Annotated in this window: 39 protein-coding genes, 1 tRNA gene and 4 pseudogenes (1 of these 44 running past the window's edge); 14 read left to right on the top strand and 30 right to left on the bottom strand. The window is 60.2% G+C overall.

Features of this window, described 5'->3' with window-relative positions; genetic code table 11:
* On the top strand, positions 1-486 hold a 486-nt coding region (locus tag AWB76_RS23625), incomplete at its 5' end, for a response regulator (RefSeq protein ID WP_244173429.1).
* Positions 487-569: 83 nt separating this feature from the next.
* Positions 570-743 (top strand): annotated as a pseudogene (locus tag AWB76_RS43080) (DUF2934 domain-containing protein); the annotation flags it as partial.
* Between the two features lie 150 nt (positions 744-893).
* Here the strand turns inward: AWB76_RS43080 and AWB76_RS23620 are convergent.
* From AWB76_RS23620 to AWB76_RS41675, 7 genes and pseudogenes are all read right to left on the bottom strand, one after another.
* Positions 894-2471 (bottom strand): sensor histidine kinase, encoded by a 1578-nt coding sequence (locus AWB76_RS23620; RefSeq protein ID WP_061162554.1) that lies wholly within the window; start codon positions 2469-2471, stop codon positions 894-896.
* 37 nt (positions 2472-2508) lie between these two features.
* The gene (locus AWB76_RS23615; RefSeq protein ID WP_061162553.1) at positions 2509-2889 is read right to left on the bottom strand and encodes a response regulator; all 381 of its coding nucleotides are present in this window, start codon (positions 2887-2889) and stop codon (positions 2509-2511) included.
* A 59-nt stretch (positions 2890-2948) separates the two neighbouring features.
* Positions 2949-3356: a response regulator gene (locus tag AWB76_RS23610; RefSeq protein WP_061162552.1), complete on the bottom strand. Its 408-nt coding sequence runs from the start codon at positions 3354-3356 to the stop codon at positions 2949-2951.
* Positions 3357-3369: 13 nt separating this feature from the next.
* Positions 3370-4809: an ATPase domain-containing protein gene (locus AWB76_RS23605; RefSeq protein ID WP_061162551.1), complete on the bottom strand. Its 1440-nt coding sequence runs from the start codon at positions 4807-4809 to the stop codon at positions 3370-3372.
* A 12-nt stretch (positions 4810-4821) separates the two neighbouring features.
* Entirely contained in the window at positions 4822-5217 is a 396-nt protein-coding gene (locus AWB76_RS23600) for a response regulator (protein WP_061162550.1), read from the bottom strand.
* Positions 5218-5661: 444 nt separating this feature from the next.
* Complete coding sequence (locus AWB76_RS23590; protein WP_061162548.1) at positions 5662-6459, bottom strand: EAL domain-containing protein; 798 nt, start codon at positions 6457-6459, stop codon at positions 5662-5664.
* Positions 6460-8923: 2464 nt separating this feature from the next.
* Positions 8924-9108 (bottom strand): annotated as a pseudogene (locus tag AWB76_RS41675) (cold shock domain-containing protein); the annotation flags it as partial.
* A gap of 384 nt (positions 9109-9492) precedes the next feature.
* Between AWB76_RS41675 and AWB76_RS41075 the strand changes: the two are divergent.
* The gene (locus AWB76_RS41075; protein WP_157696184.1) at positions 9493-9879 is read left to right on the top strand and encodes a hypothetical protein; all 387 of its coding nucleotides are present in this window, start codon (positions 9493-9495) and stop codon (positions 9877-9879) included.
* Between the two features lie 406 nt (positions 9880-10285).
* On the opposite strand, the gene AWB76_RS23580 is transcribed toward AWB76_RS41075, so the two are convergent.
* The 6 genes from AWB76_RS23580 to AWB76_RS23555 form a co-directional block, all read right to left on the bottom strand.
* On the bottom strand, positions 10286-11461 hold the full coding sequence (locus AWB76_RS23580; RefSeq protein ID WP_061162546.1) for a hypothetical protein: 1176 nt from the start codon (positions 11459-11461) through the stop codon (positions 10286-10288).
* A 316-nt stretch (positions 11462-11777) separates the two neighbouring features.
* Positions 11778-12749: a ParB/RepB/Spo0J family partition protein gene (locus AWB76_RS23575; protein ID WP_061162545.1), complete on the bottom strand. Its 972-nt coding sequence runs from the start codon at positions 12747-12749 to the stop codon at positions 11778-11780.
* Positions 12750-12751: 2 nt separating this feature from the next.
* Positions 12752-13939, bottom strand: coding sequence for a ParA family protein (locus AWB76_RS23570; protein ID WP_061162544.1), 1188 nt, complete (start codon positions 13937-13939; stop codon positions 12752-12754).
* Between the two features lie 768 nt (positions 13940-14707).
* Positions 14708-14941, bottom strand: coding sequence for a hypothetical protein (locus AWB76_RS23565; protein ID WP_061162543.1), 234 nt, complete (start codon positions 14939-14941; stop codon positions 14708-14710).
* A 791-nt stretch (positions 14942-15732) separates the two neighbouring features.
* Positions 15733-17400, bottom strand: coding sequence for an ATP-binding protein (locus AWB76_RS23560; RefSeq protein WP_061162542.1), 1668 nt, complete (start codon positions 17398-17400; stop codon positions 15733-15735).
* Entirely contained in the window at positions 17387-18877 is a 1491-nt protein-coding gene (locus tag AWB76_RS23555) for an ATPase domain-containing protein (protein WP_061162541.1), read from the bottom strand. The genes AWB76_RS23560 and AWB76_RS23555 overlap by 14 nt, the downstream gene beginning before the upstream one ends.
* Positions 18878-19460: 583 nt before the next feature.
* On the opposite strand from AWB76_RS23555, the gene AWB76_RS23550 reads away from it, so the two are divergent.
* Together AWB76_RS23550 and AWB76_RS42255 are read left to right on the top strand one after the other, a co-directional pair.
* Positions 19461-21821 (top strand): PAS domain S-box protein, encoded by a 2361-nt coding sequence (locus tag AWB76_RS23550; protein ID WP_061162540.1) that lies wholly within the window; start codon positions 19461-19463, stop codon positions 21819-21821.
* 733 nt (positions 21822-22554) lie between these two features.
* A pseudogene (locus AWB76_RS42255) lies at positions 22555-22733 on the top strand (Hsp70 family protein); the annotation flags it as partial.
* A gap of 31 nt (positions 22734-22764) precedes the next feature.
* Here the strand turns inward: AWB76_RS42255 and AWB76_RS23545 are convergent.
* On the bottom strand, positions 22765-23148 hold the full coding sequence (locus AWB76_RS23545) for a hypothetical protein (RefSeq protein WP_061162539.1): 384 nt from the start codon (positions 23146-23148) through the stop codon (positions 22765-22767).
* A 244-nt stretch (positions 23149-23392) separates the two neighbouring features.
* Between AWB76_RS23545 and AWB76_RS23540 the strand changes: the two genes are divergently transcribed.
* From AWB76_RS23540 to AWB76_RS23525, 4 genes are all read left to right on the top strand, one after another.
* Positions 23393-23836, top strand: coding sequence for an Hsp20/alpha crystallin family protein (locus tag AWB76_RS23540; protein ID WP_061162571.1), 444 nt, complete (start codon positions 23393-23395; stop codon positions 23834-23836).
* Positions 23837-23861: 25 nt separating this feature from the next.
* Positions 23862-24275 (top strand): Hsp20/alpha crystallin family protein, encoded by a 414-nt coding sequence (locus tag AWB76_RS23535; RefSeq protein WP_061162538.1) that lies wholly within the window; start codon positions 23862-23864, stop codon positions 24273-24275.
* A 99-nt stretch (positions 24276-24374) separates the two neighbouring features.
* On the top strand, positions 24375-24938 hold the full coding sequence (locus AWB76_RS23530) for an Hsp20/alpha crystallin family protein (protein WP_061162537.1): 564 nt from the start codon (positions 24375-24377) through the stop codon (positions 24936-24938).
* 45 nt (positions 24939-24983) lie between these two features.
* Positions 24984-25054 (top strand) — tRNA-Lys (locus AWB76_RS23525).
* A gap of 99 nt (positions 25055-25153) precedes the next feature.
* On the opposite strand, the gene AWB76_RS23520 is transcribed toward AWB76_RS23525, so the two are convergent.
* The 8 genes and pseudogenes from AWB76_RS23520 to AWB76_RS43075 all read right to left on the bottom strand — a co-directional run bounded on the left by AWB76_RS23520 (position 25154) and on the right by AWB76_RS43075 (position 31386).
* Positions 25154-25498, bottom strand: coding sequence for a hypothetical protein (locus AWB76_RS23520; protein WP_061162536.1), 345 nt, complete (start codon positions 25496-25498; stop codon positions 25154-25156).
* Between the two features lie 136 nt (positions 25499-25634).
* Complete coding sequence (locus AWB76_RS23515; RefSeq protein WP_061162535.1) at positions 25635-26201, bottom strand: hypothetical protein; 567 nt, start codon at positions 26199-26201, stop codon at positions 25635-25637.
* Positions 26202-26217: 16 nt separating this feature from the next.
* Positions 26218-26472, bottom strand: coding sequence for a hypothetical protein (locus AWB76_RS23510; protein ID WP_061162534.1), 255 nt, complete (start codon positions 26470-26472; stop codon positions 26218-26220).
* Between the two features lie 13 nt (positions 26473-26485).
* A pseudogene (locus tag AWB76_RS39310) lies at positions 26486-26801 on the bottom strand (TCP-1/cpn60 chaperonin family protein); the annotation flags it as partial.
* 107 nt (positions 26802-26908) lie between these two features.
* Positions 26909-27211 carry a co-chaperone GroES gene (locus AWB76_RS23505; protein ID WP_061162570.1) on the bottom strand — a complete coding sequence of 101 codons (303 nt, stop codon included), beginning with the start codon at positions 27209-27211 and terminating at the stop codon, positions 26909-26911.
* A gap of 501 nt (positions 27212-27712) precedes the next feature.
* Positions 27713-30400 (bottom strand): excinuclease ABC subunit UvrA, encoded by a 2688-nt coding sequence (locus AWB76_RS23500; RefSeq protein ID WP_061162533.1) that lies wholly within the window; start codon positions 30398-30400, stop codon positions 27713-27715.
* Positions 30401-30612: 212 nt separating this feature from the next.
* Complete coding sequence (locus tag AWB76_RS23495) at positions 30613-31017, bottom strand: hypothetical protein (RefSeq protein ID WP_061162532.1); 405 nt, start codon at positions 31015-31017, stop codon at positions 30613-30615.
* A 45-nt stretch (positions 31018-31062) separates the two neighbouring features.
* Entirely contained in the window at positions 31063-31386 is a 324-nt protein-coding gene (locus AWB76_RS43075) for a DUF3331 domain-containing protein (protein WP_374729946.1), read from the bottom strand.
* A gap of 830 nt (positions 31387-32216) precedes the next feature.
* Between AWB76_RS43075 and AWB76_RS41670 the strand changes: the two genes are divergently transcribed.
* Entirely contained in the window at positions 32217-32378 is a 162-nt protein-coding gene (locus AWB76_RS41670) for a hypothetical protein (protein ID WP_167357779.1), read from the top strand.
* A gap of 158 nt (positions 32379-32536) precedes the next feature.
* Here AWB76_RS41670 and AWB76_RS23490 read toward each other — a convergent pair whose 3' ends face one another.
* On the bottom strand, positions 32537-33172 hold the full coding sequence (locus tag AWB76_RS23490; protein ID WP_061162531.1) for an SDR family oxidoreductase: 636 nt from the start codon (positions 33170-33172) through the stop codon (positions 32537-32539).
* 846 nt (positions 33173-34018) lie between these two features.
* Here AWB76_RS23490 and AWB76_RS23485 point away from each other — a divergent pair.
* Positions 34019-35089, top strand: a complete 1071-nt coding sequence (locus tag AWB76_RS23485; protein WP_244173428.1) for an LLM class oxidoreductase — start codon at positions 34019-34021, stop codon at positions 35087-35089.
* Between the two features lie 294 nt (positions 35090-35383).
* Here AWB76_RS23485 and AWB76_RS23480 read toward each other — a convergent pair whose 3' ends face one another.
* From AWB76_RS23480 to AWB76_RS23470, 3 genes are all read right to left on the bottom strand, one after another.
* The gene (locus tag AWB76_RS23480) at positions 35384-35686 is read right to left on the bottom strand and encodes a putative quinol monooxygenase (protein WP_061162529.1); all 303 of its coding nucleotides are present in this window, start codon (positions 35684-35686) and stop codon (positions 35384-35386) included.
* Between the two features lie 500 nt (positions 35687-36186).
* On the bottom strand, positions 36187-36648 hold the full coding sequence (locus AWB76_RS39295; protein ID WP_341845305.1) for a host attachment protein: 462 nt from the start codon (positions 36646-36648) through the stop codon (positions 36187-36189).
* Complete coding sequence (locus AWB76_RS23470) at positions 36632-37846, bottom strand: alkene reductase (RefSeq protein ID WP_061162527.1); 1215 nt, start codon at positions 37844-37846, stop codon at positions 36632-36634. Before AWB76_RS23470 ends, AWB76_RS39295 begins: the two co-directional genes overlap by 17 nt.
* 396 nt (positions 37847-38242) lie before the next feature.
* On the opposite strand from AWB76_RS23470, the gene AWB76_RS23465 reads away from it, so the two are divergent.
* The 3 genes from AWB76_RS23465 (at position 38243) to AWB76_RS39290 (ending at position 40292) form a co-directional block, all read left to right on the top strand.
* Entirely contained in the window at positions 38243-38485 is a 243-nt protein-coding gene (locus AWB76_RS23465; protein WP_061162526.1) for a hypothetical protein, read from the top strand.
* Between the two features lie 219 nt (positions 38486-38704).
* On the top strand, positions 38705-39964 hold the full coding sequence (locus AWB76_RS23460; RefSeq protein ID WP_061162525.1) for an NAD(P)/FAD-dependent oxidoreductase: 1260 nt from the start codon (positions 38705-38707) through the stop codon (positions 39962-39964).
* Between the two features lie 55 nt (positions 39965-40019).
* Entirely contained in the window at positions 40020-40292 is a 273-nt protein-coding gene (locus AWB76_RS39290) for a UBP-type zinc finger domain-containing protein (RefSeq protein WP_074171391.1), read from the top strand.
* A 47-nt stretch (positions 40293-40339) separates the two neighbouring features.
* Here AWB76_RS39290 and AWB76_RS23455 read toward each other — a convergent pair whose 3' ends face one another.
* From AWB76_RS23455 to AWB76_RS23440, 4 genes are all read right to left on the bottom strand, one after another.
* Positions 40340-43174, bottom strand: a complete 2835-nt coding sequence (locus AWB76_RS23455) for an ATP-dependent Clp protease ATP-binding subunit (protein ID WP_061162524.1) — start codon at positions 43172-43174, stop codon at positions 40340-40342.
* 138 nt (positions 43175-43312) lie between these two features.
* Complete coding sequence (locus AWB76_RS23450; protein ID WP_061162523.1) at positions 43313-43912, bottom strand: Hsp20/alpha crystallin family protein; 600 nt, start codon at positions 43910-43912, stop codon at positions 43313-43315.
* An 80-nt stretch (positions 43913-43992) separates the two neighbouring features.
* On the bottom strand, positions 43993-44415 hold the full coding sequence (locus tag AWB76_RS23445; RefSeq protein WP_061162522.1) for a PRC-barrel domain-containing protein: 423 nt from the start codon (positions 44413-44415) through the stop codon (positions 43993-43995).
* A 53-nt stretch (positions 44416-44468) separates the two neighbouring features.
* On the bottom strand, positions 44469-44506 hold the final stretch of the coding sequence (locus AWB76_RS23440) for an HdeD family acid-resistance protein (RefSeq protein WP_061162521.1). The gene runs 538 nt beyond the window's last position; 38 of the gene's 576 nt are visible here — the last part of the coding sequence; the start codon falls outside the window, past its right edge; its stop codon occupies positions 44469-44471.

Raw genomic sequence — 44506 nt, 5'->3', positions numbered from 1 at the left:
GCAGCGCCGCTCGAGCCGTTATCGATGCGCGAACCGATCATGAGTGCCGTGAGCGAATACCTGGTACCTAAGTGCGCAATCTGGACGCGTAGAACGAAAGCCGCGCCCGGCACGCCCCGGGTGCTCGTCGTCGACGACTATGTGGATACGGCCGACGCCATCAGCATGGTTCTGGCCGTGTGCGGATTCGATACCGATGCCGTCTACGGCGGCCTCGGCGCAATCGACGCGACCACGCGATGCAAGCCCGAAGTTGTCCTGCTGGATATCTGGATGCCCGACATGTCCGGACTGGAAGTCGCCGCCCGCCTTCGCGCGGACGCGAGTACGTCCGGGACCATCCTTATCGCCCATTCGGCGGCAGCAGGCGAGGCCGATCTGCAACGCGCGAAGCAAGCGGGATTCGACGCGTTTTGCGCGAAGCCGACCGACGCGATGACCTTCGCGCCATTGCTTCGCTACTTCGTACACGGACCCGTTGCCTGAAGAGACGCGCGGCACGCTCGATGCGCGATGCGCAGAACATCGACATCACTGACGAACGGAGGAAAACATGAGCCTACCGCCTTTGGGAAGAAGCCGGTAGTCCGGAAGGTCGCTCAGCCGAATTTTGGATTCAGGCGCAAGAACAGTTGGCAGACGAACCGGGCATGAGCGCTTCCGAGGTCAAGTCGGCTAAAACAGACTCGGGAAGCGCCGCCAAATTTCAAGCAGTCTTGCATCACTGCGCAGCCATCCGATAAAGAGGATGCCTGTTGGCGCCTCTCTCTTTAGCAACGCGCTTAGCCGCGGCTGAACAGATTGGAATGCATCCGGAAAGCGACAGGTAGCGCAGATCGGCGGTCAGGGATTGGGCGCACGCCGCCACACATGTGGATCGAACCCTGCGCCTCTCATCGGAAGGTCGAGTCGAGCGGCAGACGCACGGTAAAAGTTGCGCCCTGTCCGCTTCCTGGACTCGCAACGCCGACCGTCCCGCCGAGCAGGCTCACGATGTTCTTGACGAGCCACAGTCCGAGCCCCAGACCGCCGACGCGGCCGCTCGACTGCGGCGCAATCTGCTGGAAGCGGTCGAATACGTCCGGCAGCGCATCGCGCGCAATGCCGCGCCCCGTGTCGTGAACGGTCAGCACCGCCTGTCCATCGCATGTACTCACCGAAATGGACACGCTGCCCGCGTCCGTGAATTTCACCGCGTTCGTCAGCAGGTTCCAGACGACTTGTTCAAGGCGACTTTCGTCCGCCATGACGATGCACGGCTCAATGTGCGGCGTCTGCAATCGAAGACCCTTGTGCTCCGCGTTCTTGCGGATGTCTTCCACGACGTTGAGCGCGAGCGCACCGATATCCACCGGCTGCAGATGAACTGAGAGCTTGCCGGTAACGACCGCACCGCTATCGAGCAGATCGTCGACCATATGCGACAGCTGGCGGCCGTTGCGGCGGATCGCTTCGCCTGCCCGCGCGACGTGAGACGGATCGGCGACGACCTGTAGCAGTTCGGCCCAGGAGACGATGGCGTTTAGAGGCGAGCGCAACTCGTGGCTGACGGCCGCGATGAAATGATCCATCGTCTTGGCGAGCGCTTCGCTGCGCTCGCGTCCCGAACGTTCCTCTCCGGCCGTCGCGGACAGTTCGAGCTCATGCTCCTTGCGCGACGTGATGTCGAGCGTAAAGCCCATGACCGATTGCATGGTGCCGTCATCCGCGAACTGTCCCGTGCCGCGAATCAGGACCCATCGATGTCCGTGCGTTGTGTCGATGCGTCGTTCGCATTCGAAGCTTCTTTTCTCTTGCAGCGCCTGCCAGTGCTCGGCAATCGGATCGGGCTGTTCGATGAACAGCTTTTCCCGATCCAGTCCGATATTGTCCTGCAAACCGAGATCTACGACGCATTGTTCGCTGCAATGCACCGCGCCCGTTCCGACGTCGATCTCCCACGCGCCGACGCCAGCGAAAGCCAACGCACGTTCGAACCGCACGCGATGATTGTGCAGGCGCTGCTCGGCTTCTCTCGCAAGAATCTGCCGGAGGCGGGCGTGCGAGCGCAGTCGCGCTTTCTCTTGCCGTTCCGTCCGCGTCGCCAGCGTGTGCATCGTGACGTCATCGAAGCGCAGCAGGATGAGCGGCGATTCATCATCGGTCGCGGGAAGATGCGAGACGTGAATCTGCCAGTATCGCGATGGCTGGTCGCACGTCGCGTCGACGCGATCCGCAGTGTCCAGGCTGAAAGCCGGTGAGCGGCGGCGCTGACCCGGGTGAAGATTCGTGACAAGCGCGTGGATCAGATGATCGCATTGGCCCAACGCCGTTTCGGTCTCGCCGAACGTCGCGAGCCATGCACGGTTCGCGAACACGACGCTCAAATACTGATCGAGCATGAGATACGGCTCGATCATGCGGTCGAAGATCGCCCGGTCGGCCGTACCGACAGCGTTTGCTTCCGATGGACGGGAAGTCGAGCCTGTCATCGTAACAGCCGTGATGATGTTGCCGGAGGACGCTTCATCACGAGTGATCCTCTCCTTGTGCGGAGCCCTGCGTGAGTTCAGCGACGGTCTTCAGAAACTGGGCCATCGAAGCGGGCTTTCTGAGCAAGGCATTCCAGAGAACGATGCCCGCAGGTCGAGCCACATGGGCGGACGTGTGCAACACGATAGGGACCGCCGCCCATTCCGGCCGTTCGCGAACGTTCCGGCACAATGCCTCTCCGTCCATGCCGGGCATCATCAGATCGGTGATGAGCAGGTCGGGCACTGAGCGTTGCATCGCGGCAATGGCCTCTCTTCCATCGCGAGCGCGCTCCACCTCGTAGCCGGAATATTCGAGCGCGAAGCTCCACGCTTCGAGTAGATCAGGTTCGTCATCAACGAGAAGGACACGCGTCATGGACAGCTCACAGCCATACAAAAACGGTTGGAATTCCGGCGCGGGACTGACGCACGTGCTCAGAATCCTGCTTGTTCGTCACTTCGGCCGGCCCCGCCACCCGACGGCGCCTCTTTCACCTGCAATGCCACGAGTTCGGTCAGACGAAACGGCGGATAAGGCTTTTGCAGTATCGCCACGAACAACGCCCGATCGGCCGGTTCGACCGCATGCGGAGCCGCGCTGCACAAGACGATCGGAATCTGCCGGAAGTCATCGTCGCTGCTGAGCGCTCGCGCAAGGTCTACGCCTGAACTAACGGGCATCATGAAATCCGTCACGACGAGCGACGGTCTGATGCGCTGAATCGTCTGCAACCCCTCCGCACCGTTCGAAGCAACATGCACGACGTGCCCTGCGTCTTCGAGCAGGAATTTCAGGAAATCGGTAACGAGAGATTCGTCGTCCACGACGACAAGATTAGCCATGCGCGCAGCCTGGCTATCGTCCGCTCGCGTCGTCGCCCAATGCGCCTCGCGCCGTGGACACCGTTCCCGTTACGTGCAGTCCATCGCCGAGTCCGGAAATCCGCACTTCCGCCGTCGAGGTATCGAAGAGGCTGTCGCGAACCTTGAGCACCGAAATGCTCCGTCGCAAAGCGCCGTCTGCCGCCTGATGACGCATCTCGATCACGTTGTCGATCTGGGACAGGATTTCCGGTGATGGATTGGTGCGCCACGGCCCCGACAGCTCTTTCGTCTCCCAGGTACACACCGTCGTCACGCCGATGGCTCGCAGCTCGTTGCTCAACGCCGCGAAAAATTCGACCATGCGATGCGGATCGACGGTTGCGCGTTCGAAACCGGCGAGGCCATCGATGAACAGACGTTGTGCGCGCGTCGTGCGAACCGCGTCGAGCAGTTCGTATGCGAGCTTGTCGAGAAGATTTTCGGTGAGCGGGCGCCACAACATGCACAGCGCCTTCTTTTCGACGAGCATTTGCAGATCGAGACCCAGTGCCTTCGCTTTCGCATAGAGCCGCTCGGGCGTTTCATAGAAACCGAAATGCACGGCCGGCCGCTCGACCGTGGCGCGGTTGAGATAGCCGATTCCGAAGGTCGTCTTGCCGCTGCCGGCGGGTCCCACTACGACGGACATCGAGGCGGCAGGCAAACCGCCGCCGAGCCGTTCGTCGAGCCCGCCCGTACCCGTGGCGACCTTTGTCAACGGAACGGTCTCCTGCGTGGACGGTCGAGCCAGAGTTGCTTCAAGGCGGGGAAACACGGCGATGCCGCGTTCCGAAATCTCATAGAGGTGCAAGCCGCTGAGCGCACGACTGCCGCGGGATTTCGCAACGCGAATGTGACGTACCGTGCGCGAGCCGAACAGGTTTTCCTCGAGATGCAGCACGCCATCGACCATTGTGTGCTCAGGACTGGATTCGTCGATCCGGGCACTGGTCAGAAACAGAACCGTGCAACCGGTAAACGCGGCATGACCTTGCAATTCCGCAACGAAGGTCTTGATGTCCAGATTGGTCTCGCTGCTTTCGCGGGCATTGAGCAATCCGTCGAGCACCAGCATGCTGGCCTGCGTGCGCGCAAGCTCGGAGCGCAGCAACGCGACCAGTGCATCCAGTCCCTTCTCGCGAAGCGTGCGAAAAAGACTGAGGTAGGTCAGATCCTTGCCGAGCCGGCTCGCATCGAAGAAACTCAGCGCCGATAGCGACTGGAACAGCCTGTCGTGCGATTCCGCAAGCAGCGTGATGTAAAGAACCTTGTGTCCCTGACGGGCTTGCGCAAAGGCAATCTGATTGGCAAAGATGGTTTTTCCCGCTCCCGGCCGCCCCTGCACGATATAGGACGAGCCCGCTATCAGTCCGCCGTCGCAGATATCGTCAAGTCCCGGAACTTCGCTGCGTAGCCGCGCGAGTTTGTCCATTGCGTCGATCCATTATGTTGGGTGGCAAGCCGGGGCATCGCTACCCTTTTGCCGCCGCCGTTCCGTACCTGTCGGTTCCCATTCCGCCACTTCAGGTCGGCAGTGTACTCGAAATGACCCCGCGACACGACGCTGCGGCCTTGCGTTCCGCGAGGCTCGACGTCGAGCACATGCGTCTTCCGCGTCGATCATGGCCTTGATTCTCAGCACGATTTCTTCGATCGAAAACGGCTTCGTCAGAAGCTGCACGCCCTCCTCTACCTTGCCGTTGCCGAAAACCAATTTCTCCGCATATCCCGTCATGATGAGCTCTGGCAAGAGAGGCCGGCTCGACCACGCCCGGTCGACCGCCTCTTTCCCGTTCATGTCCGGCATGCCGATAACGCTGAACAGGATATCGATCTCCACGCTCGAATTTGAGGATATTGAGCCCCGGACGAACCGTCGCTCGCTTCGATGAAGTCGAATTGGGCGTCCGTCAGCACTTCGGTGCGGCCCAGGTGAATGTCGGCTTCGTCGTCGACGATGAGTACCGTCGCTCAAGCCAGTCAGCCGCGCAGGCGTCCTTGAAGGGAAACATTGCCGGTGGATCGTAGCGCGCTGCTCGCGAGCTTCGTGCCGCATGTGTTGATCTTCAGGTTGTGCACGGCGCTCCCCCGTGAGACCGGGACGCTCAACGTCGTGTGCAGGGTCTCCTCGAGCTCGGCATTTACTTCGACGGCGGCCCCAAGGTGCGCCATGTCAGATTGAGCATGCCATTGATCAGGCGGTTCGGCGAGATCGCCATCGGATCGAGCGTTTGCCTGCGTGCGAAGGCGAGCCGCCGACGCGTGGGCGCTCCGGCTCGTTGCGTCACATCGTGTGCACGACTCTCCAGTCCTCGGTTGGCGCAGGCAGCGAGCGGAACCCGGGCCTCGCGAAGAGATAGCCTTGCATCAGCGTTACATCGTGCGCGAAGAAGAAATCCCGCTCGCCGCGGGTTTCGATGCCTTCGGCGATCACGCTGATGCCCAGGTCGCGACACATGGACAGCACGCCTCGCACGATGCTCTGCCGCACCGAATCCGTATCGATTCCGCGCACCAGTTCCATGTCGAGCTTGATGAGATCGGGCTGGAATTCAGCGAGCAGCGTGAGGCCTGAGTAGCCCGCGCCGAAATCATCGATGGCGGTCTGAAAGCCAAAGCGTCGATAGGCACGGAATATCTCGACCAGATGCGAACGGCTAATGATGCTCTCGCCTTCGACGGTCTCGAAGATGATGCGATCGCTCGCAAACTGAAACTTTTCGGCTGCCTCGAACGTGCTGCGGATACATGCCTCCGGCTGATAAACCGCGTTCGGCATGAAATTGATCGACAGGTATCCGCTCATGTCGAGCGTTGCGGCCTGTTCGATCGCAACGGTGCGGCAGCGTTGATCGAAATGGTAGCGATTGGCTTCGTCGACCTGTGCAAGCACCGATCCGGCCGATTCGCCGCCGGGGCCGCGCACAAGCGCCTCATGCGCGTACGCGGTGCCCGTCCGCGTATCGACGATCGGTTGGAACGCAAACGCCAGATCGAAGATCTCGTCGGCAGGGATGCGGCAACCTGTGCACTGCCGCGACGAATCGTCGTGCGCGAGTCGGATGGCTGTTTTATCGTTCATGGAGTTTTCGGATCGCGCACTCGGCGCTTTTTTGACTAGTGTTTATCGACTGTAATCGAGACCGGCTTTATATCCGCACGGTATCGCATCTGCGTACGAAAAGCACCGTGCGCATTCACGACATTGACGTCGATAACAAACGGGGCGTCGTTACCAAACAGAGATGTGCAATACAACGTTTGCTCGTCCGCGTTCAGGTTTCGTTCATCCGTTTCCAGTTCGTTCTGATGCCCGAAACAAGCTGACGCGGCGCGGATGTGCCGCCCGAGGTACGCGCGCGAGTCGCGGAGATCAATTGGGTGGAGTCGCTGTATGGGCCAGTCGGGCTCAATACGTCGACTTCGCGCTCAAGGGCAAGCACGATGTGGCTATCGCCCACATGAACGAGACTGCCGGCCGCTCCTTGCCGCGATCGTTCACGCGGCGCAGGTCAAGGCACGCGCGCGAAGCACCTTGAGGCGGTCTGGATGAAAGTTGGTAAAAATGTCGCCGCGCTGTGTATCGCGCGGGTGAACAGCGCATTCACGAGAAGCTAACGCACCACGATCTCGTCGTAAGCCGGGACATACTGTCGGTAGAGCCCATCTGGAACCTCATATCGCTCTCGGAAGTCCGGAATTTCCTCCCGGACCGCCTCGACCAATTCCATCGGACTGGGAAGATGTGCGCTTGCAGCGTTGGGAATCCTCGCGCGTGAGCCAATCGCCCTGGCTCTCTGTTCGCGGGGTGGGCAACAGCGGCGCGCTCAGGCATGACCTCCCTCCCCGTTCTCGTCATCTTCCCACGGGCCTCGTCCTCCTTGCAGGAGGGGTCGTTGTTGAAGGTATTCGAAGACGGCGTGGGATCCGCCTCGGGGAACGCACGCGCGCCGATCCCGGCGCGCAACGCGTGCGTCCGGGCGAGAAACACCTCGTGCCAAGTTGCACATAGGAACTCGAAGGCGAGACGGACCTCGGACAGCGCGTCGGCGAGCAGTGTTTTTTTACGCAACGGCGGAGACATCGAAGCCGGTTTCGGACCGGCACCGTACGTTATCGGCGATGAAGTCGAGCACGAAGACATGCGCGCTTCCTTATAGAGCGCAGCGCCGAAGGTCTCCACTAGCGCGATGACGACGGCCAGTTCCATGCGCGTTGGCTTGGCCGGCGAGGAAGGAATCGCGTTGCCGCGACTGCAAACTCTGGCGACACGCTAACGCAATACTTTAGACTATAAACCATCGGTTTCTCATAGTTGTATTGCATTAGTCTGGGCACCGAGGCGCATGGGTTCGGTCGATAGCACCGTCGACGTAGAACGCACCCACGGACGCGCCTGCGCCCTGCCCGCTTCCGCCCGCATTTCACGATTCACTGCGGGAGGGATAGCTGTGCGCATCGAGCACCTGCTGCACGGTGGAAGCCTTCCGCGAGACGCTCAACTCTGCATCATCGCGGCGTCAGAAGTCCGCATGACGCGGAGCTCTCCTCGATGTTTTTTGCCGCTTGCCTTCGCGCTGCGCACATACTCGACCTTCCCGTACGTCCTTGCATAGCCCCTCAAGAAGGCCATGCTGTTAACGATGCCAGAGAAGGCAGCGCAAGAAATCTCCTTGGTGAGCCATCTGACATTCGCCGGATGCCGAAGTGGCTCCGATTCTGCCTAATTGGTCAACGAATTGATCCGGATGATCTATCTCGCCCACTATCTTCAGGATAGGGCCTTTTGGCGACGCAGACTTGATCATTTCCCCGCGCGCCGAGGCGACGATAGAACGCGTTCTGCAGCACGCCGGAAACTCTCGGGCGTGGACACTCGCCGCCAACGACATACCGTTTTTCGAGGTAGTGCGGCGCCAATCGGATCGTCACCTCGCAAACGCGCCAAGGCATGTTCTTCTAGGCGCGCGTTAGCAACTCGACCGTTTCGTGCCGAGCGATCGAGCGTCACCGCTGCGTGCCGCGGCACCCGGGCAGTGGGCCGACCCAGTGGACGCGCCTACTACGCCAGAAACCGGTTTTTGCCTAACGTATCAATTAGCACGGAATTCGTTCTATTGATACAAATAAGCGTCCGACAGGCATTTTGGGTCCGTTCGGGCCGCAGAACGGTGGCGTGAGATGCGCCCCGGCGCCTGTCTGCGTGAAACAAAGTTCGATTAGGCCTAGAATTTACCAAAGAATGTCTTTTAAAACAGAAGCTTAGATTGACGCGCCATTCCCGCAGCAATGTTTCACACCTAGGCAGCCTTCAAGAGGGCATGAAGTCGCGATACGTGTAGGATTCCAGATGATTTATCCGCGATCATCGTAGTTCCTGTGTTGAAGCGTCCGGTCGAACTAGGCGCGCTGTCTCGCCCCGCTGCTCGGCCGGTGAAGTACGTACGCGTACGAGAGAGCGATTGGCGGGCACGGAGACGGTGCGATGGGCGGAATTCGTCGGGGCCTGGCTTACGATGACTGCTGTTTCCCGCCAGCGCGTACGCCGGCTTGATGTTCGCTGCCTGGTTGCCCTTTGGACTCATATTCTCGCCGAATGTCGCCTTCTGCCGTTCCTTCAGCGCTTTTAACCTCGGTGCGGATCTCCGAGAAATGGGCGAACAAACCGTCCCCGTCATCGGGCGTCATACGGCCCACCCCTTTTGTCCTTAAACCACCCGACCTTACCAGTTGCCGTATTTCCTTATCTCAAAAGTTGACGACGGCGCCACCCTCAGTAGCTCCGGACGCTATCTTGACCCGCTGGCGGGCACCAGGCGGTCGAGAAGATCAAGACGCGACCGCTTCCGGAGTATCAGTCTCAATGCCATTGCATACCCCTAGGCAAACTCGCTCCGCCCTCCCGCGCTTGGCCCCACCGCGCGAGAACGGTATGAACGGCTCCCGTGCGCGGCCTTTGATCAGCCTAGTCGAAGTGCGACTCGTTCGATGGTTGGACCCGCCGCGACGCGCTGGCGACGCCCCTCCACCAGCGGTCGGCGCGAATGGACCAAACCCGGAGCGCGCGGTTGCACATTTGATGAAGTCGCCCGACGGCCGTCTGTCGGTCCGTTGAATGACTGCCAATGACTGGGTCGCGAAGACATGTTCGGCGTCTTGGCGCCACCGGCGGCTCTCGGCCTCTTCGCTGGATGCAGCGTCCGCCGCGAATCCGGTGCCCGACGTAACCACCCTTTTCTCTCGACACGCGCTGTCGGCGCGCTCTGAAAGTCACGATCGGTCCGACGTCTCCGCTGCAGAAGAAGCACTGCTCGCGCAATTCGATCAGTCACTGGCCACACCGTCGAAACTGGCCGCTCTCGCCAGCTCGCGAGACCTGCACCGGGCTGCAAATATCCGCGGGCGGACCCGCCGTACATTCCACGAGTCCATTTTCGCGATCGCCAGTTCCAGCCGACAAGGCTTCCGGAACACCACACCGGCGCGCCCGCGCTTTGTCTGAAAACGCGAATCCCCGGACACGCAGCGGCCATCTTGCACGCCGAGATCGCCGCACTGGTTCCCGCAGCGTGACTTCTTGCACGGCGCTTTGGATCGCCGTTGGTCGCCTGGGACCGCTGCAGAGGTCGTCTGTGTGTCGGAGCCCTAAGAGCGAAGTAGCCTTGGGTCTCGCTCAGGTCGTTCCATCGTGCCGCCGCGATCGCCATCTTAAGCGCTGGTTTGCGAGCGCCCATCGCATGCGCGCGAACCGGCAATGGGTCGATTTTTGGTCGGAGCGATCGGTAGTTGCATTTCTATCGGGGCTATCGCATTGCCTCGCCGCCACGGTCGTTGCAACGTAATCGTCGGTGAAGTGCGCGCCATGGGCGTCATGAGAACGCGCAGGCGGCGGGCGGATGCGACCAACGTCATGCGCACGCTCCTCGCTCTTTCAGGAGTTGACGGAGACCGGCGATGTGCTCCCGTACCGCGCGCGTCACCGGAGGCTTCGTGTGCGTCGGCAGGATCGCACGAGCCTGTGTTTTGCCGAGCGCCTGGCGTTGCGCGTGGGCGAAGCGCTCGAGATCGAGCGCGGTAGCTGGGCGAAGTTTCCCGGAAGCAAGCGCCGTCGCAAACGACGGCATCCATCCGGCGGCCTGGCGACCAATGCGCTCCGTGACGCTGAAGATCGTCAGGGAGTCACCGCTGGCCCCGATCACGAACTGGCGCGCGTCGTTGGCATCGATAAACGTGCAGCCGGCATGTTGGCGGGCAACGGCTTGGGCGTCCACGAGCTGCTGCGCGCGCGCCTGCTCGGCATGGTATTCGGCGTTCCGACGGCGGACCAAGAGGGCGAAATCGACCGGGTTGCGGAGCAGGGCGCGCAAGTAGCTGATCGGTGCCTTCGCGAGCTTAAGGTGGTCCCAGGTGGCTTCCACGACATCAGAGAGGCGCTTGCCGCGCTCACGCGCCTCGCGCATCAGTTTGAAAATCAAGAAATCAAAAAAACCCAGGGTTCGCAGGCGCTGAAGGTCCGCAGGCAATTGGCCCGGTTGTCTCTTTTGAAAAGGAGAAGGGTTTAGATCCTTATATATTCCACCGTCTGCCACATTGGCAGACGGTACAGACAAAGAAGGCTGGGCCGATGCGGGCGCAGTTGTCCGGACGGCTTCGCTCTTGTGCGCGGGGGAGTGCTCAGTGAGCCCGAGGAGAGCTGCGGCATGTTCAGTGAGATGAAGGTAGGCGCGACCAAACAAGCCGGCATCGGCATAGCGGGCCTGGGGACGTCGCTCGATGAGTCCGGCGACCTCGAGATCGTCGAGACTGCGATAGAACGTCCGCATGGATTGCAGCGCGCGGCCGGTGAGGAGCTCACGGCGCGCAAAGATGGCACCGAACGGCTTGGCTGCGTCGACGGTCCGCGCGAGGGCGGAAAGGACGGCACGGGCGCGGGGAGGGATCTGTTCGATGTGCGCGGCGCGAAACGCCGCCCGGAAGATGATCCAAGGGAGGTTGGTCGAGTCACAGCGGAAAGCGGTGAGGGCGGCCGAATCTTCGGGATGTGCTTCACCCTCGCCAGCAACGAAGCGTTGCGCGATAGACATGTCGAGCGATCCATTACGGTAAATGGATGGGTTTCGCTTGACTGTCGATCCTGTTGCGCTACACTCCGGGTTGAGCGTTGTACCCTTTCCGGTTTCCAGCCGGGGAGTGTGGTGCTAGGATTTCCAGCCAAGCCCACGTACGCAAAGGCCCTCAGTTTCCAGCTGGGGGCCTTTGTCTTTCAGGCTTTAACTTTGCATCGGTCTTGGTTTCGTCACGAAAGATCAATAAAAACAGCGGCTTAGAAAGTCGGCTGCATCTGAGGTGTTTTGGTCAAAAGCCTAAGTATCTGATTGCGCACGAGTTTCGTGCCGAAAGTCATTGCTTCAATTTCGACTCGATCAGGGCTTGAATTTCTTTGGCCCATTCGTTCGCACGCTCTGCTTCCACCTTAAGTCGCACACCAATTACGCCGCCACGCGTGGTGATCTCGCAGTAGTTTCTCTTGCCATGCTTTACCACTAGTGTCTCCGCGGGAGGGGGCTTCGTCGCAGGCTTCGCCTGCACGCTCGAAACCGCCTCCTTCTGCGTGTAACGCTCTTCCTTGACCAAGCGCTCGACAGCGTTGATGACTTCCCTCGTTCGCCCTTCTGAGTGCGCGCGGGAAAGCTGAGCGGCGGCGTCGGCGCCCAGTCTGTCAGGGCGCTCTTCGAGGGCGACTTTTGCCTCGGCGGGTAACCCGTCAAACGCGAAGATCTTGCTGACGTGGGATTCCGATAATCCAACCGCCGCGGCTAACTCCTGTTGGGTAAGGGCGTCCGCAGTTTCTTGAAGGCGCTGAAAGTGCCAGTATTTCTCATAGTCGGAGAGGGAGGGCGCGAAGAGATTCGAAAAGAAGGCGAGCCGTTCGGCCTGATCCGGCTCCATCTCCGAAACGATCGAATCGATCTCCTCGATGCCCAGGTCTCGATAGATCGCGACGCGGTTGTTGCCGGCGTTGATGTTCCATTCGCCGTCTTCGCGTGCCTCCAGGATTACGGGGTGCACCAGCGGATACTTGGCCAGGTTTGCTTTTAGTTCGGCGTATTGCTCGGCAGTAAGCTTACGACGGCGCCCAGGAACCTCGTGGAGCTTTGAGATAGGGCGCTTAGCTCGCGCACCCCTGTCCAGCTGCACCTTGAGATCGGCGATCTCTTTGCGTTGCCGTTCCGCGGTTGCTTGCAACTGCATCAATTGACCCGGTGCTGTGCGAGGGGGTACGGGTTGGGCGTCCAAGGCTTTTTCCTTGTCCTCAGCCGTCACCTGAATGTTCTTCGCCCGCGCAGCCTGTTCCTTCATCCATGAAGCCATTGTTACTCCTCTTGTGCCCAGATGGCGCACACCTTGTCATCTACGCGATCGACCAACTGATCTACCGGAGTGCGAATGCGGCGAAGCGTCTCGGCTCCGACATCGCTGGGCCCGAGATCGTAGAAAGTCGAGAAGCGCATATTGGTGTTGCGCGCCAGGTCCGATTCGGGAATCTCGATAGGCACGACGCGCGAACCATAGATCTGCGTAATCCAGCCCTGCAGAATTTGCGCGGCGGGCTTTGACGTCATGCGGGTTACGAGGACGTCGACGAAGTCAAACTCCTTGGCCCGACCATCGTCGAACGCTTGCATCCCGTTGATCAAATCACCGAACAGGTGCCAGAACTGCACCATCGACGCAAAACTCAGCATGTCTGGCACGACCGGCACAATAACTCCGTCGGCCGCAAAAATCGCATTGATTGTGAGGTAGCTCAGGGTCGGCGCGGTATCGACGATGATGTAGTCGTAGGTATCCTTCAGTTGCGCCAATCCGTCATGCAACACCTGTTCAAAGCGAACCTCCCCGTCACTGGCTGCCCGTGCGGGCAACATGAATTCCGCATTGAACAGCTCGGTAGAGGACGGGATGATGTCTACGTTGGGCCAGTAAGTCGGGACGGGGAGGGTGGTCATATCGAACGGCTGGCCCTCGAGATAAGCCTCGATCAAGGGCATGACGGTTTGAGATGAATCAACCTCGGCGTGAGGATTGATGCCATACAACGTGCTTGCGCTTCCCTGTGGGTCAAGATCGATGTGCAAGACGCGGCGACCTCGGCGCATCGAAAGACCTTGGGCGAGAAGGGTGGAGGTCGTGGTTTTTGTCACCCCGCCCTTGAAATTCGCCACAACGATAACCTTCGCCGGACCGTTGCGGGGGAGGGGATTGCGTTCTGAGCGGATCCATGCAATCGTCTCTTCGACCGTGAACTGGCGTGGGGAGCCCGCCTTGGCTTGCGTGCCTGCGGGGAGCTCACCTTTCTTGAGAACGTAGCCCATGCGCTGCTTGTCGATACCACACATCTCCTGCAGTCGAGAAGACGAGATAATGGGCGGCACTTTTCGAGGAAAGGGCTCGAGCATCTCATCGCGGATTTTCTGCAGCATGCCGTCCGACAGTTTCGCCAGGTGCATGAGATCAGCGCCCGTCGTTTTCCCTGCCTTTAGCTTTTTGATGGTGTCCATCGTTCTACCCGTAGCGTCCAGTGGACCGATTCAGAATATTTCGACCCATCCGGTCGAATTGGTCGAAGCTTAGTCGTTGCGAAAAGTAAACGCAAGTTAACTTTTCGGTTTACGACTCGTCGCAGCGTCCGGCCGGCGGGGCTTCCGCGCGAATATCTAGAAAAAAGGTGAAGTCGTGACTCGGCTTCCGTGAGTGTTCTTGAGGTGTCCACAGAGAGCGCGCCCGCCGAAATTCGCGCAATCATGCAGATGTCTGCCAGCTTGCTGCGTTTGAGCGCGCATACGATCGCAACCTGTGCAACTAACCGTCTAGCGCCGATCGCAGTGCAGATCGCCCGCCGCGCGAAGACGGGCGACTCCGCGGGTCGCGGACCGGCTCTCTTCGCTTCGCTCTCCGGGTCTGTAGGCCCGGCCCTTCGACAACGATCCCCTGGCGCGCTACGACGGAACGGCTTCGCCCTGGCTGCGCGGTATTCGCAAAAATTCTTCGTAAAGGCGCGGGAAAAATTCGGGTGATCCTCCTTTTCTCTCCCAGATCTTGCAGCTTGCCTCTGCGGTCATCGCCCGAGGATCGTTGGGTGCATGGGCGCGATCCATCGACCCCGAGACCTGAAGGAAAGGCGATGAAAGCGAAAACAACATCCCTCTGTGCGACATCTACAGCCGAGTGACCGACAAAATCCATCGCTGACCTCGAACGAGGCGTCAGGCCCGAGTCAAGCGTTGGACAGCAACAAACGTCGGTGACCGCATCACGCTCCCCGTGCGTCATAACGGCGTCCTGAGCAGCTCGACGAAGGCTCTCTGACCAATGGCGAGAACACGTCCAAGCAAGCAAGAGCGCTTGGCGCCAACGTACATAAGAACGAGCACGGAGCCTTTACGCATGCAAGCAAACTGACTAAGAGCGACTTCAATGTCGGGCAGATCGAGAACCTGCCTGCGGAATACGGCGCCAAACCTGAGCGTGTCGAAACGGAGCCATTCAAACTCTTCGAGCATGCAGAAGTGTTCATTACCCACACTCGCGCTGTGATTCGTGAGCAGAAAAGCCGCGGTGAATCGGGCAGTTATTTTGCATGCAGATGGACGCTTCGTGTGTCGAGCTGCCCGCATGCTCACGCCAGGCATGGCTACCCCGGTTCAAGGCCAGGTGCCGAAGCTCACGGCCGCAAACAGTCGTTCTTCTCGCAGCGAATGATCGAGGAGGAGATCGACGCGATCGGAGAAATCTGGCCTTCGCGCGCAAGGCTGTCCGAGATTCGAACTAGCGGGCTCGAACAGGGTGCGACTTCGAATCTGTCTGACCTAAAGGCTATCATTACCGAATCAATCTGATTGCGGGCAGTTTTCGCGAATTACGTCGACACTTGGGATTCCTTATAGAGTCAGGCCATAAGCAAGCAGAAATGGGCCGACGCAGTGTTCGGCGCATGGTCCGCAGCATTGCTTTGGCGATCGTGACGGGCAGCGCAGCCCCGTGACACTGACTGCTGCCGGCTGTTCATTTGCTTGTTCGGCACGGAAGGCGCGCTGGAGCCAGACCCGTACCGGACCATTCGTGGCGTCCATTGCATCCATTTTATTCGTGGCACGAAAAGCAACTTGAATCGGCCGATTGCCCATGACGATGATCTGCCGTCTCCCGATGGAGCAAAGGCGTCCCGAAGATGTTGGTAATCACAAGTAGGTCGAAAGAGTTCAGAACCCCTTTTACTATGTCATTGACCATAACCGACCTTTCGCGGCGCACCACCGTCACGACTTATGTGTAATGGCGTGGTTTTCCCAGCTCAGACGGTTCCGTTCACTATTTGCCCGACGCGGAGTGCCAGCTCGCGGATGGGAAAAGGCTTGTTCAACAAATGGCTACCGGGATCGACATTGCCGCTTGGGAATGCCGTCTTCTCCGCGAACCCTGTTATGAATAGAACTTTCAGATCTGGACGCGCTAGCCGGGCGCGATCAGCGAGTTGCTTTCCGTTCATCCCTGGCATGCCAATGTCAGTCACAAGCATGTCGATCGCTAGGTTCGACCCCAGTAGGCTGAGCGCGGTTATGCCTTCAGCCGCTTCCAGGACGTTGTAGCCGGCTTCACGGAGGACTTCGGCCGATACGGTCCGCACCTCGGGCTCGTCGTCGACGACAAGAACGGTCTTTCGCTTCACTGCGGACGGGATCGACTCAGCCAGCGGCGCCTCTTCAACCTGCGGCTGCTCTGCGATCAGTCTTGGCAGGTAGATGCTGACAACTGTCCCGGCTCCAACCTCGGACTCAATTGTCGCCTTCCCGCCCGACTGCCGGGTGAAGCCGTATATCATCGAGAGCCCGAGGCCGGTCCCTTGTCCTAAAGGCTTGGTCGTGAAGAAAGGATCGAACGCCTTGGAGGCGACCTCGACCGTCATACCACAGCCAGTGTCTGCTACAGACAGTATGACGTAGTCGCCGGCCGGGAGATCGTGCAGCAAAGCCGCCCTGCCCACAAGCGTTGTATTCTCGGTTCGTATCCGCAGTGCGCCGCCATCAGGCATTGCGTCACGTGCGTTTATGCAGAGGTTCAAGACGGCGTTTTCGAGCTGAGGCGGATCACACATGGTCCAGTACACATCAGTACCAAGGTCAGCGTGAATCGAGACCGACGGCCCGATCGTTCGCTCGATCAAGCTGAGCATGCCTAAAACGAGGCGGTTGAGACTGACAGGTTTTGGATCCAGCGTCTGTCTTCGCGAGAACGCAAGCAGGCGGTGGGTCAGGGCAGCGGCCCGTTGCGTAGCTTCGTGAGCGCTGCGCATTTGACGTTCGATGTCGGCCGCGCGCCCTTGACGGATACGAAGCTGGACCAGTTCCATGTTTGAGTTGACGACCTGCAGCAAGTTGTTGAAATCATGCGCGAGACCGCCGGTCAGTTGCCCTATCGCCTCCATTTTTTGCGCTTGCCGCAGTGTTTCTTGCGCCGCCATCAGCTCTTCTGTGCGTTGTTCGACCCGGCGCTCCAACGTCTGAGCCGCGCCATTGAGCTCGTCAAGGTGGTGCTTGGTCTGAAGTTGTCGAGCCCGGGCTCGCAGTAGGCCGCGTGCAGCGCTCACGAGAGATTCGGCTGGCAGACGGCGAGCGAGCAGAGTCACGTTCCCCAGCGACTCGAAGAAACGCCAGCGCGCCCGCGGGCTCTCCGGCCCTCCCGAAACCGTGAGCAAGCAGATTGGCAAGTCGGACCATGCAGGTTGGTTGGAGAGGCACTTAGTGAAGGCCGCTGTGGCGCCACCCAACGCTTCTTCAGCGACGATCATCCCGCCGACGGCGACCCCCTCGTCACGGTGGAGTAGATGGCACGCTTCATCGAACGACGCGACAGCGCATCCTGCTATTCCGCGCTCGTGGAGTGTCTGCCGGATGACGTCGGCATCTCTGCCAGTAGGCGCGTAGATGAGTATGACGCCTGCCGTCGGTTCAACGGTTTCCATTGTCGCTCTCATCGTCTATCAGTGCTTCGTTTGCACCTGTATAAGTCGGGACCCCGGTGAATATTCCGTGCAACTCGCGCAGCGGCGCGCCGACTTCGATGCCTTTTGCGGACAACCGGAACTCATGGATCAGGGGATCGTGATTGCCCGTTCGACGCTTTACTACCGCGAGCGCGCGTCTTAGTCCCCCCATCGCCTCGAAGAACCTCAACAACAGCACGTTGTCGCTCAGGAAGCTAAGGTCAATCGGGTTTTGCACATCACCAACGACACCCTGTTGCGCGAGAATCAGTATGGTGACGACGCCGCGCCGGTTCAGATATGTCAGCAACTCGTGCAGGTGCACGATGAGCGAGCGTTCCTCCGGCATCGTGCTCAGATACGAATTAATACTGTCGATAACGACGATCCTGGCGTTACTATCTTCGACCTCGCGCCGCACCGCCCATACGAACTCGCCGGGTGACAGGCGGGACGGGTGCATCCGTCGCCACGAGAGGCGCCCCGTCTGCAGAGCGGGCTCAGGATCCAGGCCGATCCCCTTGCCTTGTCGGAGAAAGGTTTCGTATGCCTCGTCGAAAGAGAAATACGCCGCGTGCGCGCCATCCGCAACCGCCGCTAATGCGTAACAAAGCGCGGTCGAAGACTTGCCTGCGCCGGATGGTCCGATAATCATCGTTGTCGTACCGCGATCAAGTCCACCAAGGACCCCATCGAGGCCTGTTCGACTCCGCAACGGCTCGCCCGTGATATCGATTGAATGCTCCTCGGCGATCAAGCTGGGAAACACAAGCACCTCCCCAGTGGTGAGCGCAAAATCATGCCAGCCGCTCTGAAAATCAGTTCCGCGCATCTTGACGATCCGCATCCGGCGCCTGACCGCGCCGTAGTCACGCTCAAACGTAGAAAGCGACAGGACGCCGTGAACAAGGCTATGTAGATCGCCCTGGTCCCCAAAGCGCAGGTCGTCAAGCATTATTGTGGTCACTTTGCGCCCCTGTAGAAAGCGCTTGAGCGACGACAACTGGCGTCGATAGCCGAGCGCGTCTTGAGCGAGAAGTCTTAGCTCGGACACGCTGTCGATCACGATCCGATCCGGATTTGTCGCCTCGATTCGTTCAATGATGCGGTCTATCGTTTGGGTGAACTCCATCTCCGCGGGGTAGAGAATGGTCTGTTGACGGTGAGCTTCGGCTTCTTCCGGAACCAGTTCAAAAAAATCGATCCCCTCAACATTCCAGCCATGCGTACGCGCCGCGCTGACGAGTTCAGCAGTACTCTCGGAGAAGGTTACATATAAACAGCGCTGAGAATTGCGTACGCCGTCAATGAGGAACCTTAACGCAATGGTGGTTTTGCCGGTCCCGGGGGGTCCCTCAATGAGATGAATGCGATCCTTCGGCAGGCCGCCACGAAGAATGACGTCGAGCTCAGGAATGCCGGTAACGATAAGCGGCAGAGGCGTGGGATCAGACATTTTTACGACCTCGTCTTGGTTTATTGGTCATCGGCGCAAAGCCTCATTCATGCGCCAATAGCAAAGATTGCGCCGCGCCGTGCCGGCGCAAGGCACCCGCAAGTCGCAAATCGTCGCCAACGCCTGTGAACTTCCTTTGAGTCGTGGAGCAGGGGCGGAAGGGCTGCGCCTGTGTGCCTGGATCGGCGTGCTCGCGTCTGCGCGAGCCTGGCTTTGTGAGGTGTACTGCGATCGCGCCGGCCTCGATGCGCATCTGCGGACCATCGATCAAAAGATTCGCTTCGGCCCGGCCGGAACCGGTCAGCTCGCGAGATTGTCAACCAGATGATGGTCGCGGGTACGATGGCGACCGCCGATGAGCCTGTGCTAATGGCAGCGCAAGGAGACGTCGACCCAGCTCAGGTTCGAGCAGAGCTGCTCATCGGCTTCGCTGACTTGACGATCCCCCGCCAGCATCGCGCGCGGCACCGCTGATTGCGCACGGGTTGTGACTTATTAAGTAAAATTCAAGCAGTTCATCGTTCAGTCCATGTCGCTTTCGTCGGATAAGGCCGGCAAGTTCGTGCGTGGACGTACCTAGATCATGAGCAACAAGGAAAATCAGCTCGACGGCGACTCCCCTCTCGACTGGGAACGGATGTGGGTGCGGTCGACGCCGGACCTCGCTGTGTTCCTACTGATGCCGCACGGTCACGTGTCGACTTGGAATCCCGGTGGCACGGTGATTTACGGGTTCACCGAAGACGAAGTAATCGGCCGCCATTACAGTGTCTTTTTTCCGGAAGAAGCGCGTGAAAGCGGCGTATTCGAGCGCGAACTCCAGGAAGCGGCTGAACGCGGCAGCATTCAGACCGAGGGGTGGCGCCAGCGAAAGGACGGCTCAGTGTTCTGGGCGAGCGTTGTGACAACAGCGCTCGTTGGGTCCTATGGGGAGATATTGGGATTCGCAAAAGTGGTACGCGACGAAACCGAGAAACGACGTGCACACGACGCGGTGATAGAGAGCGAGCGACGCTTTCGAATGCTTGTTGAAGGCGTCACTGATTACTCGATTTTCATGCTTTCTCCAGAAGGTATCGTCACCAACTGGAACAGCGGCGCCCGAAGAATCAAGGGTTATACGGCCGAGGAAATTGTCGGTTGCCATTTCTCGCGTTTTTACACGCCTGAGGACGCGGCGACCCGCGCACCGCAGCGTGCACTGGACACCGCCGCCCGCGAGGGCCGGTTCGAAGCGGAAGGATGGCGCGTGCGTCGCGACGGGACACGTTTTTGGGCTCACGTAATCGTCGATGCAATTCGTGACGAGTCCGGCAAGTTGGTCGGCTTTGCGAAAATCACGCGGGATGTGACCGAAAAGCGGGAAGCCGATCAGCTCCTGGAACAGACGCAAGCCGCACTTTTTCAGTCGCAGAAGATGGAGGCGATCGGGCGGCTCACGGGCGGCGTCGCTCATGACTTCAACAACGTTTTACAAGTCTTGCGCGGCAATCTCGAGCTTCTGCAGATCCGCTGCGCGCGTGATGATTGGACCTTGGGCCGACTCTCGAACGCTATAAGCGCGGTCGAGCGCGGCGCAAAGCTTGCCTCACAGTTGCTGGCATTCGGCCGCCGACAAGCTCTTCGGCCCGCTTCCGTCAATCTCGCCGCGATGGTTCGGAGCATGGACGAGCTCCTGCGCCGCGCGCTCGGCGAGACCATTGAAGTTGAAACCAGCGTAGCCGTGGATCTCTGGAACGCTTTCGTGGACTCGCATCAGCTCGAGAACGTCGTGCTGAATCTGGCGATCAACGCGCGTGATGCGATGCCCGACGGCGGTCGGCTCACGCTGGAGCTGGCCAACTCGACGTTGGACGAACGCTATGTGCGTTCGCTTCCTGACGTGCAGGCCGGGCAGTACGTGGTGCTCAGCGTCACTGACACCGGTGCCGGTATGCCGCCCGACGTGTTGGAGCACGCGTTTGACCCCTTCTTCACGACCAAGTCCGAAGGCGAGGGCACCGGACTCGGTCTCAGTATGGCTTATGGCTTTGTCAAGCAAAGCGGAGGTCATATCCGGATTTACAGCGAAGTCGGGCACGGGACTACGGTGCGTGTCTATTTGCCAAGATCGTCGGCTGAGGCATTTACTCCGGCAGCACGGACGAATGCGCCCATGCTCGGAGGTTCCGAAACAGTGCTGGTCGTCGAGGACGATCTGAAAGTGCAAGAGACGGTCGTCGAGATGCTGATCGAACTTGGATATAACGTGCTGAAGGCTGACGACAGCGAACAAGCGCTCGTCATATTGGACAACGGCACGCACATCGACTTGCTATTTACCGACGTGGTGATGCCAGGTCCACTTAAGAGCCCAGAGATGGTTCGACGCGCGGTGCTGCGGCAGCCCCACTTGCGCGTTTTGTACACGTCAGGGTATACCCGAAATGCAATCGTCCACGGAGGTCGGCTCGACGCGGGTGTAGAACTTCTTAGCAAACCCTACAGCAGGGAAGATCTGGCGGTAAAAATTCGCCAACTTCTCGACACCCGAGGGGCGGCGAATGCTGAATCGTCGCGACCCTCGGCGGAGCCTACGCCGACGACATCAGCAAGGCGAGTGCTCGTGGTGGAGGACGACAAGTCTTCACGAGACGCGGTTCTCGAACTGCTGTGTATGCTGGACTATCATCCGACCGGCGTTGAAAACGCGAGCGACGCAATCGAGACAATGAACGCTGCCGCTTTCGATGTCTTGCTCACCGACGTGCGCCTGCCCGATATGTCCGGCGTCAATCTGGCGCGAATCGCGGTCGCCCGCCATCCGGCGATTCGCGTGCTCTTCGCCTCGGGTGAGATTCCCTTTGCGGAAGATGCCACAGACTTCCAATGGAAGGCGCTGCGCAAACCGTACTCACTGTTGGAACTCGAGGGAGCACTACGGGAGGCCGCGCGCGCGCAATAGCGTTGTTTTCGCCTCCAGATCACTTGAGCGAGTCTGATATTTGGCCGTCTGCGTACGACCTCCGCGGCCCTTGGTTTCCAGCGTCGCCTCTTGAATTTGCCCGCGAGTTTTACTACGTTATTTTTAGCTCAAGGCAGTGTGCCCGCCGCCCGATCGGTCGCACGCTGCGTGTTTCGATTTGTTTGCTGGCAGCACGGCAGGCGAACTGGAGCGCGCAAGCCCGTTCTCTTCCTTGCTGCGTCGAAGGAGAAGATGATGAGCCACGTCCATCTGCGCCCGGCCTGCATCGATGGCACCGAGTGTCGCTATCAAACTTCACCGCCGTGTTCTGCATGTCATTGCTCGCGCAACGCCACCGGGGCTCGTCTCGGGCGTTCCATCACGCCATCGATTCACCAGCCCCCGTCTGGCAGCCATGCGCGATAAGGCGACGCCGATCGTTGGCGCCAGCATGAATGCCCTGTGCCTACGCCACGGCGCCTGAAACCGAGCGATGGGCGGGTTGCGGGTGGTCTCTAAAATTCGCGCCGTCGGACGACATGGAGCAGTCGGAGTGCCGCATCTTCGCTCCGGCGAGCGGAGGCGGTTTTTCATTCAGTAGCGGATGAGAAAACTTCTGCGGTTTGCGCGTCGTGAATTTCCAATGAGCGACACCGCTGATTTGTGGAAAGACCGTATGACTTGCGGCGACGGGCGATACGTGGCGTGAAGTGTTTCGGTGCGGTGAGGGGTAATTGATAACGCAGATGGCGCCCGCACGACGCCATCAGTTGTCGCGTATCACGACGGTCATGGGCTGCCGGTGGGCGTGTCTGCGAAGCGCAGTCGGTCGCCAACCCGAAAAACACGTTGTCTGGGGTCAAGTGCCTGATCGGCCGCCGGTTCGAGGAAAAGGAGGTGCCGCGCCCCCTGGATTGCCGAGCTCATCTGTCCAAACGACGCGCTACTGAAGTGGCGGCACGACGCCTAGCTTTTCAGCCAGCATCCTCTCGTAGACACCGAAATGCAGATCGACCTCTTCTTGCGTCACCACCGTTACGAGGATATTGATCTGTGCGGGTTGCAGGCCGAGGATGGTCGCGATGGCCGCGTCGAGTTGAGGCGCGCATAGGCGGTCATCGGCGAACGTGGTGCCAACGGCGATTTCGTAAGTAGATTCCTTTCGGGCCACGACTTCGACCACGCGCGCACGCGCGCTCATGTTGTTGTCGATCGCAAGCCGAATAACCTCGACAGCGGTACGCATTGTTTCAGTTGGAAAGCCCTTCTTCGAGCGCAGCCGGATTCGGTGCCGGCCAAGGGTCAGCCAATCATATTCGAATTCCATCGTGTCCTCGCACGGGCCGTTAGAAACGTCGAGAAAATAGGGTGTACCCGCCTGATTTCAAGAGCAGAAAAGTCGAAGTACCCCCTTGAAATTTCCATGTGGGATCCTATCTTCTATTCGCTCAGGCAGTCGCCCAAGTAGTTCGGCGCGCTGCGTGTTTCGATTTGTTTGCCCGCGGCACGGCAGACGGGCTGGAGCGCGTAGGCCGGTTCGTCTTCCTGCTGGATCCAAGGAGGAAATGACCATGAGCGATCTCTATTCCGGGACCGACCTCTTCAGCGAGTTCGATCGCCTGCAACGGCAGATAGCCAGCATGTTCGGCGGTTTCCCTTCCAGCATCCGTTCGGGGCGCTTCGGTGCCTTCCCGCAAATCAACATCGGCTCGACCGACGACTCGATCGAGGTCGTTGCGTTTGCGCCCGGGGTCGAACCGAAGAGTCTCGACGTGTCAATCGACAAAGGTCTATTGAGTATCAGCGGAGAACGCGCGGCCGCGCAGCCACCGACAGCCGGTGACGAGATGCGTACCTACGCGCAGGAACGATTCGTGGGTTCTTTTCGGCGCGTCATCGAGTTGCCGGAGCATGCGGACCCTGACAAGGTCACCGCGCGATACACCAATGGCTGCCTGACGGTAAGCATTGGCAAGCGGGAGGCATCCAGGCCACGAGCTATTTCCGTTCAATGAAACGTCACCGTCGAAGGAGAACATCGTGAACGCGACAACAGAGCTTGCCAGTAAAGGCGAAAACGCGGTAGCCGGCAGAGACAAGGGGTCGTCGGAGCGGCGAATCACCCTAACGCCGCCGGTGGACATCTTTGAGAATAGCCAGGGCGTCGTCTTGTGGGCGGATTTGCCTGGCGTAACGAAGGACCGGCTCGACGTGAAGGTCCACGACGGAAATCTGTTCATCGAGGCAGAGGCCGTGGTGCCGACTCCGTCCGGGCTGCGGCTGCAGCACGCCGAGATCCGCCAGCCCCACTTCGCGCGAGCGTTCTCTCTCGGGTCCGACCTGGATGCATCGAAGATCGATGCCAATCTGAAGGACGGCGTGCTGCAACTGACGATACCGCGTCGGGACGAAGCCCGCCCCCGCCGGATTGAAGTGCGTACGGGAGCTGAGTAGGCAAGCGGGGAAAGCAGCAGGGGACCTCGAGGTGGCGGTTCAAGAGACCGCCACCCGGTCATTCGGTCGTTCTGCTGATGAAATCCGCAGGAGTAAACCATGAACACCGATCCAAAAAAATGGAACCCGTTCAAATTCCTCCGTGGGTCGACGCGCAAGTCCGATGCGGACAACGTGGAGCGCCCGCCCGGCAGCGAACAATGGCGCTCGGCGTGGCCTGACATGCCTCGATTCTTCTCGCGCGACCCATGGCGTGCAGTCGAAGGGTTTTTCCACGACCCCTTTGCCGGACGCGGGGCGCTGGAAAGATGGTTTGGTGACTTCAGTTCATCACGCTTCCAGCCGCGTATTGACGTCGTCGACGAAGGAAAGGTGCTGCGCGTGACCGCTGAGTTGCCCGGAATGGAACGCGAGGATGTGAGCGTAAGCGTCGAGGATGGCGCGCTCGTCTTGCGCGGCGAGAAGAAACAGGACGTTCGCAGCGAAGAGGACGGCTGCTACCGGCTGGAGCGAGCCTATGGGCGCTTTACGCGGACCATTCCGATGCCGGAGAACGCCGAGCCGGATCGCGCCCTGGCCAAGTTCGACCGCGGCATACTCACGTTGACCGTGCCGAAGTCGGAGTCGGCGCGTTCCGCGAGCCGCACGATCGATATTGGCTAGGATGACCGCATAGTGCGATGCCCGCAGCATGTCGATCGGCAAGTGGGGCCGTTAGCTTAGCTGGTAGAGCAGCGGATTTTTAATCCGTTGGTCACTGGTTCGAACGCAGTGGCCCATGAGATATCCCGACGTCAATGCTGCCGCCGCAGGTGTCGCACTTTCGGATCTCTTGGTAGTCAGCGGGACGACCGATCGGCTGAGTCGAGGGGAGACGATCAGCTCGTCGCGCAAACGCGCGCGTTATGGCGCGTACGGCCGGCGCTCGCAGTCCTTGACGCATAGTGGACAGCATCGTTGTGTGTGCCGGATTGGATGTCGCACCAGAATTCCTGATGGCAGGCGCCGAGAACGCGGGCGGCCTGATAGCGGTGGGCGTGACTCGCCATCCAGAACCGGCAACCATCGAAGAATACTTTCATGGCGGGTCGCGCGGCGCGCATCGTACCTGAGCGAATGGAAGCCAACGCGCCTTCCACGGCTGGGCTGTCGATCGCTTCTCGCACGAGGAATTCGTCGCTCACCGACAATTGCGAAAACTTGAGGTAGTCCAGGCCGAGCACGCCGGACGGGAGCCTGGGCGACGGCGCGCCTGGCGCTCGTGAATCTCTGGGCATATCAGTCAGACCAGGCGGACACCGGGCAAAGCACCATGTTGTAGAACATGCCCAATTCCAAGGGCTCCTTGCATCTCCACGGTTATCGCGCAGCGTTGGCCCCGTCGTCCGTGGGGCGAATCGATCTCGTTTGCCGCGTCTTCATGCGTCTCGTGACCGCCGAAAAGCCGAGCCGGCGCAGGGCGGTGTTCGCTTGTGCCATAAAGGCTTCGGGCCAAGTGCCGCAGAGAAACTCGAAAGCGGGTCGAGCCTCTTCTAGCAGCGAGGAGAGCGCATCATTGCATGCAGTTCCCGATGGGATGGAATTCATCGAGTCGCCGAAGAGAACTTGCTGGACAAGGGCGACGCCGCCGCGCTCCGCCACAAAAGAAATCACGGGGTAAAAGCACGGATCTTCGACGATGGCTTGGCCGTACGTCTCGGCCAAGGCAATCAAAATCGCCATGTCCATGCGGGACGGCGCTGCGGGAATATGGATGTGACTTGACGAACAACCGCGTTGCATCGTGGTTTGACGCATAAGCGTCACGATATTCTCAAGTTTGGAGACAATACGCGCGACGGCGCCATCGGGCATCGCCTCGCTAGCGCGAGCGCCCGAGCTCGCGTGGTTCGTCGAGTCGTTCGGCTTGTAGGTCCCTTTCATCATGTCATGCTCCAGGGCGTCATTGACTAGTCATGAGATGTCGAATGATCAAGGCCGGGTCGGCGATGTCGAGGATCAGACGACGGAGAATGCGCCTTCGCATGTGCTCCTCGTCAAGTACCCAAGGCGCACCTTTTTCGCTCAGATAGCGAGCCAGGGCGTCTTCGCGATTCGCGTCATCGGGTAGATCGAGCCGGAGCGCCAGGAGCGCCGCAATGACATCGTCGAGTTCGACTTCGAGCGGCGTGGAATCAATACGAAGTTCGAGTTTCATGTCAGCTCGCTAGCTTCATGCCTTCCTGAACGATCGCTTGGGCGAGAGCGGTAGCGGTTGTGGTGCCATCGCCGGCCCCGTCCGCCGTCTTCGAAGCGACCTGTTTAACGATCTGCGCGTCCATCTTCTCGAACCGGTTCTTAACCTCGATCGTCCTTGACGATTGACGCCCCATCCTTCGTAATGACCGGCGCGCCGAAGCCGCGTTCGGTCAGTACATTTCGCCCTTTGGGCCCAAGGGTAACCTTCACGGAATCGGCCAGAACACTGACGCCCTTGACGATGCGAGCACGGGCGGTGTCGTGGAATTTGACCTCTTTTGCGCTCATTTTATTGCTCCGGAGTTTGTCGTTGACCAGCGGGTCGCGATTTACCGATGCATTGACTGGTCGCACTACCGGCGTCACCCGTCGAGTGTCGGGGATCCGATTTAAGTTCACGCGGCCATGCGCGCTGAACCGGCGTCCGTCTCGAGAACGCCCCTGACGTCCTTCTCGCCCATGACGCGTAACTCCTCGCCATCGACCTTGGCGGTCTGGCCTCCGTATTTGCCGAATAGAACCAGGTCACCGACCTGTAGCTGGAGCAGGCGCAGCAGCCGGCCGCTGCCGACTGCGACGACTTCGCCGTGTTCTGGTTTTTCTGCTGCTGAATCGGAAATTACGATGCCCGAAGCCGTCGTCCGTTGTGTTTCGATTCGCTTGACGATAACCCCGTCGTAGAGGGGACGAATCTGCATCTCCATCTCCTGAGCGATTAAAGGATCACCAATAAAGGAATCCGCTGCACGAGTGCGATACGCTAAATTCCACGGTGCAGCCGAGCCAAGCCTGGCGAAAAGCGAAATAAGGGTAGGCGTTTTTTGATTCAAGGGGTGGCGAACGCTCCTGTTGTAACTGTTTGTAACAGCGCAGCAGCAGAATGCGATGTACTCGGCCGAACCGATAAGCCGTGCGCCCCCGGTGTTCTCGCCGGCGAGATATAGCCGCTGCAGGGCACGGGGGCCGGCGCGCCATCAGCCCACATGTGTCGTGGTCAAGTGTCGTCGTCATGGTTCCGTCCGCAGATGTAGATTGCGGACGCAAGCAAGCGTGACGTCTCACTCCGTTGCGCTTCGTGCCGAGAAATTCGCGCTTACGACAACAGCAGACCTGCTGCACGACGCCGCCAATATCGCGCAGCGCTCGTTGACTGCTGACCCTGAACTCAATTTGGCGTCAAGCGCACACGCTTCCTTGTCTCATGCTACGACGTACTGCCGCAGATACCCGGCGGTGCGGCTTTCCTTCGCACGCACGATTTCACCTGGCGTGCCACTCGCTACGATCTTGCCGCCGGCATCGCCCGCGCCCGGACCGACGTCGACGACCCAGTCGCTTTGCGCGGCGACCCGCATATCGTGCTCGACCACCACAACGGTATTGCCGGCATCGACGAGTCCCTGGAGTTGCACCATCAGCCGGTCGACGTCGGCGGGATGCAGGCCGGTGGTCGGTTCGTCGAGGATGTACAGCGTGTCGCCGCGTTGTGCGCGTTGCAGTTCCGTGGCGAGCTTGATGCGCTGGGTTTCGCCGCCGGACAATTCGGTGGCCGGCTGACCGAGCCGGAGATAGCCAAGGCCGATGTCGCGCAGCACTTTCAACGCGCGCATCACGCGGGCTTCGTCGCCGAAGAAATCGCAGGCGGCGTCGACAGTCAGGCCGAGCACTTCGGCGATGTTCTTATCGCGCCAAGTGACTTCCAGCGTCTGCGGGTTGTAGCGCGTGCCGTGACAGGTCGAGCAGGGCGCATAGACGCTCGGCAGGAACATTAACTCGACGCTGACGAAGCCTTCGCCTTCGCACGTCGGGCAACGGCCTTGCGCCACGTTGAACGAGAAGCGGCCCGTGCTGTAGCGGCGCTTACGGGCGAGCGGCGCGTCGGCGAACAGCTTGCGCACGTGATCGAATAAGCCCGTGTAGGTGGCGAGGTTGGAACGCGGCGTGCGCCCGATCGGTTTTTGATCGACGCGCACGAGCCGCCGCAGCGCGTCCATGCCTTCGGAGATGTGGCCGCCGGTCGGCGCGCTCGCGGCGGCGAGCAACGGGTCCTGCTCGTCGTCGTCCGGGTTTTCAAAGACGCGTCCGAGTTGGCTGGCGACCAGTTCCGGCAGCGCCTGGCTCACGAGGCTCGATTTGCCCGAGCCTGACACGCCTGTGACGGCAGTCAGACAGCCAAGCGGAAACGCGGCGTCCAGCCCATAGAGATTGTTTCGCGTGATGCCGGTGAGCTGCAGCCAGCCCGCCGGTTCGCGCGTCGTGCGTGCGACGGGCGCGGGCGGCGCGAACAGATGCCGGCGCGTAAGCGAAGCCTCCACTTCGGCGAGTCCGGCGGGCGGCCCGCTATAAACCACATGGCCGCCTGCTTCGCCGGCTGCCGGACCGACATCGACGAGCCAGTCGGCGCGTCGCATCATCTGCAAATCGTGCTCGACCACGAACAGCGAATTGCCGGCGACCTTCAGGCTCTGCAACGCGCTGAAAAGCGCTTCGCCATCCGCGGGATGCAGGCCGGCCGATGGCTCGTCGAGCACATACACAACGCCGAACAACTGCGATGACAGCTGCGTGGCGAGCCGCAAGCGCTGAAGTTCGCCGGAAGACAGCGTGGGCGTGCTGCGCTCCAGTGCGAGATAACCGAGACCCAGATCGACCAGAGTCGTCAGGCGTTCGAGCAACTCGGATGCAATGCGTTGCGCGGCGACGCGTTTTTCTCCGGACAGGTTGGGTGTGCGCCGGACATCGGGCGCAGCTTTATGCGCTGATCCGCCAGCGGCGACCCGTTGATCGACGGCATCGCGCATGGCGTCCTTGCTGAGCACACTGCCTTTGCCTGCGTCTTTGCCCAGATGTGCGACATCCGGTTCGGGCCACTCGCCACGTGCGATCGGTTCGAGCAGCCCCGCAAGTGTGGCTAGCGGCAACTGAGCAAACTCGCCTATATCGAGCCCGGCGAATTTGACCGACAGCGCTTCCTTCTTGAGCCGCTTTCCGTGACAAGTTGGACAGACGCTGCCGATCATGAATTGCGAGACGCGCTTTTTCATCAGCGCGCTTTGCGTGTTCGCGAACGTGTGAAGCACATAGCGGCGCGCACCCGTGAATGTCCCTTGATAGCTCGGTTCGTCCTTGCGCTTGAGCGCGGCGCGGGTTTCTTTGGGCGTGAGGCCGGCGTACACGGGCGCGGTCGGCTGTTCGTCGGTGAAGAGAATCCAGTCGCGGTCTTTCTTCGGCAAATCGCGCCACGGTTTATCGACGTCGTAACCGAGCGTCACAAGAATGTCGCGCAGATTTTGTCCGTGCCAAGCGGGCGGCCATGCGGCGATTGCGCGCTCGCGTATCGTCAGCGAGTCGTCCGGCACCATGGATTTTTCCGTGACCTCGTACACGCGGCCGAGTCCGTGGCAAGTCGGACAGGCGCCTTGCACCGTGTTCGGCGAGAAATCCTCGGCGAACAACATCGGTTGCTTTGGCGGATAGTCGCCGGTGCGCGAATAGAGCATGCGCACGAGACTCGACAGCGTGGTCACGCTGCCAACCGACGAGCGCGCGCTCGGCGTGCCGCGCTGCTGCTGCAACGCCACCGCGGGCGGCAGGCCTTCGATCGAGTCCACTTTGGGCACGCCGACCTGCTGGATCAGGCGCCGGGCATAGGGCGCGACCGATTCGAGATAGCGCCGCTGCGCTTCGGCGTACAACGTGCCGAATGCCAGCGACGACTTTCCCGATCCCGACACGCCGGTGAAGACGACCAGCGCATCACGCGGAATCTGCACGTCGATGTTTTTCAGATTGTGTTCGCGAGCGCCGCGCACGCGCATGAAGCCGGTGAAAGCGGGTGCGTTGGATGGCGGCGGCGTCGAGCTAGCTTTCTTGCGGATGGCGTCCATATCGATGAGCAGCGGATAAGCATGGCCCGGCGCATCGGGCGAACACTAATGAAGGCGCACGGAGCATTTTCTATACATGTTTGTGATATTAGTTGGCGCAGTTAAGACGGCTATCGCGTGAATCTGAAAGCAGTCGGCGAGGCTCTTGTGGCTCCACTGTTGTTGACGACGAGGGCCGGGCTGGCCACCGTGCCCGGCGCTGTAGGGCTCGCTCACCGCTTTGATCGGGCCTGAATCGCCAGCATGACAGCGGCACATTTGCCCAGACAGTCCAGGCTGTAAAGGGCCATCCCTAAAGGTTCATATGTGATGTGCGAGACCAGCATGAGGATGCTCGCAACGACTCCCGCACTTAAGAGAACGTAGAATCGGAGCAGAGTGCTGCTGATAAAAACCTCTGCGCCGCATGTGAGGATGGCCCACACTGCGGTCGCAGCAACGAGGGCCACTACTTCGTTCAGGCTTTCACGGCGAAGCAGTTCGACCGCGAGTTCGAATAGCGAGAATGCGATCGTGAGCACCAGTGTCACATCGAACAGGGCCGCATAGTCGGGCACCTCGTCGACGGAAGACTGAAGGGGCACGCAATGCAATTCTTCCGAGAGATTCCTGTCCATAAAAATCGCCTTGTGCTTGACCCGCGACCGATCAGAGTAGAACTGTCAGATCGCTCCCTCCACACAGACAGTTTCCAGCACTGCAGCCAGAATCATTGCTTCGGCGTTTCGTGGGGTATGTTGAACCCGTCTGGGTCGATATACGGCGTCGCCTCTCGCAATGGTCTGGCCGCTCAGGGAGCAGACCCCGGCCTTCTTCGCGTTGCAGCGCCGCCATAGCTGTGCGCCGTAGAAGCAGGAGGTCGAGTCGCTCCACGCAACAGTCGCCGAAGTGGAACCATCACGTTCGAGGAGGCGGATAATACAATTTCCAAAGTAGGTATCACCGCGCAGCGGACGGACATGACTTGTAACAATGGGCACACGCATTTCGCCTTCGCCCGGTAGGAGGGCCATTGTTGATTGCGTCGTTCTGCGTTCTCCAGAGTGAGCTTGCATGATGCGGTTCCTCGATTCTCATTACACAGACACGGAGATCAGTCAGCTGACACGGATAGCAACAGAACGCCCCAAGACGTAATCAAACGAGCTCCGTTCGCGTCCCGTCAGGCAGCGACGCCGCGTGCGAAAACCAGACAACGTTACCGCGCCATCCTTGGTCGCTACCCCGATATCTGATGGAGCGATGTTCGGATCCCACTTCGGTTCGTCCTCTACATCTCGTTCGATATCGTCAACGGTCCTCATCGCTGTTCCTCGTCGGTTATGTATGGACCAACGCGCGCGCAGGCTACGCCCTTCATTGCACGGATTCGTCCGCGTTAGGGCCACGGTAGGGCGCGCGTGGCAGACTTTCTTCCCAGCGCCAATCCAGTTTTTGCGCAATGCTGCTATACGCTCACACCGGAAGTCGCGCTGCAGAAGCAGAGTTGCGACAAATCCTTGCAAGAATGAGGAAGAAGTGAAACCGGCAAGAGCCTACTCTTGATGTCATCGTCATCCTCATCGTCATCGCGTCAACGGCCTCTTCAATATCCGAAGGTACACGCCGGGCGGGGTATGCACGGTTGGCTGACATCACCGCTGCCTTTCGGCGAGGAGTATGAATTCAACGGTCTTGCCGGGGAAAGGTCTCAGCTTGGTTGCTGACAAAAAGGAGCAAGTCGGAAAGTGGCGATCTCCGCCTCCAATAGCGTGATTGCATGTACACAACGCCGCTGCAACAGCGAAATTCCGCTGGTTCCCTTATGGAGCGCAACATGACAAAGGAAGTCGCACCGACCCCGGAAGTCAAAAGGCGAGGCCAGGAAGCGCCGATGACCCTGGACGAACAACTGGACGAAGCGCTCGGAGAGACCTTCCCTGCAAGCGATCCGATTGCTGTTCACCCTGAGCCCGAAGAGGAACCTCCGAAGAGCTAGACTCGGCCGTCGCCGGTACTGGAAATCCACAGGGCGAGCCCACAGACGCACGAAGATAACCTGACCCAGCACGTCTTTTTTATTCTTCGCCTGAAGAACGTCAAGGCACGCGGTAAGCGTTCGAGAAGCGGATTTGAAGCCGTGATCAGGTCGCACGGCTACACGCGGGCTAACGCATCTCCAATAGGCACGTCTCCTCCGACAAAGCCTATTACCTTGTTCACCAGTCGCGCCTTGAGCGCAACGAGAACGACCTCGGCCACATCTTCGCGCGCCACCGGGTCGCGCGCAGAGTCGACATCCGAAACGATCTGGATGGTTCCAACTCCCGGCTCCATTGTCAGCGTGCCGGGGCGCAGGACAAGGTATTCGAGCCCGCTGGCAATCACGTGTTCGTCCGATTCGCGTTTCATTTGCGCATAGTGTCGCAGTGCTTGCTGCGAGCGTTCCGGCGCGTACGCGAGCAATGCACTGATAACGACAAAACGACCCACGCTGTTTTGCTTTGCGTGTTCGACAGACTTGATGATCGCGTCGCGGTCGATCAGGCGTTCCTGCTCCGAGCCTTCGGTTTCTGCCGAGCCGGCGGCATAAATGACAGTATCTACGCCGTTGAATACATGCGAGAAATCTCCAGACAGGTCGGCAATGAGCGGTCGGACGCCCAACTGCTCGAACGCATCGCTCTTTGCCGCGTTGCGTATCAACGGGCAGAACGGGATGGCGGAGGCATGCAATTTTTCGGCTATTAGCCGACCCGTTCTTCCGCTTGCGCCAATCAACAGAATGCTCATGACTTTTCTCCTGGAACGATGTGCTGCGCCGTTGCGTGCTTTCACAGTCCAGTATCAGAAAGCGAAAGTCTTTTGCGTCCATCAGGCCGGGGCAAGTCGCAACGGCGGGCCCAACCGCTATTCCCCGTCACACAGAGTTTCTCTGCGACTGTGAGCGCAGTCTTCCATGCAGTGTCAAACATCGAACTGCTTCCGATGCTGGAGAAGGCGCTCCAGCGTCACAAGCCCGTGGCGGGGTGACGATACGAAGGTCAAGGCCAGTCACCGGGCTACCAAGCGCCAACCCGCCGATATTCGGTTTCAAGACCCTTCCGGCGTGCTCGCAATTTGCTGGCGATATCGAAGCACACGATTGCGAAAGGGCATATGCAAGACAGCGGTAGCGACCGAAATCGCGCCAAGCAGTTCAATGCTTCGTTAATCTAAGCATTCATCAGCATGACGGTCGAGTTTTCTCTCTCACCTATCGCGGCAAAAGACGGGACTTTTGCCATCGCCCTGCACGGCCGGTCCTCGTCCTATCGCCGGTCGTCGCCGCGTGCATCACGACTGTCCAGCATGCTCGTTTCTTTGGCCAGCGCCGCACTCGTCGGGTTTCAGCACTCCTCGTATGGAACAATTGACTAATGTCTTCGCGCGAGCCACGCCGTGCGGCGCACGCATCCATCGACAGTACAGTGTGCCGGCCTTCATTTCTTCCCGGCGCGTGCGCAGTTATTTCGAAATGCTGCTCACTCGCGACCGCACGCGAGGCGTCGGCTGGACAGCGTCGTGAGCAGCATCGTGCAGTGCTCGCGGTAAGACTACCCCTCTCACGAGTCAGATTCAGATTCAGAATAACTCGCGATGAAGCAGGATTTCGAAACGTTTCGAGAGAAACTTGAAAGAAGCGCCGGCCCCCTCGCCGTAGACTTAACACCATCGCGAAGGGCTGTAGGCCAGAGCATGTTTACTCCGAATTCCATTCCCTATCAGCAACAACCTGGCTTTCAGCGCACCTTTCGTCAAGGCCGCCTGAGCCTAGGCTTGTTCTTTCCCCTCGAAGCCTTCACCGGCGATATGCCGAATATGTTCGACCAGGTGAGCCTGGCCCAACGTGTGGAAAAGCTGGGTTTCTCTACCCTCTGGTTTCGCGACGTGCCGTTACGCGATCCCAGCTTCGGTGATTCAGGCCAAGTCTTCGATGTCTGGGTCTACCTGGGTTTCATGGCGGCACACACTCGCTCGATTGCGCTGGGTACCGCGTCGGTGATCCTGCCGATCCGCAACCCCCTACACACCGCCAAGGCCGCAACCAGTGTCGATCAGCTCAGTGGTGGCCGCCTGCTGCTCGGCGTGGCTTCCGGTGACCGCCCAGTCGAGTTTCCAGCATTCGGTGTCGACCCGGAGCAACGTGGCAGCCTGTTCCGCGAATATCTCGCGGTATTCCGCCAGGTTCAGCTCACCAGTTTCGTGCCTTTGACCTGGTCCGGCGGTAAGCTTGAGGGAGCCGACCTCATTCCAAAGCCGACCGCGGCGGAAATTCCTTATTTTGTCACCGGCCATAGCCGCCAGACGCTCGAGTGGATTGCCCGTTCCAGTCATGGCTGGATAACCTATCCGCGTGCACCGCAGGCTCAGCAGATGATGGTCGAGCGCTGGCGCACGACGGTTCGTGCCGAATGTGGTGATGTGTTCAAACCCTTCACGCAGTCGTTATACGTCGACCTGACGGATAACCCGCAGACACCGCCGCGGCCGATCCACCTGGGGTATCAGCTAGGACGAAATCACCTGATCGCACTGTTGCACGCCTTGCAGGATGAGGTCGGCGTGAACCACGTGATCATCAATCTGAAGTATGGCCAACGCCCCGCAGGTGAGGTCATCGAGGAGCTCGGCGAGTTCGTACTACCCGACTTCGTCATGTCAACATGACGACCCTCGAGACAGATGGCATCTGACAATGTCCGTAAGGAAGTTGCTGCGCGAGCCATACCCCGCCATCGGATGTGAACGCGGAGACATTTGTCGATGGCCTTGACCATTCAACCGCCCAGGACGATCTCTTTGCCGGTTAGCTCGACCGTCCCCGTCTACCTACCGAGTTGAACGAGTCACTGACGAATCTGTCTGCTCGCGCCTGTTATGCGCAGGCTTTGGCCGTCTGTCGACGGCCAGGCGGTCCAATCTCTGCGACGGTAACAAGTCGCGCACCGGAAGCCGACGTGGCTAAGACGGCAGCTTCGCCGCGAGTACATCGATGTTCATAATTTCTGGCGAGCTAGCAAAGAGATCCGGGGCCCTCGCCATCAGCGCTTCGGCTACTTTGCCCGACAGGTGCGCCTGGCGTCCGCCGTCGTCGGGGAACGCGTCGAAGATGCCGTACACCGATGGCGCGATTTTCAGCCCGAACCACGCGATCGTCGCGGGCTCCTGCTCGACTAGCGGCAATCCGCCCATCAGGAAGCTTTCGACTTCCTGCTCCTTGCCCGGCTTCGCTTCGAGCCGGACGAACAGCGCTGTCTTGACCATGTCTGCCTCATTCTGTGTTGATGCCGCTTACGGATATCGAGGAATCCCTCTCGATCTCTTCACGCACGCATGGCGTGCGCTTGCCAGCTTACTCTTTTGAGCACACGAAGTGCCGTTAGTGTCTCCTTAGGTCGACTGCGGCAATCCGAAGAGCGTGCGGCCGCTGCTCACTGTTCGCGGCTACAGGTTCGGCAACCGGCCAGCCTCAGCCGTTTTTGACCAAGCACTCTGTAATGAGCGCGTAGATGAAGTGGACCGGTTCGATTACCGCTTGTCGTCGCCTCGCATCCGGCGTTGGAGTCTGGCCCAGGTGCGTCGCGGGTGATGCGTCTAGACGGAAGTCTCAGCGCGCACCGGGCGCGCCCGGACGCTCTTAACGCCCCCTGCGGCTATCTTTGATTCCGCCGCAAGCAAAGTTGACTATTGCGTTTCGTCGGTCCGAACTGTCAAGGTGCGGCGGTCGACACGTAGCATGTGGGCCACGACCGGGCAGGTGTTCTTCAATGCCTTTTCAGGTGTGCCTGAAGTTCGCGCGTGTCGAGGGCCGAGAGATCCTCGTTGATCTCCTCGAAAATCATCTGACGCGTCTGTTCGCTCAGACGCTCGCGAAGGAGGCCGAGAAATTTTGGCTCCGCGGCCAATCGCAATCGCTGATACCGGTGATGAAGCCGTCCCTGTTCGACGCGGTCGGCGACGGTCTTCGCGAATTTGTCGCGTTCCTTCTCGCTCAGCGCCGGCCCACCAGGGGCGACGTTGACGAGGTCTTCGATTTCCCGCAAGTCTAGTTGAAGTCCCGGAGTCTCGAAGATTCGAGCACGGCTGCCGTCGGCGACGACAACCCAGGTAGTGTGAGCCATGGTGCGCCTCTCAGCGTGATCGGTCGCCGGCCCGGCGGCCATCGCAAATCGTCGCGTGACGCCGGCGGGCTTGCCGGTCAGCGACAGTCTATCTCCAGCGCCCATCGGTGACGGACCGTGGGGCTTCCCCGCGCTCCTGCGCGAGCGACGGATAGTCGGTATATCCGCGTTCGCCGCCCCCGTAGAACGTGGACGGGTCCGGCGAATTCAGCGGAGCGCGCGACCGGAGGCGCTCCGGCAGGTCCGGATTTGCGATGAACAACCGTCCGAACGCGATCAGGTCCGCGTTGCCTTCCTCGAGCCATCTTTCGGCGCTGCCGCCGTCAAACCCGCCGGCCACGATCAGCACACCACGATACGTGCGGCGTATCATCTGGCTCATGCGGTTCGCGCGCTCGATGAAAGCCACATCGTCACCGGCCGCCGCCAACATGGGATTGACGATGTGCAAATAGGCCAGTCCGTATCGATTGAGCTTTTCGATGACGTAGGAGAAGGTCGCTTCGGGATCGTCGTCATGCATGTCGTTGAAGATGCCAAGAGGAGAGAGTCGCACGCCGACCTTTTCCGGCCCCCACACTTCGCAAACCGTCTCGACCACCTCGAATAGCAGCCTGGCCCGACGCTCGCTCGATCCGCCGTATTCGTCCGTGCGGCGGTTCGTGCCGGACAAAAGGAACTGATCGAGGAGATACCCGTTGGCGCCATGTACTTCGACGCCGTCCATACCGGCAGCCTTTGCGTTGCGCGCACCCCTGAGGTATTGCCGCACGAGATACGGCATCTCTTCGACCTGTAGCGCGCGAGGCTTGACACAGGGTGCGACGACACCTTCGCCCCGCTCGTTCTCGATGAATGCCTCTGCTTTCGGCTGGACAGCAGAGGGGGCAACTGGCAGCATTCCATCGGGCTGCAATGAGGGGTGTGATATGCGTCCTACGTGCCACAGTTGCATGAACATTAACCCACCCGCCTCGTGCACGGCATCTGACACAAGCCGCCAGCCCTCGACCTGCGCCTGGCTATGTATCCCAGGCGTCCATGCATAGCCCTGTCCTTGCATGGACACCTGGGTCGCCTCGCTGATGATGAGCGCGGCGTGTGCGCGCTGCGCGTAATAGCACGCGTTGAGCTGCGACGGAATGTTTCCTGGCCGGTTCGCGCGCGAACGCGTCAGCGGCGCCATGACGACACGATGACTAAGGTTGTACGGTCCCACCTTTACGGGTTCGAACAGCTTGTGTAAAGATATTTGCGCGCCGTGCTGCCGGGCTTCGCCGGGTGCGATTTCCGTATCAGGCATATTCGCTCCTAGTGTTTTTGGGCTCGGCCCGAAAAGCGCAGCCCTCGACGCATCAGAGCGCTGGTCTCAAATCACATAGACAGGATCCCACTACCGGCAGTGTAGCCATGACCTTGCGCGCGGTTCTTTCCGGTTTCTGCTCAGATGTGTCACGATCCTGCGGTCATTCGGTCCATCGCTTCATCGGGGGGGCATGCGCCCCTGCCGGGCCTCAGCGATTCTGGCGTTTTAGCAAGGTACTGCGTCTCTCATCAGCGGGTGGGGCGATCATTGCATGAGTCGATGCCTTGCCGAATTAGCGACTAGACTTAAAAGATCGTCGGCGCAGACGACACAACAGGAACGTATGCGCCCATTCCGTCACGACCCAGACGTGAGACCGAAGGAGGTAGACCAATGCCAAAAACTGTTCGAACCCCTGAGCAGATTCGCGACGAACTGCAAAGCCGCATGACGACAATCGCCGCTGATGCGCCGGGAGCTTTGCAGCTGCGCATACCGCTACCAGAGCGGCATCCGCCCGACGCATCTGGCCGCAACTGGAACATCGTGCCGCTCAATGACCTCGGTGCGGATTGCGTACATCGCATCCAGAAGGTGATCGAAGACATGCGGACCGAGTTCGTGCTTCCAGATTGACGCCGTGATACGAAATCGAATGGGGTACGCGTTGTTGTCGACCGCGAGAAGAGTCGCACGACCGATGTCATGGAATCGGCGGCAGAAAGCCAACAAAATCCGGCAGAATCTCGAAAGACACTTCCCCACGATGTCTCTAACGTGTTTGGGATATGGTCTTTCGTTGTTATCGAGCGCGCGCTGCTAGCCAGTGAAGGCATGAAACGAAAGAAACTCTGAATGGCCTCGAAGGCGGATAAGTTCATGGTCAGGATCTACGGGCGCATGCGCAGCGCTAACGGCTACGCGATACGCGACTTTCTGCATCGCTGCGACATACCGTTCGAATGGATCGAACTGGGCAGCGATAAGGAAGCGAAGGATCTTGCCCACGTGCAGCATCTTTCCGACTCCCGCTTGCCGATCTGCGTCTTCCACGACGGAACCCGGCTCGAATGCCCCACCGTTCGCCAAATTACCGAGAAGCTCGGCTGGTTTGCGAGTCCATCCCGAGAAGCCTACGATCTGGCCATTTACGGCGCGGGACCGGCGGGGTTGAGCGCGGCTGTCTACGGAGCGTCGGAAGGAATGCATACCGTACTGGTGGAGCGGTGGGCGCTGGGCGGTCAGGCAGGAAGCAGTTCAAAGATCGAGAACTATCTGGGCTTCCCACAGGGTGTGTCCGGCGCCGAGCTGGCAGAACGGGCGCGCGACCAGGCCATCAAGTTCGGCGCCGACATCCTGATAGCCCGCGCCGGCGTGCGCGCGGAGTTTCCGCCCGGCCAGGGCATCGTGTATCTGGAGGACGGCACACGTATTACGGCGCGCACGTCGATCTGCGCGACCGGCGTGGCATATCGCACGCTCGGCCTCGAAGGTGAAGCGCGCTTTCTCGGCGCTGGCCTTTACTACGGCGCGGGCGCGAGCGAAGCAGCGCTGATCCATGGCGAAGACGTCTATGTGGTGGGAGGCGGCAATTCGGCGGGACAAGCCGCCATGCACTTTTCGCAATCGGCCAACCGCGTCTATATGCTCGTGCGTGACACCTCGCTCAAGAACACGTTGTCCCACTACCTGGTGGATCGCATCACGGCGGCGCCGAACATTGAAGTTCGGACCAGCACTGAAGTGACCGCGCTCGCAGGCAGTGACACGCTGCAGGAAGTTACGCTGACCGATGTGCGCACGGGACGGCAAATTTCGGTAAAGGCGAATTGGCTATTCGTCTGCATCGGCGGCGTGCCCCAGACCGAATGGGCGCAGGAGGTCGGCATTGTCCGGGATGACGCCGGTTATCTAGTGACTGGTCCCGACTTGCAGGAATATCGGTCGAGCCTGAATTGGCCGCTCGAGCGCGCGCCGCTACATTTGGAGACCTGTGTGCCTGGCGTTTTCGCAGCGGGCGACGTGCGTCACGGGTCGATCAAGCGTGTTGCGTCTGCAGTCGGCGAAGGGGCGATGGCTGTCGCGCTGGTGCATCGCTATTTAAATAGCGCGTGAGCGTAAGCGCAACTTGTTTCGCATGCCTGCGCGCGTCTGTCCGAGGAGTACGATCATGACCCCTGGTTGCACGCATCTAGACGAGGCCCGCATCCTCCACACGCCCATCGACTATTGCGAGGAGTGCATCAAGCTTCGCCAGCCGTGGGTACATTTGCGGTTGTGTCTTTCATGCGGACACGTCGGCTGTTGCGACTCGTCGCCCAACCGGCACGCAAGCAAGCATTTTCACGCGACCGGCCATCCGCTGGTGCGCTCAATTGAACCCGGCGAAACCTGGATCTGGTGCTATCGCGACGAGATTGTCGCAGGTGAACTTGAATCGTGACGGGACGCCGCCCGTGAGGGCGGTGTCCCGTTCACGCAATGCCGGACTCACGTATGCGCCGCTTCTTGCTTCGCCTCTTCCTTCGTGGCTTCTGCGGGTGCGGAGCCCTTTTGCACACGTACAGAGTGGGAACCTGAGTCGTAAGTCATTGTGACCTTGTCGCCGTCGCGGACATCCCCCCGCAGCAGCGCATCTGCGAGTTGCGATTCCACTTCAGCCCGGATCTTGCGCTTGAGCATCCGTGCGCCGAACTCGGGGTCATAGCCGATTTCCGCGAGATGATCACGCAGCGAATTGTCGAACGACAACTCGATGTTCTGCCCGGCCGCAGTGCGTTGCACGCGCGCGAGTTGCAGATCCACAATGCTACGGATTTGCTCCTTGCCGAGCGCATGGAAGACGACGACTTCATCGACCCGGTTCAGGAACTCGGGCCTGAAGTGATGCCGCAGTATCTCCATCAGACGGTCGCGCAGCGCGGGGTAGTCGAGTTGCTTCTTGTCGGAGCGCACGTTGTCCTGGATCAGCTGCGAACCGATATTGCTCGTCGCGATAATGATCGTGTTCGTGAAATCGACGAGACGGCCCTTGCCGTCGGTCAGACGGCCTTCGTCGAAGAGCTGCAACAGGATGTTGTGCACCTCCGAATGCGCCTTTTCGATCTCGTCGAGCAACACCACGCTATACGGTCGGCGTCGCACACGCTCAGTCAGCTGGCCGCCTTCCTCATAGCCGACATAGCCCGGAGGCGCGCCCACCAGCCGGGCTACGGTATGCCGTTCGGCGTACTCGCTCATGTCGATGCGCACGAGCGCGTTCTCGTCGCCAAACACCGTTGCGGCGAGCGCTTTGGCGAGCTCGGTCTTGCCCACGCCAGTCGGTCCGAGAAAGAGAAAGCTCGCGGTCGGCTTGCCGCCTTCGGTAAGACCGGCGCGTGAGAGTCGGACCGCCTTCGCGACGGCGCTGACCGCCTCGTTCTGACCGACTACGCGTTCCTTCAGGCGGTCTTCGAGTCGCAGCAGCTTCTCGCGGTCCTGGGCGGTGAGTTCAGACACCGGCACGCCGGTGAGCGACGCCACGATCTGCGCAATGTCCTCCGCTGTGACCTCTTGCGAACTGGTGCCGCGCTCCTTCTTCCACGCTTCGGTCGCATCGTTGAGCCGCTTCTGTTCGGAGACGAGCTTGTCTTCAAGTTGCTTTGCCTTGTCGAACTGCTTGGCGGCGCTTGCCGCGTCCTGTTCCTGACGTGTGCGGCGGATGGTCGCCTCGATGTCATGCAGTTGCCCCGGCCGGGAATTCGACGAAATGCGCACGCGAGCGGCAGCCTGGTCGAGCAGGTCGATGGCCTTGTCGGGCAGGAAGCGCGCTGCGATATACCGGTCCGACAGCTTCGCAGCGGCCGCGATCGCCTCTTCGGTGATCTTCACCTTGTGATGCGCTTCGAGGCGGTCACGCAGTCCTCGCAGGATTTCGATCGTCTCCGCGACGCTCGGCTCGGGCACGTTCACCGGCTGGAAGCGCCGTTCGAGCGCCGAATCTTTCTCGATGTACTTTTGGTATTCGTTGAGCGTCGTCGCGCCCACAAGATGCAATTCGCCGCGCGCGAGCGCCGGTTTGAAAACGTTGCCGATATCGAGCCCGCCTTCGCCGCCGCCCTGGCCGGCACCGACGATCGTATGCAGTTCATCGATGAAGATGATCAGCCGGTCCTGGTTCTCGACGATCTCGTCGAGCACCTGCTTCACGCGCTCTTCGAACTCGCCACGATACTTTGCCCCCGCCACCACGCTGTTGATATTCAACTCAACGACGCGCTTGCCACGCAGCACTTCCGGCACCTGGTCCTGGGCGATGCGCTGCGCGAGTCCTTCGACGATCGCCGTCTTGCCGACGCCGGGTTCGCCGATCAGCACCGGGTTGTTCTTGCGCCGACGCGCAAGGACTTCGATGGTCGTTTCGATTTCCTTGTCGCGGCCGATTACCGGATCGAGCTTGCCGCGCCGGGCGAGGTCGCTGAGATCGCGCGCGTACTTGTCGAGCGTCGGTGTGGTGGAGCGGCCCTCGACGGTGCCTTCCTCGGCGCCCTTGCCGACCACCTTGACCGTCCTCTGCCTAAGCGCATGCGACGATAACCCGTACTTGCGCAGCAGCTCCCCCGCGAAGCCGTCTTCCTCTTCCACGAGCCCGATCAAGATATGCTCCGGTCCGACGTAGCTGTGGCCGAGTTCTCGTGACGCCGTGAGCGCGTTTTCAAGCGCACTCTTCGCGCGCGGTGACACGCCGATGCGTTCTTCATCCGTCTTCTGCGCGCGGTTGCCGCGTGGTGCGCTTTGCTCGATATTCTTCCTGATCTCCTCAGGATCGAGCTTGAATTCGCGCAGAATTTCCTGAACCACGTTATTGCTGACGAGTGCCAGCAGCAGGTGCTCGGTATCGACTTCGGACTTGCCGAACTCGACCGCCATCTGCGCGGCCGCCTGCAAGCGGTCGAGGCCGCTTTCGCTCAGGAACGTCTGCAGATCGACGGCTTCACGTGCACGGCGATGCCGGCGCGGCCGGCCGCCTGCGTGACCGCCGGCGGACTCACCCGTTTGCGCGCTATCGGCGTCTGCACGCTGATCCGAGCCGCCGGCTTGTCCGGGCGAGCGTCCGATGCGTGGCCGGCCACCCTGGCCGCTTTCCATCTGCGGCCACATGTCTTCGAACAAACTGTCGAACAGTCCGCCGTGAAAGAGAGACTCAAGCGGCGACAGACGGCGCTGATTGCGCGCCATGAACTCCATGTAGTGCTCATCGCACAGCATCAACTGACGGCGCTGGCCGTTTTCGGTGATCGTGATCTGCGAGGTTGCCGGTTTGCCGCAAACGCTGCAGGTAGGCATGATGTTCTCCGTAGTGTGGGCGGGGGATGGTCCGTGTCGTTATGCGCGTACAGCCTGACGAGTTCCGTCGCGAAGGCGGGGATATCCTCGAGGGCCATGGAAGCTGCCGAGCTGTCAGAAGTCGCCGTGCGCACGGCGCTATTTGATCTCGAGGCGCCGCTTCGCCGCGGGTTCATTCGCCGCTTTGGGCACCCGCACGGTGAGCACGCCATTCTCGAAGTTCGCCTCAGCGTGCTCGAGATCAACGCCAGAGGGCAGCGGAATGGCGCGCTGGAACTGTCCGAACGCCCGCTCCACCCGGTAGCAGCCCTTCTCGTCGCTCTTCGATTCGATGCGCTTCTCGCCGGTCAGCACCAGCATGTCCTCAACGACTTCCAGCTCCACGTCCTCGCGCGACAGTCCTGGCAATTCGGCCACGATGCGAAGCGCGTCGCCGTCGTCGACGACGTCGAGTCGCGGCTGAAAGCGGCTGGGACTGAAGTCGCCGAACCAGTTGCCAAGCGGTCCCATCCCGCCGAACGGATCGCGTACGAGGTCGGTGAGAAGATGCAGGGGATCGGGCAGCGGCCAACGGGCCGCATCGAACGATGCCGGCCAGGCGGACGCGGCCGCTTCTGAGGTAGACGGCGCGGGGGCCTGCTGCGAGGGCGGGGCGTTCAGCTTCGCGTCTGCGCCCTTTTCCTCGGGACTCTTGCGCAGGAAGCGAAAGGGGTTCCACTTATCGAGGTCCAATAGCATCGCTATGCTCCTTGTTCAGATGAGCCGTCAAAGCGGCCCGAATCTTCAGTGACTGCCGCTTTGACGCTTGCGGCTAAATGTCAGCCCTTGGCATATTCGAACTCTGGCAGTTTCTTGAGCGCGTCCTTGTTCGCGCCGACCAGGATGGCCTTCGGCGCTATCTGCTTGAACTGCTGAACGGGAATGGCGACACGGTGCGCCGCGACCCCGAGAAAGCCGCCGACGTCGATAATCGCCGCCGAAAGCGAGCCATCGGGCGCGACAATCAGGTCGTCGACGCGGCCGATCTTTTCGTTCTTTTCGTTGTAGACATCGGCGTGAAGCATCTTGGATGCGCGCCAGCCTCTGGCGACTACTTGCTCTTCGGTGACGGTCACCCCGAGCGTCGCTTTGCCGGCGATGGGCGCTTCCTGCGCGGTCGCGCCGCTGGCGGCAAAGCCACAGACGGACAGCGCGAGGATGAATGAGGACAGCCTTGCGGCCGATGCGAGGTTAGGCTTCATGGCGTTCTCCAAATGCGCAACGGACTACGTGGACGCCGGGCGCGGCATGCGCCTCATGAGTGCAGCGGCGTGTTTTGCTGTTCGCGAAGGA

Source organism: Caballeronia temeraria, from assembly GCF_001544795.2.
Taxonomy (GTDB): Bacteria; Pseudomonadota; Gammaproteobacteria; order Burkholderiales; family Burkholderiaceae; genus Caballeronia; species Caballeronia temeraria.
Note: the sequence above shows the minus strand (reverse complement) of the source record. Positions and strands in the feature narration are given on the sequence as shown.

What these genes read in the sequence shown, in the direction of transcription:
- AWB76_RS23620 (WP_061162554.1), bottom strand. Translation starts at nt 2,471, where the DNA reads ATGACAGGCTCGACTTCCCGTCCATCGGAAGCAAACGCTGTCGGTACG.
- AWB76_RS23615 (WP_061162553.1), bottom strand. Translation starts at nt 2,889, where the DNA reads ATGACGCGTGTCCTTCTCGTTGATGACGAACCTGATCTACTCGAAGCG.
- AWB76_RS23610 (WP_061162552.1), bottom strand. Translation starts at nt 3,356, where the DNA reads ATGGCTAATCTTGTCGTCGTGGACGACGAATCTCTCGTTACCGATTTC.
- AWB76_RS23605 (WP_061162551.1), bottom strand. Translation starts at nt 4,809, where the DNA reads ATGGACAAACTCGCGCGGCTACGCAGCGAAGTTCCGGGACTTGACGAT.
- AWB76_RS23590 (WP_061162548.1), bottom strand. Translation starts at nt 6,459, where the DNA reads ATGAACGATAAAACAGCCATCCGACTCGCGCACGACGATTCGTCGCGG.
- AWB76_RS41075 (WP_157696184.1), top strand. Translation starts at nt 9,493, where the DNA reads ATGACTGCCAATGACTGGGTCGCGAAGACATGTTCGGCGTCTTGGCGC.
- AWB76_RS23580 (WP_061162546.1), bottom strand. Translation starts at nt 11,461, where the DNA reads ATGTCTATCGCGCAACGCTTCGTTGCTGGCGAGGGTGAAGCACATCCC.
- AWB76_RS23575 (WP_061162545.1), bottom strand. Translation starts at nt 12,749, where the DNA reads ATGGCTTCATGGATGAAGGAACAGGCTGCGCGGGCGAAGAACATTCAG.
- AWB76_RS23570 (WP_061162544.1), bottom strand. Translation starts at nt 13,939, where the DNA reads ATGGACACCATCAAAAAGCTAAAGGCAGGGAAAACGACGGGCGCTGAT.
- AWB76_RS23565 (WP_061162543.1), bottom strand. Translation starts at nt 14,941, where the DNA reads ATGCTCGAAGAGTTTGAATGGCTCCGTTTCGACACGCTCAGGTTTGGC.
- AWB76_RS23560 (WP_061162542.1), bottom strand. Translation starts at nt 17,400, where the DNA reads ATGGAAACCGTTGAACCGACGGCAGGCGTCATACTCATCTACGCGCCT.
- AWB76_RS23555 (WP_061162541.1), bottom strand. Translation starts at nt 18,877, where the DNA reads ATGTCTGATCCCACGCCTCTGCCGCTTATCGTTACCGGCATTCCTGAG.
- AWB76_RS23550 (WP_061162540.1), top strand. Translation starts at nt 19,461, where the DNA reads ATGAGCAACAAGGAAAATCAGCTCGACGGCGACTCCCCTCTCGACTGG.
- AWB76_RS23545 (WP_061162539.1), bottom strand. Translation starts at nt 23,148, where the DNA reads ATGGAATTCGAATATGATTGGCTGACCCTTGGCCGGCACCGAATCCGG.
- AWB76_RS23540 (WP_061162571.1), top strand. Translation starts at nt 23,393, where the DNA reads ATGAGCGATCTCTATTCCGGGACCGACCTCTTCAGCGAGTTCGATCGC.
- AWB76_RS23530 (WP_061162537.1), top strand. Translation starts at nt 24,375, where the DNA reads ATGAACACCGATCCAAAAAAATGGAACCCGTTCAAATTCCTCCGTGGG.
- AWB76_RS23515 (WP_061162535.1), bottom strand. Translation starts at nt 26,201, where the DNA reads ATGATGAAAGGGACCTACAAGCCGAACGACTCGACGAACCACGCGAGC.
- AWB76_RS23510 (WP_061162534.1), bottom strand. Translation starts at nt 26,472, where the DNA reads ATGAAACTCGAACTTCGTATTGATTCCACGCCGCTCGAAGTCGAACTC.
- AWB76_RS23505 (WP_061162570.1), bottom strand. Translation starts at nt 27,211, where the DNA reads ATGCAGATTCGTCCCCTCTACGACGGGGTTATCGTCAAGCGAATCGAA.
- AWB76_RS23500 (WP_061162533.1), bottom strand. Translation starts at nt 30,400, where the DNA reads ATGGACGCCATCCGCAAGAAAGCTAGCTCGACGCCGCCGCCATCCAAC.
- AWB76_RS23495 (WP_061162532.1), bottom strand. Translation starts at nt 31,017, where the DNA reads ATGGACAGGAATCTCTCGGAAGAATTGCATTGCGTGCCCCTTCAGTCT.
- AWB76_RS43075 (WP_374729946.1), bottom strand. Translation starts at nt 31,386, where the DNA reads ATGCGTGTGCCCATTGTTACAAGTCATGTCCGTCCGCTGCGCGGTGAT.
- AWB76_RS41670 (WP_167357779.1), top strand. Translation starts at nt 32,217, where the DNA reads ATGACAAAGGAAGTCGCACCGACCCCGGAAGTCAAAAGGCGAGGCCAG.
- AWB76_RS23490 (WP_061162531.1), bottom strand. Translation starts at nt 33,172, where the DNA reads ATGAGCATTCTGTTGATTGGCGCAAGCGGAAGAACGGGTCGGCTAATA.
- AWB76_RS23485 (WP_244173428.1), top strand. Translation starts at nt 34,019, where the DNA reads ATGAAGCAGGATTTCGAAACGTTTCGAGAGAAACTTGAAAGAAGCGCC.
- AWB76_RS23480 (WP_061162529.1), bottom strand. Translation starts at nt 35,686, where the DNA reads ATGGTCAAGACAGCGCTGTTCGTCCGGCTCGAAGCGAAGCCGGGCAAG.
- AWB76_RS39295 (WP_341845305.1), bottom strand. Translation starts at nt 36,648, where the DNA reads ATGGGCGCTGGAGATAGACTGTCGCTGACCGGCAAGCCCGCCGGCGTC.
- AWB76_RS23470 (WP_061162527.1), bottom strand. Translation starts at nt 37,846, where the DNA reads ATGCCTGATACGGAAATCGCACCCGGCGAAGCCCGGCAGCACGGCGCG.
- AWB76_RS23465 (WP_061162526.1), top strand. Translation starts at nt 38,243, where the DNA reads ATGCCAAAAACTGTTCGAACCCCTGAGCAGATTCGCGACGAACTGCAA.
- AWB76_RS23460 (WP_061162525.1), top strand. Translation starts at nt 38,705, where the DNA reads ATGGCCTCGAAGGCGGATAAGTTCATGGTCAGGATCTACGGGCGCATG.
- AWB76_RS39290 (WP_074171391.1), top strand. Translation starts at nt 40,020, where the DNA reads ATGACCCCTGGTTGCACGCATCTAGACGAGGCCCGCATCCTCCACACG.
- AWB76_RS23455 (WP_061162524.1), bottom strand. Translation starts at nt 43,174, where the DNA reads ATGCCTACCTGCAGCGTTTGCGGCAAACCGGCAACCTCGCAGATCACG.
- AWB76_RS23450 (WP_061162523.1), bottom strand. Translation starts at nt 43,912, where the DNA reads ATGCTATTGGACCTCGATAAGTGGAACCCCTTTCGCTTCCTGCGCAAG.
- AWB76_RS23445 (WP_061162522.1), bottom strand. Translation starts at nt 44,415, where the DNA reads ATGAAGCCTAACCTCGCATCGGCCGCAAGGCTGTCCTCATTCATCCTC.